This window comes from Pseudoalteromonas sp. SR44-5 (assembly GCF_014163675.1).
GTDB lineage: Bacteria > Pseudomonadota > Gammaproteobacteria > Enterobacterales > Alteromonadaceae > Pseudoalteromonas > Pseudoalteromonas rhizosphaerae.
The window spans coordinates 1-54,864 of sequence record NZ_JACJDT010000004.1; the positions used below are offsets into that span (position 1 = coordinate 1).

The 54,864-nt window shown below is 40.5% G+C and carries 46 protein-coding genes and 5 tRNA genes; 28 read left to right on the forward strand and 23 right to left on the reverse strand.

The window, feature by feature from the left end; translation table 11 throughout:
* Positions 1 to 784 precede the first annotated feature (784 nt).
* From H5154_RS02990 to H5154_RS03005, 4 genes are all read right to left on the reverse strand, one after another.
* Positions 785 to 861 (reverse strand) — tRNA-Val (locus H5154_RS02990).
* A 138-nt stretch (positions 862 to 999) separates the two neighbouring features.
* Positions 1,000 to 1,076 (reverse strand) — tRNA-Val (locus tag H5154_RS02995).
* 111 nt (positions 1,077 to 1,187) lie between these two features.
* A complete protein-coding gene (locus H5154_RS03000; RefSeq protein WP_182717353.1) occupies positions 1,188 to 2,258 on the reverse strand; it encodes a DUF3080 family protein in 1,071 nt (356 codons plus the stop codon).
* The gene (locus H5154_RS03005) at positions 2,236 to 3,591 is read right to left on the reverse strand and encodes an MATE family efflux transporter (protein ID WP_149982349.1); all 1,356 of its coding nucleotides are present in this window, start codon (positions 3,589 to 3,591) and stop codon (positions 2,236 to 2,238) included. The genes H5154_RS03000 and H5154_RS03005 overlap by 23 nt, the downstream gene beginning before the upstream one ends.
* A gap of 176 nt (positions 3,592 to 3,767) precedes the next feature.
* Between H5154_RS03005 and H5154_RS03010 the strand changes: the two genes are divergently transcribed.
* Positions 3,768 to 4,397, forward strand: a complete 630-nt coding sequence (locus tag H5154_RS03010; protein ID WP_145233066.1) for a riboflavin synthase subunit alpha — start codon at positions 3,768 to 3,770, stop codon at positions 4,395 to 4,397.
* An 18-nt stretch (positions 4,398 to 4,415) separates the two neighbouring features.
* Here the strand turns inward: H5154_RS03010 and H5154_RS03015 are convergent, their stop codons facing one another.
* Positions 4,416 to 4,619 (reverse strand): CPXCG motif-containing cysteine-rich protein, encoded by a 204-nt coding sequence (locus H5154_RS03015; protein ID WP_145233067.1) that lies wholly within the window; start codon positions 4,617 to 4,619, stop codon positions 4,416 to 4,418.
* Between the two features lie 183 nt (positions 4,620 to 4,802).
* Positions 4,803 to 5,663 carry a fructosamine kinase family protein gene (locus H5154_RS03020; RefSeq protein WP_182717354.1) on the reverse strand — a complete coding sequence of 287 codons (861 nt, stop codon included), beginning with the start codon at positions 5,661 to 5,663 and terminating at the stop codon, positions 4,803 to 4,805.
* A gap of 131 nt (positions 5,664 to 5,794) precedes the next feature.
* On the opposite strand from H5154_RS03020, the gene H5154_RS03025 reads away from it, so the two are divergent.
* On the forward strand, positions 5,795 to 6,490 hold the full coding sequence (locus H5154_RS03025; protein WP_182717355.1) for a DUF445 domain-containing protein: 696 nt from the start codon (positions 5,795 to 5,797) through the stop codon (positions 6,488 to 6,490).
* Between the two features lie 57 nt (positions 6,491 to 6,547).
* Here the strand turns inward: H5154_RS03025 and H5154_RS03030 are convergent, their stop codons facing one another.
* Positions 6,548 to 6,913: a DUF3718 domain-containing protein gene (locus tag H5154_RS03030; protein WP_182717356.1), complete on the reverse strand. Its 366-nt coding sequence runs from the start codon at positions 6,911 to 6,913 to the stop codon at positions 6,548 to 6,550.
* 351 nt (positions 6,914 to 7,264) lie between these two features.
* On the opposite strand from H5154_RS03030, the gene H5154_RS03035 reads away from it, so the two are divergent.
* From H5154_RS03035 to H5154_RS03045, 3 genes are all read left to right on the forward strand, one after another.
* A complete protein-coding gene (locus tag H5154_RS03035) occupies positions 7,265 to 8,050 on the forward strand; it encodes a hypothetical protein (protein WP_182717357.1) in 786 nt (261 codons plus the stop codon).
* A gap of 96 nt (positions 8,051 to 8,146) precedes the next feature.
* Positions 8,147 to 9,529 carry an amidohydrolase gene (locus H5154_RS03040; RefSeq protein ID WP_182717455.1) on the forward strand — a complete coding sequence of 461 codons (1,383 nt, stop codon included), beginning with the start codon at positions 8,147 to 8,149 and terminating at the stop codon, positions 9,527 to 9,529.
* Between the two features lie 12 nt (positions 9,530 to 9,541).
* Positions 9,542 to 10,783 (forward strand): amidohydrolase family protein, encoded by a 1,242-nt coding sequence (locus H5154_RS03045; RefSeq protein WP_182717358.1) that lies wholly within the window; start codon positions 9,542 to 9,544, stop codon positions 10,781 to 10,783.
* Positions 10,784 to 10,931: 148 nt separating this feature from the next.
* Here H5154_RS03045 and H5154_RS03050 read toward each other — a convergent pair whose 3' ends face one another.
* Entirely contained in the window at positions 10,932 to 13,154 is a 2,223-nt protein-coding gene (locus tag H5154_RS03050; protein ID WP_145233392.1) for an NADP-dependent isocitrate dehydrogenase, read from the reverse strand.
* 729 nt (positions 13,155 to 13,883) lie between these two features.
* Complete coding sequence (cspD, locus tag H5154_RS03055; protein WP_054204685.1) at positions 13,884 to 14,099, reverse strand: cold shock domain-containing protein CspD; 216 nt, start codon at positions 14,097 to 14,099, stop codon at positions 13,884 to 13,886.
* Between the two features lie 209 nt (positions 14,100 to 14,308).
* On the opposite strand from cspD, the gene clpS reads away from it, so the two are divergent.
* Both clpS and clpA read left to right on the forward strand, forming a co-directional pair.
* On the forward strand, positions 14,309 to 14,617 hold the full coding sequence (clpS, locus tag H5154_RS03060; protein WP_179959204.1) for an ATP-dependent Clp protease adapter ClpS: 309 nt from the start codon (positions 14,309 to 14,311) through the stop codon (positions 14,615 to 14,617).
* A 69-nt stretch (positions 14,618 to 14,686) separates the two neighbouring features.
* Positions 14,687 to 16,951, forward strand: a complete 2,265-nt coding sequence (gene clpA / locus H5154_RS03065; protein WP_145233074.1) for an ATP-dependent Clp protease ATP-binding subunit ClpA — start codon at positions 14,687 to 14,689, stop codon at positions 16,949 to 16,951.
* Between the two features lie 176 nt (positions 16,952 to 17,127).
* On the opposite strand, the gene infA is transcribed toward clpA, so the two are convergent.
* The 5 genes from infA to trxB form a co-directional block, all read right to left on the reverse strand.
* Positions 17,128 to 17,346: a translation initiation factor IF-1 gene (gene infA, locus H5154_RS03070; RefSeq protein WP_002962494.1), complete on the reverse strand. Its 219-nt coding sequence runs from the start codon at positions 17,344 to 17,346 to the stop codon at positions 17,128 to 17,130.
* Positions 17,347 to 17,436: 90 nt separating this feature from the next.
* A complete protein-coding gene (locus H5154_RS03075; protein ID WP_182717359.1) occupies positions 17,437 to 18,141 on the reverse strand; it encodes an arginyltransferase in 705 nt (234 codons plus the stop codon).
* Positions 18,134 to 18,850: a leucyl/phenylalanyl-tRNA--protein transferase gene (gene aat, locus H5154_RS03080; protein WP_145233076.1), complete on the reverse strand. Its 717-nt coding sequence runs from the start codon at positions 18,848 to 18,850 to the stop codon at positions 18,134 to 18,136. Before aat ends, H5154_RS03075 begins: the two co-directional genes overlap by 8 nt.
* 178 nt (positions 18,851 to 19,028) lie before the next feature.
* A complete protein-coding gene (locus tag H5154_RS03085; RefSeq protein WP_182717360.1) occupies positions 19,029 to 21,842 on the reverse strand; it encodes a bifunctional aconitate hydratase 2/2-methylisocitrate dehydratase in 2,814 nt (937 codons plus the stop codon).
* Between the two features lie 327 nt (positions 21,843 to 22,169).
* Positions 22,170 to 23,120, reverse strand: a complete 951-nt coding sequence (gene trxB / locus H5154_RS03090; RefSeq protein ID WP_182717361.1) for a thioredoxin-disulfide reductase — start codon at positions 23,118 to 23,120, stop codon at positions 22,170 to 22,172.
* A gap of 288 nt (positions 23,121 to 23,408) precedes the next feature.
* Between trxB and pssA the strand changes: the two genes are divergently transcribed.
* From pssA to H5154_RS03105, 3 genes are all read left to right on the forward strand, one after another.
* Complete coding sequence (gene pssA / locus H5154_RS03095; RefSeq protein ID WP_149982341.1) at positions 23,409 to 24,734, forward strand: CDP-diacylglycerol--serine O-phosphatidyltransferase; 1,326 nt, start codon at positions 23,409 to 23,411, stop codon at positions 24,732 to 24,734.
* Between the two features lie 147 nt (positions 24,735 to 24,881).
* Entirely contained in the window at positions 24,882 to 25,334 is a 453-nt protein-coding gene (locus tag H5154_RS03100) for a GNAT family N-acetyltransferase (protein WP_182717362.1), read from the forward strand.
* Entirely contained in the window at positions 25,335 to 25,865 is a 531-nt protein-coding gene (locus H5154_RS03105) for a GNAT family N-acetyltransferase (RefSeq protein WP_182717363.1), read from the forward strand.
* Positions 25,866 to 25,942: 77 nt separating this feature from the next.
* Here H5154_RS03105 and H5154_RS03110 read toward each other — a convergent pair whose 3' ends face one another.
* Positions 25,943 to 26,725, reverse strand: coding sequence for a nucleoside-binding protein (locus H5154_RS03110; protein ID WP_182717364.1), 783 nt, complete (start codon positions 26,723 to 26,725; stop codon positions 25,943 to 25,945).
* Between the two features lie 75 nt (positions 26,726 to 26,800).
* Positions 26,801 to 28,114, reverse strand: coding sequence for a Na+/H+ antiporter NhaC family protein (locus H5154_RS03115; protein WP_182717456.1), 1,314 nt, complete (start codon positions 28,112 to 28,114; stop codon positions 26,801 to 26,803).
* 265 nt (positions 28,115 to 28,379) lie between these two features.
* On the opposite strand from H5154_RS03115, the gene dapB reads away from it, so the two are divergent.
* From dapB to H5154_RS03140, 5 genes are all read left to right on the forward strand, one after another.
* Positions 28,380 to 29,177 carry a 4-hydroxy-tetrahydrodipicolinate reductase gene (dapB, locus tag H5154_RS03120; RefSeq protein ID WP_182717365.1) on the forward strand — a complete coding sequence of 266 codons (798 nt, stop codon included), beginning with the start codon at positions 28,380 to 28,382 and terminating at the stop codon, positions 29,175 to 29,177.
* A 207-nt stretch (positions 29,178 to 29,384) separates the two neighbouring features.
* Positions 29,385 to 30,521 (forward strand): glutamine-hydrolyzing carbamoyl-phosphate synthase small subunit, encoded by a 1,137-nt coding sequence (gene carA / locus H5154_RS03125; RefSeq protein ID WP_145233083.1) that lies wholly within the window; start codon positions 29,385 to 29,387, stop codon positions 30,519 to 30,521.
* A gap of 16 nt (positions 30,522 to 30,537) precedes the next feature.
* Positions 30,538 to 33,756, forward strand: a complete 3,219-nt coding sequence (gene carB, locus H5154_RS03130; protein WP_149982336.1) for a carbamoyl-phosphate synthase large subunit — start codon at positions 30,538 to 30,540, stop codon at positions 33,754 to 33,756.
* 49 nt (positions 33,757 to 33,805) lie between these two features.
* Positions 33,806 to 34,282 carry a transcription elongation factor GreA gene (gene greA / locus H5154_RS03135; protein WP_145233085.1) on the forward strand — a complete coding sequence of 159 codons (477 nt, stop codon included), beginning with the start codon at positions 33,806 to 33,808 and terminating at the stop codon, positions 34,280 to 34,282.
* A gap of 128 nt (positions 34,283 to 34,410) precedes the next feature.
* The gene (locus H5154_RS03140) at positions 34,411 to 35,457 is read left to right on the forward strand and encodes a S66 peptidase family protein (protein WP_182717366.1); all 1,047 of its coding nucleotides are present in this window, start codon (positions 34,411 to 34,413) and stop codon (positions 35,455 to 35,457) included.
* A gap of 74 nt (positions 35,458 to 35,531) precedes the next feature.
* Here H5154_RS03140 and H5154_RS03145 read toward each other — a convergent pair whose 3' ends face one another.
* The 7 genes from H5154_RS03145 to H5154_RS03175 form a co-directional block, all read right to left on the reverse strand.
* Entirely contained in the window at positions 35,532 to 37,043 is a 1,512-nt protein-coding gene (locus H5154_RS03145) for an OmpA family protein (protein ID WP_182717367.1), read from the reverse strand.
* 91 nt (positions 37,044 to 37,134) lie between these two features.
* Entirely contained in the window at positions 37,135 to 37,539 is a 405-nt protein-coding gene (locus H5154_RS03150) for a hypothetical protein (protein ID WP_149982333.1), read from the reverse strand.
* 1 nt (position 37,540) lies between these two features.
* A complete protein-coding gene (locus H5154_RS03155; RefSeq protein WP_182717368.1) occupies positions 37,541 to 38,455 on the reverse strand; it encodes a zinc dependent phospholipase C family protein in 915 nt (304 codons plus the stop codon).
* A 381-nt stretch (positions 38,456 to 38,836) separates the two neighbouring features.
* Positions 38,837 to 40,459, reverse strand: coding sequence for a PKD domain-containing protein (locus H5154_RS03160; protein WP_182717369.1), 1,623 nt, complete (start codon positions 40,457 to 40,459; stop codon positions 38,837 to 38,839).
* Between the two features lie 457 nt (positions 40,460 to 40,916).
* Positions 40,917 to 41,822 carry a YbjQ family protein gene (locus H5154_RS23565; RefSeq protein WP_259398443.1) on the reverse strand — a complete coding sequence of 302 codons (906 nt, stop codon included), beginning with the start codon at positions 41,820 to 41,822 and terminating at the stop codon, positions 40,917 to 40,919.
* 584 nt (positions 41,823 to 42,406) lie between these two features.
* Positions 42,407 to 42,483 (reverse strand) — tRNA-Pro (locus H5154_RS03170).
* Between the two features lie 106 nt (positions 42,484 to 42,589).
* A complete protein-coding gene (locus tag H5154_RS03175; RefSeq protein ID WP_182717370.1) occupies positions 42,590 to 43,210 on the reverse strand; it encodes an arylesterase in 621 nt (206 codons plus the stop codon).
* On the opposite strand from H5154_RS03175, the gene H5154_RS03180 reads away from it, so the two are divergent.
* The 13 genes from H5154_RS03180 (at position 43,211) to H5154_RS03240 (ending at position 54,799) form a co-directional block, all read left to right on the forward strand.
* Entirely contained in the window at positions 43,211 to 43,924 is a 714-nt protein-coding gene (locus tag H5154_RS03180) for an ABC transporter ATP-binding protein (RefSeq protein WP_145233088.1), read from the forward strand.
* Positions 43,914 to 46,415, forward strand: a complete 2,502-nt coding sequence (locus H5154_RS03185; RefSeq protein WP_182717371.1) for an ABC transporter permease — start codon at positions 43,914 to 43,916, stop codon at positions 46,413 to 46,415. The genes H5154_RS03180 and H5154_RS03185 overlap by 11 nt, the downstream gene beginning before the upstream one ends.
* Before the next feature lie 121 nt (positions 46,416 to 46,536).
* Complete coding sequence (gene ruvC, locus H5154_RS03190) at positions 46,537 to 47,061, forward strand: crossover junction endodeoxyribonuclease RuvC (RefSeq protein ID WP_145233090.1); 525 nt, start codon at positions 46,537 to 46,539, stop codon at positions 47,059 to 47,061.
* 1 nt (position 47,062) lies between these two features.
* Positions 47,063 to 47,680 (forward strand): Holliday junction branch migration protein RuvA, encoded by a 618-nt coding sequence (ruvA, locus tag H5154_RS03195; RefSeq protein ID WP_145233091.1) that lies wholly within the window; start codon positions 47,063 to 47,065, stop codon positions 47,678 to 47,680.
* Between the two features lie 7 nt (positions 47,681 to 47,687).
* On the forward strand, positions 47,688 to 48,695 hold the full coding sequence (ruvB, locus tag H5154_RS03200) for a Holliday junction branch migration DNA helicase RuvB (protein ID WP_145233092.1): 1,008 nt from the start codon (positions 47,688 to 47,690) through the stop codon (positions 48,693 to 48,695).
* A 947-nt stretch (positions 48,696 to 49,642) separates the two neighbouring features.
* Complete coding sequence (tolQ, locus tag H5154_RS03205) at positions 49,643 to 50,347, forward strand: protein TolQ (RefSeq protein ID WP_149982328.1); 705 nt, start codon at positions 49,643 to 49,645, stop codon at positions 50,345 to 50,347.
* Positions 50,334 to 50,768: a protein TolR gene (tolR, locus tag H5154_RS03210; RefSeq protein WP_149982327.1), complete on the forward strand. Its 435-nt coding sequence runs from the start codon at positions 50,334 to 50,336 to the stop codon at positions 50,766 to 50,768. The genes tolQ and tolR overlap by 14 nt, the downstream gene beginning before the upstream one ends.
* Position 50,769: 1 nt before the next feature.
* Positions 50,770 to 51,696: a cell envelope integrity protein TolA gene (tolA, locus tag H5154_RS03215; RefSeq protein ID WP_149982326.1), complete on the forward strand. Its 927-nt coding sequence runs from the start codon at positions 50,770 to 50,772 to the stop codon at positions 51,694 to 51,696.
* 9 nt (positions 51,697 to 51,705) lie between these two features.
* On the forward strand, positions 51,706 to 53,064 hold the full coding sequence (gene tolB / locus H5154_RS03220; protein WP_149982325.1) for a Tol-Pal system beta propeller repeat protein TolB: 1,359 nt from the start codon (positions 51,706 to 51,708) through the stop codon (positions 53,062 to 53,064).
* A gap of 35 nt (positions 53,065 to 53,099) precedes the next feature.
* The gene (gene pal, locus H5154_RS03225) at positions 53,100 to 53,642 is read left to right on the forward strand and encodes a peptidoglycan-associated lipoprotein Pal (RefSeq protein WP_182717372.1); all 543 of its coding nucleotides are present in this window, start codon (positions 53,100 to 53,102) and stop codon (positions 53,640 to 53,642) included.
* Positions 53,643 to 53,654: 12 nt separating this feature from the next.
* Positions 53,655 to 54,398, forward strand: a complete 744-nt coding sequence (gene ybgF, locus H5154_RS03230; protein ID WP_149982323.1) for a tol-pal system protein YbgF — start codon at positions 53,655 to 53,657, stop codon at positions 54,396 to 54,398.
* Between the two features lie 168 nt (positions 54,399 to 54,566).
* Positions 54,567 to 54,642, forward strand: a tRNA-Lys gene (locus H5154_RS03235).
* An 81-nt stretch (positions 54,643 to 54,723) separates the two neighbouring features.
* A tRNA-Lys gene (locus H5154_RS03240) sits at positions 54,724 to 54,799 on the forward strand.
* The last annotated feature ends 65 nt before the right edge of the window (positions 54,800 to 54,864 follow it).

The following is a 54,864-nucleotide window of genomic DNA, read 5'->3' on the forward strand; positions in this document are numbered from 1 at the left end:
ACTGCCGCGCGCTGTATTTAGCCGCTTAGCAATATTCGTTCTGTTTTCACCCTCAAAGAATAATGAAACAGCAAGCAGGCGTATTCGCTTTCTCGCATTAGGCTCTTTACGTGATAAAGCTAAAAAGTTGCTTGGATTTTTCTAAGTTCAATTTAGTAAAAGTAGATAAGTATCAGTGTGCTAATTAGATCACATAATTTGGCAGATTGGTATAATAGAGTCGAACTACTGATCCTTGGACCGGGTGATCAAGAGTAGGTAGTGCGCTAATCAACTGAGCTAAGGTTTACGAATTGAGGATATTAGTGATTAAGATTGGTACGACTGAGTGGATTCGAACCGCTGACCTTTGGACCGGGTGATCAAGAGTAGGTAGTGCTCTAACCAGCTGAGTTGTAGTTTACTTAAGATTTATAAAGCAGGTTAGGATGATTTTTTTACTTGAATTGGTACGACTGAGTGGATTCGAACCGCTGACCTTTGGACCGGGTGATCAAGAGTGGGTAGTGCTCTAACCAGCTGAGTTGTAGTTTACTTAAGATTTATAAAGTAGGTTAGGATGATTTTTTACGTGAATTGGTACGACTGAGTGGGTTCGAACCGCTGACCTTTGGACCGGGTGATCAAGAGTAGGTAGTGCGCTAATCAACTGAGCTAAGGTTTACGAATTGAGGATGTTAGTGATTAAGATTGGTACGACTGAGTGGATTCGAACCAGCGACCTGTGGACCGGGTGATTAAGAGTAGGTAGTGCTTTTTCTTGATATAATTTCTATTTATGAATTGGTACGACTGAGTGGATTCGAACCACCGACCCCTACCATGTCAAGGTAGTGCTCTAACCAACTGAGCTACAGTCGTACAATATATTTGAATGGGACTTTTACTTAAATTTGGTACGACCGAGTGGATTCGAACTACTGGCCTCAGGACCGGGTGATCAAGAGTGGGTAGTGCTTTTTCTTACAATAGTACTTTTATTTAAAATTTACTTAAATTTGGTACGACCGAGTGGATTCGAACCACCGACCCCTACCATGTCAAGGTAGTGCTCTAACCAACTGAGCTACGGTCGTATCATAAATTTAAGTTGTGCTAATTGCTTAACAACGGTCGCTAATATATAGCGTGCGCTGAAGTGAATCAAGCGAGAAACGCTTTTTTTAGTTCGTTTGCCGTTTTTTTATTCATATTGGGCTGATTTCACACGTTTTATAAAATTTTTGCCACCAAATAACGTGTGTTTTGGTGGATTCTTTAAATGCTGTGAGTATATTACTTGGCTGTGCTGGGCTTAGTAATGCCGTTAGTTGCGGTTGTATTGGGCTGGAGTCTTGCCATAATGCTTGATACAACGGCATTAGGCGCTCTAAAGCACCTGATAGTTGAGCCTGATAGGGTTGTAACTGCTGCAAGTAATACTTCTTGAATACGTTGCTGAGGATCTGTGCTTGGCGTTTATTTTTTAGCGGGTTGCATAGTGTGCTTAGCTCAATATTCGCTAAAAAGTTACTAGTACTATTATTTAGCTGTGTTTGTTGGCGTACTGCGCTTATTAAAGCTTGATTGAAGTTAAACTGGCGTAATTGCGCCAGTAGCGGGTAGAGCGCTTGAGAGTCTATTTGTGCATATTGCTGCTGTATTATTTGCTGTTTTAAATTCACTAGGCTTTGCAGCGCAAGTTCGGTTTCTACAAGGCCGGCTAAGTTTGTATCAAGTGTATAGCCGGTTAGCTGCCATGTGCGTTTTAGTTCTGGGTCTTTATAAAGTAGCTGCTTGAACTGATCTAATAACTGTTGTTTTTTATTATGTAATTCGTTACTTATGGCTTGATAACTTTTTGAATCAGGTTCTAGACTATCTAAGCACTGTGGTGCAAATTGAATAAATTGAAGCTGGTATATTAACTGGCTAGCAGGAGAGGCGAGTTTTCCTAGTTGACTATTATGTTCAGCAATAAGGGTATTGAGTTTACAGTGTGAAAGTTGTGCCAGTTGCAATATGCTCAACTGTTGTGCATTTGTTGGTTTGTTGTTGCTAACAGCTGATAGCGCAACATTGGTAAGTTTTGCTGTATCAGGAGTTGGCTTATCTAACGCATTCGCGAGGCGCTGCTGATATTCTAAATACACATCAGCGGGTTTATCTGTGCATGCACAAAGTAGCAGTAAACAGCACAGTAAACTACAAAGGTAACCAAACTGCGACGTTTGGTTACCTTGTTGGTGCGATTTTTTAAGCGCTTTTAAGTGGTTCATGTTTGAATCTATTCGCGACAGTGAGCATTAATAGCACTGCGGCTACACTTAAGCCGACGATGATACCTACCCAAAAACCATGCGGGCCCATTGCTGGCACTATTAAATCGGTGCGTGCTAAAACAAAACCCAGTGAAAAACCAATCAACCAGTAAGATATAAAGGTTATATACGAAATCGGTGCTGTGTGTTTTAAACCCCTTAATATACCGTTGGCAGCTACTTGTAAGGAATCAGGTAGTTGATAAATACATGCTAGAATCATGATTGACGTTGCTAAGGCAATAACACGTGCATCATCTGTATAAAGTTGACTGATCACGTCACGGCCAAAGAAGGTTATGGCAGCAAGTATAACGGCAATGATCATGGCTAGAATATAGCTTGTTGAAATAGCCTTTTTAAGCTGCTCAAAATGATGTTGGCCGTATAAATTGCCAATCCTAATACTGATCGCAATAGATAAACTCAGTGGCATCATAAACAGCAAGGTTGTGACACTTGCAGCAATCTGATGGCCGGCTACCGCAACCGCACCTAAGTGCGCAATAAATAAAGGAATACAGGCAAATAAAGTGACTTCAAAAAATGTAGCAAGTGAGATTGGTATGCCCACCTTAGTAATTGCCCACATGGTTGGTAATTGCGGTGCTTGAAAGTTTGCTAATAATGTTTTGGCATCTACTTTTTTACTTAATTGGCAATAAATAACTTGTGCGATGGCCATAGCAGTAAATACTAATGCTGTGGCAATCCCACAGCCTGCACCACCTAGTGCGGGCATACCAAACATACCGTGAATAAACACATAGTTGGCTGGGATATTGATGGCTAAACCAATTAAGCTGATATAAAAAGCCGGCTTTGTCATCCCCATGCCTTCGGTAATATTACGATAAACACTGAACACTAAAAATCCAATAATGCCCCATTTTACAAAATGAATATAGTCATAGGCCATATTGGCGATAGCAGGGCTGGTATCGAGTTTGAGAATAATAATATCGGCAAAATAGGCAATAGATAAACCGATAACACTCAATACACCAGCTAGGTACAAGCCTTGTTGAAAGTAATGGCTGATGCCGGTTTTATCGTTAGCGCCGGAAAATTGCGCAATTATGCCAGTCAGGGCTAATAATATGCCTTGCAGAGCCAACATGGCGGGGTTCCATACGCCGGTTGCAATTGACAATGCTGCTAAATCGGTAGGACTCACTTGTCCTGCCATGATGGTGTCGACCACTGACATTAAAACTAAGGTTACTTGTGCTAAAAAAACGGGGATTGCCAGAGAAACTAACCGTTTGGCTTCCCAACTACAAAAAGTCATATCACTTACTACGTAAACTGAAGAGGCAGATAGTGTAATCGATAAAGCACAGAATCAAAAATTATAGCGATGAGTCAATGTTATTGGTTACAGTAATAATAACGTGGATCGGGTAAACTAAAGCGTGAAATAATATGAATAGTATCTACTTTAGGTAATAAAAGGTGAATTGATTTATGTTTACAGGAATTGTGCAAACACAAGCGACGGTGATTTCAACTAACCAGCAGCAAGGTGTGATGCGTTTAGTGCTCGCTGTAGCAAAGCAATATGTTACAAAACTTGAGTTAGGCGCCAGCGTTGCCATTAATGGTTGCTGTTTAACGGTTGTTAAAGTAGATAATATCTCTGATCAACCGCTTGCTCAGGTTCACTATGATGTAATTGACGAAACATTACAGTTAACTAATTTAGGAAAGCTTATTGCTGGCAGTACCGTTAACTATGAGCGCTCTATGACTTTTGGTACTGAGTTAGGTGGGCATATTGTATCTGGTCACATTCACTGCACCGCCCAGATTGAAAATATTATTCACACACAAGATAATTGTAAAATACAGTTATGCTTACCAAGTCAATGGCAAAAGTATGTGATGTATAAAGGTTTTGTATCAGTCAATGGCGCTAGTCTCACGGTAGGTGAAACCGATGAGCAGGGCTTTTGGCTGCATTTGATCCCAGAGACGTTAGCTATTACCAATATTGGTAAGGCTGCAATTGGTGATGCGCTAAATATCGAGGTTGATCAACAAACTTATACCATCATCAATACGGTCGAAAATTACTTACGACAGCAGGCTTCGTAGTCAAATATAAATGCTAGGCTAAAATATTTGTTCGTCATCGCTATCAATATGTAACTCTACCTTACTATTTGCATAGTCAATATGCATATTAAAATGGATAGGGTTACAGCATGCTGCGCAATCTTCGAAGTAATCTTGATCGCCATCACTAGCATCAAGGGTAATATGAATATGATGGCCACAATGTGGGCAGCAGATCCGTTGTGAGAGTTGGTTTTTCATAAATGATTCAACCTTACAAAGCAGAGCAATAAAAGGTAATTATTTATCGCTGCTGATAAATGGTTATGCACCCCATAATTGAACGCTAGCGCCTGTCATTGCTGGGGTTGTTCAACATTAGGCGATATCTAAATATAGTCTGCTTTATTCATTTATGACATCTATTTGACAATAAAAACGACCTTATTTCAGTAGTAGTTCTATTTGTTGTTTAGCTTCAGTAAGATAGTGGCCGGCAAAGATATTTGCATGATTTAAAATAGGGTAAAGCTGGTAAATTAACTTACGTTGCTCATAGCCCTGTGTTAGTGGGTAATGCTTGTTATAGGCGATGTAAAAAGCGTCAGGTAAAGGAGCAAACAGCTCGCTCATGGCAATATCAACTTCCCGATCACCATAATAGCAACTCGGATCAAATACACTCGGTACTGATTGAATAAATCCCATGTTGCCACGCCAAAAATCGCCATGCAACAATGATGGCTTTACGGTATGACCATGTAGCATGTCTTTTATCAGTGCGACAAAGTAATCTTTGTCGACGAGATCAATGCCTTTTTCATGCAGTAATTGGAGCTGCCAGCCAATGCGCTCTTCGGCAAAAAATATATTCCATTTTTTATGCCAGCGATTGGGCTGAGTTGTTGGGCCAATAAAGTTATCCTGATCAAAACCAAACATGGCTTGGCGATGTTTCAGATGCAGGCTTGCAAGGTGGCCACCCATAATATGCCAGTTGGTATGAGGTTGTTGGTCAAGTTCAAGCCATTCTAAAACGATAAATGAAAACTCAATATTAGCACCTGTAGTGATACAATCTGGCACCATAAATAAGCTCTCTTTAGTGAGCAGTTGTAAATTGTGGGCTTCGTTTTCAAATCGCTCTAAGTCACTACGATGAGCTACTTTAACAAAATACTGGTGTGTACCATCACTGAGTTGAAATAGTTTATCGTTATTTGGGCTTTGCAGTTGGCGTTTTATAGTGTGTTTAAAGTCAAAATGCATTGCTTGGCTGATCTGTTCGTTAACCGTATTCCACATAGCATTGTTCACCTTTTATACAGATAGTTAAACTATGGCAAAAAGTAGTTAAATAAACAAACTCTTGAGAGTAAAATTAATGTTTTATAAGCGCGCGCTAAGCTTTATGCAACAAACAAGTGGAGAGAATGATGAATAAAAGCCTTATTACCAATGTAATTGCCGGGATTTTAGTGGTGGCGGGTTTTCTATTTGACCAAGCAATTGTACTGTCAATCGGCTTATTTGCACTCTCAGGCGCAGTGACTAATTTACTCGCAGTGCATATGTTATTTGAAAAAGTACCTTTGTTATATGGGTCGGGCGTGATCCAGCTGAAGTTTGCAGGGTTTAAAGTGGCGATTAAAAATCTTATTTTAACCGAGTTCTTTTCAGAGCAAAAAATATCTCAATTGTTAGGCAACAAAAATATCAATGTTGATCTACAGCCAGTGATCAATGAAGTCGATTTAAATCCTGCTTTTGATAGCTTACTTGACGTTATTGAGCACTCCCAATTTGGTAGCATGTTAGCGATGTTTGGTGGTAGTGCCGCGGTTGAGCCGATGCGCGAAGCATTTATTGACAAAATGCGTGGTTCATTACTTAATATGAGCGAAACCGATGAGTTTAAAAGCTTGGTGAATGAAAAATTAACGCAATCAGGACTCGCAAGTGATTCGTTGTTTAACACGGTTTCTGGCTTAGTTGATGAGCGTTTAGACGAGCTGACACCAAAAATGGTCAAAGATATTATACAAACTATGATCCGTGAGCATTTAGGCTGGTTAGTTGTATGGGGCGGGGTATTCGGTGGTTTGTTTGGCCTGATTGCTGCAATCATATAAATTAATTTTAAGCAGGCCAACGACTCGCCTGCTTAAATTTGATATAGCTTAGCAATACTACTTAGAACCGGCAACAACCATAATTGTTTGTTGGTCTAGTTTTGCTAAATCTTGAATTGAGGTACCCGTTGTCGTTTCAAGGTTTAGATACTTTGCCGTTTTATTAAAACCGTAAGTTCCCGCAAATTTTGCGATACTCAAGTTGTTACAACGTAGTTTATTGGTTACGGTTGTTTTGCTAATACGTAAGTCTTTCATTGTTGCATAAAGTTGCAAACGTTTATTGGAGCTCACAGCCATACAAATTTGAGTGCCAGGGCTATTATCAGCTGCAACAAATTGTGCTGCTTCAGTATTGCTTGTAGTAAGTGCTGCTGAGCTTAAAAGTAACGTTGTACAAAGTGTAGTTGTTAAAGTATTCATCATCATTCTCCAGTGGTTTGGTATGTCTGCTTGTTGACGAGTTAAATATTAGCTTTATTTTTAAATAAAGCTGTAAATGAAAATCGACAAGATGTAACACCGTGTGTGGATGTGTTTTATAATAACTAACTATCTGATAGTAAATGATTTAATGTGTGTTTTTTGACATGTTTCAAACAAATTATTTTTCACTTTTTTTATTGCTTTTGGTTGTTTTTCAATCTGCTTCCATAGGTTTTACATGCTATTTACTTTAGAGTCATTGCACTTTGTTGTGCAGCATTACTGACATATTTTTCAACCCTGTTATGATCGTCTTGATTATCAAATACCTGTCTATTAGGAGACTCTGTGAGTAAAACATTGGCGAGTTATTATCAGCAAGCATACGCCTGTGAACAGCATAATTTTAACCGTTGCTTTTATTGTGGCTGTGAAGCGACTGAGCGCGATCATTGCCCGCCATTGCATATGCTACAAAGCATTATTGATTTAGGTGAAGAAGCTGAGTTTATTAGTATTCCAGCGTGCTATGAATGCTATGCAATATTGCATAACGAGCGCTTAATGACGATTGATGAACGCTTTACTAAGTTAAAAAACAAACTCGGTGCCAAATATGCTAAACCACTGCGGGTTTATAATATGTGGCATGAGAATGAACTTAGCGATATGAGTGATGAGTTTGCACATAGCATTAAAGCGGGTATGGCGTTAGGAAAAGAAACCGCAGAGCGCTTGGCGTTTAGTGGTTTTAGTTATGCAACCGAAGAAGCCAAGGTCACAGTGCGAGAAAAAACGGCTGAGTTTGATGTCGAAGGCGCCATTTTTACTGATTTTAAAGAAGCTTTAAATTATTGTATTAGCGAATTAAAAGTACAAAAAAGTGATTTTTATAAAATTTTAGTAGAAGACTACCAAGGTGATTTTAATAAAGCCTTGAGTCAGTATCGTCATCGTCACGATAAAGTGACTGCCGCTAAAGATGGCGGTTGCCTAATTAAGGATTTTTCAAAATTGCATAAACAAAATTCAGACTTCGTAACTCGAACTGTTAAGCACTTTATTAGTAAAGATCCAAGTTTGACAACAGAAGCTGCACTTGAGCAACTGTATAACAATTATATTAAGAAATAACATTCATCTTATATAAATGCAGCTCTAGCTGATTTTTTAGCTTTATGTTGTGTGTTTATATAAAGTAACAAAAAAACAACAACAGAGACTAATATGATGCAAAAATTTGCTCCTTCATTGTTGGTTGTTGCACTTGGTGTGGCGATTGTCGGCTGCCAAGACAACGGCCCACAAGACGACAAAGTAACAATCAATAAAAATCCATATCCAAGTACCTATAAGGTACTTAAATCAACCACGACGCTTATCACCAATGCAACAGTACTAACAGGTACAGGTGAGCGTTTAGAAGAAGCCGATGTATTACTTGTTGACGGAAAAGTGCAACAAGTCGGTAAAGATCTAACTGCACAAGCTGATTTGACTATTGATGCACAAGGTAAATGGGTTACACCTGGGCTTATTGATGTACATTCACATTTAGGAGCATACCCAAGCCCTTCTGTTGAATCTCATCAGGACGGCAATGAAATGACCAGCCCAAATACTGCCGAAGTGTGGGTTGAGCATTCAATTTGGCCGCAAGACCCTGGCTTTAACCGCGCGCGTGAAGGCGGTATTACCGCATTACAAATTTTACCCGGCTCAGCTAATTTATTTGGTGGTCGTGGGGTTACTTTAAAAAATGTTCCATCGCACACGATGCAGGGTATGAAGTTCCCTGACGCACCGTATGGTTTAAAAATGGCCTGTGGTGAAAACCCTAAGCGTGTTTACGGGCGTAAAGGGGTATTACCATCAACACGAATGGGCAATATGGCCGGTTATCGTGAGGCTTGGATAGGCGCCGCTGAATATAAACGCGCGTGGGATAAATACGATGCTGATTATGCAGCAGGTAAAAATCCAGAGGTGCCGCATCGTGATATTAAATACGATACATTGCGTGGTGTATTAGAAGGCGAAGTTAGGATCCACAATCATTGTTACAAAGCAGAAGAAATGGCAATGATGATTGACCTTTCAAAAGAGTTTGGTTATCACGCGGGTACTTTCCATCACGGTATTGAAGCATACAAAATTGCTGATTTACTTGCAGATAACGGCTCATGTGCTGCGCTTTGGCCTGATTGGTGGGGCTTTAAAATGGAAGCTTACGACATGGTACAAGAGAACGTAGCGATTGTTGATGCGGTTAAAAATTCTTGTGCTGTTGTTCATTCAGACTCTGACACCACTATCCAGCGCTTGAATCAAGAAGCCGGTAAAGTAATGTACCGCGCTAACGATAATGGGTTTAATATTTCAGAACAGCACGCAATTAAATGGATCACTTCGAATGCTGCAAAATCGCTAGGTATAGCTGATAAAACCGGTTCACTCGAAGCTGGCAAACAGGCTGATGTGGTAATTTGGAATCAAAGTCCGTTTAGTGTTTATGCTAAAGCTGAGCAAGTATTTGTTGATGGTGCGAAAGTGTATGATCGCTACGATGATACATTCCAAGCACAAAGCGATTTTATGTTAGGTCAAAAATAAGGAGTAACTAGGATGACAAAATTAACACATTCATTTTCACTCTCGCTAGTTGCTGCTGGTTTGTTAGCAAGTACTGCGGTGAACGCCCAATCAGTCGCGATCATCAACGCCACTGTTCATACCTCAACTGAGCAAGGTATTTTACAAGGCGCTAGCATCATCATGGATGAAGGCAAAATTATTGCTATTAATCCTGCAACAGTCGAAGCTGATACGATTATTGATGCCAAAGGGCAAATTGTTACAGCTGGCTTTATTGGCAGCATGAATCAGTTAGGTCTAGTTGAAGTGGGCGCTGTTGCTGGCTCTCGCGATGCTGGCGATGATAAAGCGGGGATCGATTTTGATCCAAGCCTAGCATTTAATGCTCACTCAAGCTTGATCCCGTATGCACGTAAAGGTGGCATCACCCGTGATGTGATCACCCCTCATGGCGGCGAAAGTATTTTTGCAGGCCTTGCCAGCGTAGTTGATTTAAGCGGTGAGTTTGACAGTGTTAAGCAAACGCAAGTCGCGCTGGTAGTTAATTTAGGTGAGAAAAGCAAAGGCTCGCGCGCAATGTCGCTGAAAAACTTGATTGATAAGTTAGCAGCACATCAACAAAAAGCCAGCAAAAAAGATAAAAAAGACGATGCTGTACCAAGCACTGAAGATAAAGTGCTCGATAAAGTATTAGCGGGTGAAATGCCACTATTAGTAACGGCTTTTCGCGCCGCAGATATTATTGAGCTAATCAAAGTAAAACAACAGTTTTCACTTAATTTAGTGATTGCAGGCGCACAAGATGCCGTGGTTGTAAAAGAGCAATTAGCGCAAGCAAATGTTCCAGTCATTGTAAGTTCTATGGAGAGCTTGCCAGGCAGTTTTGATTCGCTACATGCGAGTTTAGATAATGCAGGCAAACTCGAAAAAGCAGGCGTAAAGGTGTTGTTGTCGATCGCAGGCGATGCCAGTCACAATGTTTATCAATTGCGTTTTGACGCGGGTAATGCGGTTTCTTATGGCATGACACAAGCGGGTGCATTAAAAGCGATAACAGCGAATATTGCTGATGTATTTGGAATTAATGCCGGTAGTGTGGCGGTAGGTAAAGCTGCTGACTTAGTGATGTGGAACGATGACCCATTTGATTTTACTAGTCACGTAACTAAAATGTTTATTAACGGCGAAGAAGTTTCAACTGAAGCACGCCAAGATAAACTCCGTAAGCGTTATACTACTGACTCAGATATGCCTCGCGCATATACTAAGTAACTACGTTCAGCTTAGTAACTTGAACAATTTAAAGGCTGCATTTGCGGCCTTTTTGCTTTTTGTATCAGTGAAAAATAAAACATTATTTAAAAACCACAAAAAAGGCGCTCACTTTAACAGTGAGCGCCTTTTAAATTTAAATCGATACTTATACTAGTTTAGCTAATATATCGTTAAATGTTGTGCTAGGGCGCATTGCTTTAAATGCTGCATCATCATTTGGTTGGAAATAACCACCGATGTTTACAGCTGGGCCTTGTGCATCGTTAAGTTCGTTAACGATTTGTTCTTTGTTGGTTTCTAAATCACTGGCGATTTGTGTGAACTGTGCTTTAAGTTCACTGTCATCGTTTTGCTTGGCAAGCTCTTGCGCCCAGAATAAAGATAGGAAGAAGTGAGAACCACGGTTATCAATTTCTTTCACTTTACGAGACGGTGATTTGTTTTCAGCAAGGAAAGTACCTGTTGCTTTATCAAGGGTATCAGCTAGCACTTGTGCTTTGTTGTTACCAGTATTGACAGCTAGGTGCTCAAGTGATGCCGCAAGTGCTAAAAACTCACCTAACGAATCCCAACGTAAGTGGTTTTCTTTTTCGAATTGTTGAACGTGCTTCGGTGCTGAACCACCCGCGCCAGTTTCAAATAAACCGCCGCCATTCATAAGTGGTACGATTGAAAGCATTTTTGCACTCGTACCAAGCTCAAGAATTGGGAATAAATCAGTTAGGTAATCACGTAATACGTTACCTGTTACTGAAATAGTATCTAGGCCATCTTTAATGCGTGCAAGAGAGAATAGGGTTGCTTCAAGTGGTGCAAGTATTTGAATATCAAGGCCAGATGTATCGTGGTCTGGCAAGTATGCGTTAACTTTTTTGATTAACTGTGCATCGTGCGCACGGTTTTCGTCAAGCCAGAAAATAGCAGGGTTACCGGTAGCGCGTGCACGGTTTACAGCTAATTTAACCCAATCTTGGATTGGTGCATCTTTAACTTGGCACATGCGCCATACATCGCCTTGCTCAACAGTGTGTTGTAGCAATACGTTGTCAGCACTATCAACAACACGGATCACACCGTTTGCTGGTGCTTCAAAGGTTTTGTCGTGTGAACCATATTCTTCAGCTTTTTGTGCCATTAGGCCAACGTTAGGAACGCTACCCATAGTGGTTGGATCAAATGCACCGTGTTCTTTACAGAAATCAATTGTTGCTTGATAAACACCAGAGTAACAACGATCAGGAATGACAAAGCTAGTATCTTGTAATTTACCTTCACTGTTCCACATTTGACCGCTTGAACGAATTGCAGCAGGCATAGACGCATCGATGATCACATCACTTGGTACGTGTAAGTTAGTGATACCACGATCAGAATCAACCATCGCAATTGCAGGGCGTGTAGCATATACAGCGTCAATATCAGCTTCGATTTCAGCGCGTTTAGCATCGTCTAATGTTTGGATTTTAGCGTAAACATCACCAAGACCATTATTAACATCAACACCTAGCTCAGCAAATAAAGCGCCGTGCTTAGCAAAAACGTCTTTATAGAATACTTTTACCGCATGACCAAAGATGATTGGATCAGATACTTTCATCATGGTTGCTTTCATATGTAATGAAAACAAAATGCCTTTTTCTTTTGCAGCATCGATTTCAGCCGCTAAGAAAGCTTGTAGTTTCGTAATACTGATTGAAGATGCGTCAATCACTTCACCAGCAAGTAATGGCGTGCTTGCTTTAAGAACAGATACGTCGCCATTTTCAGCAACGTGCTCAATACGTACATCAGTAGCAGTATCAAGCGTTACTGATTGCTCAGAGCCAAAGAAATCGCCTTCGCTCATGCTCGCAACATTTGAAGCAGAATCTTTGCTCCATGCACCCATTGAATGTGGGTTGTTACGTGCATATTCTTTTACAGAGCCAGGAGCACGACGATCAGAGTTACCTTCACGTAATACTGGGTTTACAGCACTACCTTTGATTTTGTCGTACGTTGCTTGAATTGCTTTTTCTTCATCTGTTTTAGGTTCAGCAGGGTAGTCTGGCAGTGCGTAACCTTTTGCTTGTAATTCTTTGATAACAGCACGTAATTGTGGAACTGATGCACTGATATTTGGTAATTTAATGATGTTTGCTTCAGGTTTTTTAGCCAGCTCGCCTAATTCAGCAAGCGCATCACCAATACGTTGTTCTTCAGTTAAATACTCAGAAAAGTTAGCAATAACACGACCCGCTAAAGAGATGTCACGTGTTTCAACTTCAACGCCTGCGGCATTAGTGTATGCTTGGATGATCGGCAGCAAAGAGTATGTTGCTAGTGCCGGAGCTTCGTCTGTTTTAGTGTAGATAATTTTTGATGTCATCATCATTCCTAGATAGTAGGCGTAAGAGCCATATTCAACAATGCAAAGAAATATCATCGCCATCATGCGTGCACGACGTGACAATGATCAGTCAGTTAGGTGTTAATACTGTTGATTAAATAATCACACCTGACGAACTGTATTTAATTTTATGTTATTTATAAACTAAGTAAATTAGCCATTAGCCTAATTATTAGTGTTTAAAGGGCCTTTTGAGGCTGCTTTTAAGCACCTAAGAGTGTAACAAGCTTGGCAACAAAGGGCTAATAACAAATATATACCCAAACCATCTCAAGATGCGAGTTTCAGTTGGAATTAAAAGCGATTTAGGCAAGGCATTGATTGCAAATAATAGTGGTTCTATTGTTAAAATCAATAACGCAGTATAAATCGCTTTTAAACCAACCCGTTGGGCGTTTCACAGGCACTTACTCTCATCGTTGTTACTTCTTAAAAGGGACTGCCATTGTTGCAAAGTAACGCCTTGATATTAAGCCCCTGTGAAACGCTGGATTCTGCATCTTGAGGTGGTTTGGGTATAACATGGGGGTATTAAAAAAGAATTTCAAGAGGAAGGACAGTTTTTGTTCATTCTGTACGTTTAATTTCTAATAGATTAAAAATGCCAGCTTTGAATCTGAATGTACAATTTAGTTGGGATTAAATAAATTTAGAGGAATTAAGCGAGGATCTTTACAGGTCGCTCGCTTTAGTCGAACGTCTAAACAACTACACTAACTCTTCGTTAGGCGCTATATTAGTCGCATGCATGCCTTTAGGGCCTTGCTGCAATTCGAATGTTACATCTTGACCAGCTTTAAGTGTTTTATAACCGTCCATTACAATCGTTGAGTAATGGGCGAATATATCATTCTCGCAGCCGTCTTCTACGATGAAACCAAAACCTTTGGCATTATTGAACCATTTGACTTTACCACAAGCCATACTTCTACATCCTTCTATAAGTTGACTAATTTAGTTATTCTAAACCGTATAGTTTGATAGACTGACTAAGGTTTAATCAATCTACAATTGAATGTAGTTTATTTCGCCGATCAGTCAAGTGTTTTAAACTATTTTTTTAACATTTAATTTATTTTTTATTCAAGTTTGCTTGAGTTCCAAAGACAAGACTATATTTAATTATGAGTGGCATGAAAGATTCAGGTGTTTTAGATACGGTTCGCGATAGTGAGAAGCAAAAACTGCAACCACCGCGAAAATACAAAGTCATTTTAAATAATGATGATTACACGCCAATGGACTTTGTGATAGAAGTACTAACGACGTTTTTTAATATGGATAGCGATAGAGCAACAGATGTGATGCTGCAAGTTCATCAAAATGGTCGCGCAATTTGCGGTGTTTATACCGCAGATGTAGCGTATACCAAAGTTGAACAAGTAAACCGTTATGCACGAGATAACGAGCATCCACTGCTATGTAGTTGTGAGCAGGAATAATACCAAGGTAGGGTGATCAAAATACCCATCACAACGGTATAAAAATATTATCTCAGTAAGGGGTTGCTAATGCTAAACAAAGATTTAGAACTAACTTTAAACGCGGCGTTTCGCGAAGCGCGTACACGTCGCCATGAATTTATGACTGTAGAGCACCTATTACTTGCTCTACTTGATAATCCATCGGCTGGAGAAGCGCTACACGCCTGCGGGATTGATATGGCAGCATTAAAAGCTGAGCTATCAGAGTTTATTAATGAGACCACTCCAGTCATTCCTGATTTAGAAGAAGAACGTGAAACTCAACCAACACTTGGTTTTCAGCGGGTATTGCAACGCGCAGTATTTCATGTGCAATCATCGGGTAAAAACGAAGTAACAGGCGTCAATGTGCTGGTTGCCATTTTTTCAGAACAAGAAAGCCAAGCGGTTTACTTGCTGAAAAAAGCTGATATCTCGCGACTAGATATTGTGAACTTTATATCTCATGGTATCTCTAAAGCAGACGATGACATGGGCGGTGAAGATGCTGATGACATCCATGAAGAAGTACAAGCCGTTCAAGGCGAAGAGCCAAGTAAATTAGAAAACTTCACGTCTAATTTGAATGTACTCGCCCGTGAAGGGAATATCGACCCATTGGTGGGCCGTGATAGTGAAGTAGAACGCACGGTGCAAGTACTGTGTCGTCGTAAAAAGAATAATCCGTTATTAGTTGGCGAAGCTGGGGTAGGTAAAACCGCTATTGCTGAAGGTCTAGCGTATCGCATAGTGCATGAACAAGTACCCGAAGTGATTGCCGATGCTGTGGTGTACTCGTTAGATATGGGGGCATTACTTGCAGGTACTAAATACCGCGGTGATTTTGAAAAGCGCTTTAAAGCATTACTAAAAGAGCTTCAGGCGAAACCAGGCGCTATTTTGTTTATTGATGAGATCCATACCATAATTGGTGCCGGCGCAGCCTCTGGTGGCGTTATGGACGCATCTAACCTGCTTAAACCACTGCTTTCGAGCGGTAAGTTACGTTGTATGGGCTCAACTACCTATAACGAGTATAAAAATATCTTTGAAAAAGACCGTGCGTTAGTGCGCCGTTTTCAGAAAATTGATGTACTTGAACCAAGTGTCGCTGATACCACTAAAATACTTAATGGTTTAAAAGAACGTTACGAAGAGCATCATGGCATTCGCTATACGCAAAAAGCGTTAAAAGCGGCGGCAGAGCTCAGTGCTAAGTACATTAATGAGCGTCACTTACCTGATAAAGCCATTGATGTTATTGATGAAGCGGGTGCTAGCCAACGATTACAACCGATCTCTAAACGCAAAAAAACCATTGGTGTGGCAGATATCGAATTGATCGTGGCAAAAATGGCGCGTATTCCGCAGCAAAGTGTGTCATCAAGCGATAAAGAGACTCTTAAAAATCTTGATCGTAACTTGAAGATGTTGGTATTTGGCCAAGATCAATCAATCGATGCACTAACCTCGGCCATTCGCTTATCACGTTCAGGCTTATCAAATGAAGATAAACCAGTCGGTTCGTTTTTGTTTGCAGGACCAACGGGTGTAGGTAAAACGGAGGTAACTAAACAGCTTGCAAAATGTATGGGTGTTGAGTTTATCCGTTTTGATATGTCTGAGTATGTTGAGCGCCACGCGGTAAGCCGTTTAATTGGTGCGCCTCCAGGCTACGTTGGTTTTGAACAAGGTGGTTTGTTAACTGAGGCTGTGATTAAAAATCCACATTCGGTTGTATTACTGGATGAGATTGAGAAAGCTCACTCAGATATTTACAATATCTTACTGCAAGTGATGGATCATGGCACGCTGACCGATAATAACGGCCGTAAAGCTGACTTTAGAAACGTTGTGGTGGTGATGACTACTAATGCGGGCGTACAAGAAACAGTACGTAAATCAATAGGCTTTACTGATCAAGATCATTCTCATGATGCGATGAGCGAAATCAATAAAGTATTTTCGCCAGAATTTAGAAACCGCCTAGATAACATCATTTGGTTTAACCACCTTGATCGTGATGTAACTTTACTGGTTGTTGATAAATTTATTGTTGAGTTACAAGCGCAGCTGGATAAAAAGTCAGTTAATCTTGAGCTTACTAATAAAGCGCGGGAATGGTTGGCAGATAAAGGCTACGATAAAGCTATGGGCGCACGTCCAATGGGCCGCGTGATCCAAGAGCAATTGAAAAAGCCGCTGGCAAACGAGATCTTATTTGGGCAACTTATCGACGGTGGCACAGTGAAAGTGTCTATCAAAGATAAAAAATTGCGTTTTGATTATGAAACGAATTTAACACCTGCATAATTGCAGCGTTAAATAGAAAACAAAAAGCCCAGCAATTGCTGGGCTTTTTGTTTATTAAATGTAATTGTTAGTTTAGCTATCAATTACATTTAATAAACGCTTCAAGCTAATGTAGAAAGTAACTAAGTTACTCAGACAACTTAGCTAAAAACTTGATATTTCGTTAACGCACTAACTTAGCGAGCACGGAATACGATGCGACCTTTTGATAAATCGTATGGGGTCATTTCTACGGTAACTTTATCGCCGGTTAAAATGCGGATATAGTTTTTACGCATTTTACCTGAAATGTGAGCCACAACTACGTGACCATTTTCAAGCTCAACTCGGAACATTGTATTTGGTAAAGTATCAAGGACCGTCCCTTGCATTTCGATTACGTCTTCTTTCGCCATGTTTAGCGTAACACCTCTTTAATAGTTAAACGATGCAGATTCTGCCGAAAATACACCAATAAGTAAAGCCGCAGTAGGCATTTTTGTAAATTAAATAGCCAGCCACTGGTCTGCAACCCTATTTTGGGCAGGTAAAAATTGGGTTTTGTAACGCATTTTTGCACATTCATCAATTTGATAACCTAAATAGACAAATTCTTTATCGTATTGTTTGGCGAATTTGAGCTGCTCTAAAATCATAATTGTGCCCACACTGAAGTGCTCATAATCAGGATCAAAAAAAGTGTAAATAGCAGAAACAGCGTTGTGCATACAATCAGTTACCGCCACTGCAACCAGTTTCTCTTGGTCCCATAATTCAATAAAAGTAATTGGTAACCAGTGACAAAATATAAAGCTGTTAAACTGACTTTGTTCTGGTGGGTACATAGAACCGTCTTGGTGACGCTCGGTAATGTATTTACTGTATAACGGAAAGTATTCAGGGCGTTGTTGGTCTGAGTATTTCACGCAAAAGGCATTTTTTGCTTTATTAAGTTTACGTTTTTGTGATTTTGTCGGTAAAAATGCCTTAGCTAATACACGCACAGACTTACATGCGCTGCAAACAGGGCAGTGTGGTCGGTAAATTTGGTCACCACTACGGCGAAAACCGAGGGCCAGTAATTGCTCAAATTTGCCCGGGGTATAACAACTTGGATCCAAAATGACTAATAATTGCTCTTGGCGATCGGCTAGGTAGCTACAATCAAATTGTTGGCTTAAACCTAAACGAGCAGGTAAGTGTTCAGTCATAAATAGCGATAAGCTCCTGAGGTTGCCACATTGTTGTTGGAATAATAAACTCTTCTGCTTGTTTTAGTTTAGTTAAAAATTCTGAGCGCGGTAGCACTTTTTCACCTAAAGTGACTAAATAAGGATTCTCAAGCTGACAGTCAATAAAATGCGCATGGTGACGTTTCAACCAATTGACCAATGCCCACATGGCTAATTTTGAACAATTAGCTTGATGATGGAACATTGATTCGCCGCAAAATACGCCATGCTGCATAATACCGTACAAGCCACCAACAAGTTTGTCGTCTGACCAGATTTCTAAACTATGCGCTAAGCCTGCTTTATGTGCATCTTTATAAGCGTTGAGCATTTTTTTTGTGATCCAGGTGCCATCTGTTTCTAAGCGTTGTTGGCGACAGGCTTCAATCACCTGAGTAAATTCGGTATTAATAGTCACTTTAACCGGATTTTTTTTCAGATGCTTGCGTAAGCTTCGGCTAATATGAAATTCATCGAGTTCAATGATGCCGCGCATACTTGGCGACCACCACATAATTGGCTCGTATTCACTAAACCATGGAAAAATACCGTAGCGATAGGCATTTTTTAATCGCGTTACAGATAAGCATCCACCAATGGCAAGTAAACCATCTGGATCATCTAATGCATGGGTGGGATCAGGAAAAGCAAAGTGGCTTTTAGCGAGTTGATAAAGTTGTTTAGTCATAACACCGATTGAATAACTGAATGATCAAGATAAAGTGTAACCTGTTGCTTTAAATTCACAAACCACAAATTATTGTGTTATCCATCCCCTCGTACAGCGCTTACTTATGATAGGCAAATTGTAGGCATAAAAAAAGCGCGTTAAAAAACGCGCTTAATTGAACCATTAACTAATCGAATTAGCTAACCACTTTTACGGGTACTGCTTGACCTGCGTTGAACTTAGTTGTCATCGCTTCTTCAACAGGTACAAACGATGTAAGGTCAATACCTTCAACTGCAGACTTATACTCTTCGATAGTCGGGAAACGACCAAGAACAGAAGAAAGTACTACAACTGGCGTTGACCCCAGTAGTGACTCACCTTTTTTCTCAGATGTATCAGCTACTACACGGCCTTGGAACAGACGTGTTGACGTTGCGATAACAGTGTCACCAGGTTCAGCTTTTTCTTGGTTACCCATACATAGGTTACAACCAGGGCGTTCTAGGTATAAGATATTTTCATACTTAGTACGTGCAGCCGTTTTTGGTTTTGCATCGTCAAATTCAAACCCTGCGTATTTAGCAAGGATATCCCAATCGCCTTCCGCTTTAAGCTCATCAACAATGTTATATGTTGGTGGCGCAACGACCAATGGCGCTTTGAATGAGATAGAACCGTTTTTCTTCTCAAGGTTACGTAGCATGTGAGCAATAATTTTCATATCGCCTTTATGAACCATACACGAACCAACAAAAGCTAAATCAACAGGCTTGTCGTTGTAAAAAGAAACAGGGCGGATCACATCGTGAGTATAACGCTTAGAAACATCATCGTTATTTACATCTGGATCGGCAATCATTGGCTCAACGATTTGGTCTAAATCAACCACAACTTCTGCGTGGTATTTAGCATTATCGTCTGGAGAAAGTGCTGGCTCTTCACCAGATTGAATACCTGCAATACGCTTGTCGGCTAAGTCGATTAGACCTTGTAGCGTTTGCGCCTCGTTATCCATCCCTTTGTTGATCATGATTTGGATACGTGACTTAGCAAGTTCAATTGACTTAATTAACGTTTCATCATTTGAAATACAGATTGATGCTTTCGCTTTCATCTCTGCAGTCCAGTCAGTGAAGGTAAACGCTTGGTCAGCCATAAGAGTACCAATATGCACTTCAATGATGCGACCTTGGAACACGTTTTCGCCACCAAATTGCTTAAGCATTTGCGCTTGCGTTGCATGTACAACGTCGCGGAAATCCATGTGCTTAGCCATTTTGCCTTTAAACGTAACTTTAACTGAATCAGGAATTGGCATCGCTGATTCACCCGTTGCAAGTGCAACAGCAACCGTACCCGAGTCGGCACCAAAGGCAACACCTTTAGACATACGTGTATGCGAGTCACCACCGATGATGATTGCGCGGTCATCAATAGTAATGTCGTTCAATACTTTGTGAATAACGTCAGTCATTGCATGATAAACGCCTTTCGGGTCACGTGCAGTGATCAAACCAAACTTATTCATGAACGCCATTAGTTTAGGAATGTTTGCTTGCGCTTTGCTATCCCATACAGATGCAGTGTGACAACCAGACTGATATGCACCATCAACAAGAGGTGAAATCGTAGAAGCAGCCATGGCTTCTAATTCTTGTGCTGTCATTGGGCCGGTTGTATCTTGCGAACCAACGATGTTCACTTTAACGCGAACATTTGAGCCTGCGTGAAGTGGCGTATCTGATAGTACACCTACTGCATTACGGTTAAAGATTTTTTCAACCGCTGTTAAGCCTTGGCCTTCATGTGAAATTTCTTTTGAAGGTGCATACACAAGTGGAGTTTCAATGCCGAGTGTTTCAGCAGCAAACGTTTGTAGTTTTTTACCGAATACAACAGCGTAAGAACCACCGGCTCTCATGAATTCAACTTTTTGCGGTGTGAATGCTGACGAAATATCAACAAGTTCTTTATCACCGTTATAAAGCTTTTTCTCTTTAGTATTGATTGTTAACACAGTACCGGTAGCAACAGAGTACGCTTCTTCAAGCACTGCATCACCATTGTCATCAGTCACTGTATTGCCGTTTGCGTCTACTTTTTTAACCCAGTTTTTAAGGTCAAGACCAATACCGCCAGTTACATCAACCGTTGTTAAAAAGATTGGCGCAATACCATTAGTACCTGCAACAACAGGTGCAATGTTGATGAAAGGAACGTATGGGCTTGCTTGTTTACCCGCCCAAAGTGCTACGTTATTCACACCAGACATACGAGATGAACCAACGCCCATCGTGCCTTTTTCAGCAATAAGCATTACTTTAGCGTTAGGGTGTTTCTTTTGAAGCGCAACAATTTCTTGCTGTGCTTCTTCAGTGATCATGCATTTACCGTGTAGTTCACGGTCAGCACGTGAATGTGCTTGGTTACCTGGAGACAGTAAATCAGTTGAGATGTCGCCTTCACCGGCGATATAGGTTACTACATCGATTTTTTCTTCGATGTCAGGTAATTTTGTGAAGAATTCAGCTTGTGCGAAGCTCTCTAGTAATTCTTTAGCAATTGCATTGCCTGCTTCGTATGCCGCTTTTATGCGCGCCATATCTGCATCGTATAAGAATACTTGAGTCTTAAGTACTTCAGCCGCTTGTGCTGCGATTGTTGCGTCATCAGCAAATACTAAATCAATTAGCATTTCAATTGACGGGCCGCCTTTCATGTGTGAAAGCAGTTCAAATGCGAATTCTGGAGTGATCTCTGCAACTTGCTCTTCACCCAAAATAATTTCTTTTAGAAACTGTGCTTTAACGCCCGCAGCACTGGTTGTTCCTGGTAATGTATTAAAAATAAAGAAATGCAGTGAATCTTTACGGTGCTCGTTATTAGTATCTTTAATTTGATTAATGATTTCTGATACTAGTTCAGCGCTATCGATTGGTTGTGGGTTTAATCCAAGCTCCGTTTTACGGGTTTGGATTTCTTCCATATATTTTGTATACAAACTCATAGAAAACTCTCGGTATTTTACTTGATATGAAGTTAAGCATTTTAACTGATTTTACAGTCTCTAGTAATGCCTAAATGAATAAAGCTTTTCTGCCTAACTATAATTATAGCTAGTTTTACTTACTATACTTTGACGATATTCATTGCTCGGACTTAGATCCTATCGCACCTAAGCCATTAATTGTATAAATATGATTAATTTCGAGTATAAGTGTGGTGAATGTTGGTGCGGCTGCAATGAGTACTTTTCGGTGTTGGATGAGTCTTTATAATTTTTGGCCACAAAAAAAGGGCTGAAAATTCAGCCCTTACTATATGTTATGCAAACTTATAGGTTATCTAAGAAACGCTCAGCATCAAGTGCTGCCATACAGCCAGTACCAGCAGAAGTGATTGCTTGACGGTAGATATGATCAGACACATCACCTGCAGCAAAAACACCTGGTACACTTGTTTGTGTTGCATTGCCGTTTAGGCCTGACTCAACCACTAAGTAGCCGTCTTTCATTTCAAGTTGGCCAACAAACATATCAGTATTTGGTTTATGACCAATTGCAATAAATACGCCCGCTAAATCAATTTCTTCAGTGGCTTCTGAGTTTGCATCCTTGATACGAACACCAGTAACACCCATTTGGTCACCCAGTACTTCATCAAGCGTACGGTTATAATGCATGACTACGTTACCGTTTGCTGCTTTTTCAGCGAGGCGATCGGCTAAGATTTTTTCACTGCGGAAGCTATCACGACGGTGAATTACATGTACTTCATCAGCAATGTTCGATAAATAAAGCGCTTCTTCAACCGCGGTATTACCACCGCCAACAACCGCAACTTTTTGACCTTTATAGAAAAAACCATCACAGGTTGCACAGGCTGACACACCACGGCCTTGGAAGTTAGTTTCAGACTCTAGGCCCAAGTACTTAGCAGATGCACCCGTTGCAATGATCAGCGCATCACACGTGTAAGTACCTTGGTCACCCGTTAATGTAAATGGACGTTTAGTTACATCAACAGTGTGTATGTGATCAAAGACAATTTCAGTTTCAAAACGCTCGGCATGCTCTTTCATACGATCCATTAATGCTGGACCTGTTAAACCGTGAGCATCGCCCGGCCAGTTTTCAACTTCAGTCGTTGTTGTAAGTTGACCGCCTTGTTGCATACCGGTGATCAATACCGGGTTTAAATTTGCGCGTGCTGCGTAAACTGCTGCAGTGTAACCCGCAGGTCCAGATCCTAAAATTAGCAACTTACAATGTTTTACTTCACTCATGTTTTTATATCCTAAACGTTTAATAGCGTATTAATGCGCTCGATTTTAAGAGAAACAAGAGGGAAGTAAATAAAAGCGGCGATTATTTTTTTTTCTAAATCACAAAGCTGTCAAATATTGTGTACTAGAATCATGATAAGTGTACTATTTGTATGATATCTGAGCTATTAATTCAGTATTAACTCCGCATGCGACGTTAATTCATGACCAAGCTGTGTTTTTTTGATATGTTTTAACTAATTTTGATTTGTGACCCTGATTAAGGGTGACCTAAGTGAATAGGCAATTATGTTATTTTGGCAGGAAAAACCCGCGTACGGGTTGACTTCAAAAGACGTTAACGTCTTAACCAATGCACAAGAATATCGCACGCATTTACTAGCACTGATTGCGCAGGCAAAAACACGTATTTATATTACGACACTTTATCTGCAAGATGATGAAGCAGGGCGTGAAGTGTTAGCAGCGTTACATCAGGCTTCATTAGCAAACCCCGCATTAGATGTAAAAGTGTTGGTTGACTTTCATCGTGCCCAACGCGGTTTAATTGGTGCGGCAAAGTCAGATGGTAACGCCAGTTTATATTGTGAATATCAAGAAAAATATCAATCAAATGTACAAATTTTTGGCGTACCAGTAAAAGCAAAAGAACTTTTTGGGGTGCTGCATTTAAAAGGTTTTGTAATTGATGATACGCTGCTTTACAGCGGTGCGAGTTTAAATAATGTGTATTTGCAGTATCAAGAGCGCTACCGGTTAGATCGCTATTTTTTAGTCGAGCAGGCCTCACTATGTGATTCTGTGATTGACTTTATTGAACATGAATTGTTGAGTTCTGAAGCCGTTCCACGTATTGATGTGCGGCCTTTAACAAAGTTTAATGATATTAAAATCGCACAAAAACAATTGATGCGTTCATTAAAGCAAGCTAACTACGCTCACAGTGTGGAGCAAAATGAGCAAGCACTTGGCGTGCGACTATTTTTAGGACTGGGACGACGTAATAACGAGCTTAATCGTGTGATCAAATCCTTATTTGATGCCACCGAGCAAGAGTTAGTGCTGTATACCCCATACTTTAATTTTCCTGCACCGTTAATGCGTTCCTTGCGCCGCTTACTAAAACAGGGCAAGCAAGTAACAATCGTAGTAGGCGATAAAACGGCGAATGATTTTTACCTGCCACCAAGTGAACCATTTAGTAAAATAGGTGCTTTGCCATACTTGTATGAAACGATTTTGCATAAATTTTTAAAATCGCAAAAGCGCCATATTATTAACGGTAATTTAAATGTGTATTTGTGGCAGCATGAAAGTAACTCATTTCATTTGAAAGGTATTTGTGCTGATCGTAAATATCATTTATTGAGTGGTCATAATTTAAATCCCCGTGCCTGGGGATTAGATATCGAAAATGGCATTTTATTAGAAGATCCTGAGCAAAGTCTCATGCCAGCAATCGACAATGAAAGAGCCGAGATATTACAACACTGTCGTCGTTTAAACGGTGCCGAAGATTTAGAAACCATGGACGATTACCCGCCAGCGGTTAAAAAACTGCTGGGGCAAGCTAAGCGTGTCAAAGTTGATTTTATTATTAAGCGTTTTATTTAACGCAAAGTTAGAGACTAAAATGTAAGTATTATAAAAGCAGCGTTTACGCTGCTTTTTGTTGATTTAGCCTCGGAGCTGTTGCCCAACTCCGCTACAATATTTTTGCAAAACTGATGATGGTTATTTTAATATTCAAAGGAACTAACAATGCTTATTAAATCCGCCGAGAAAAAAGATTACGCCTCTTTAATTGAGATCTGGGAAGCTTGCGTTTCTCATACCCATGACTTTTTAACCCAACAACACATAGATGAACTGAAACCATTGATTTTGGCACATTATTTTGATGCTGTTAGTCTTTTTTGTTGTAAAGACAACAGTGGAAAAATAATTGGGTTTATTGGCGTTGCTGGCGGCAATATTGAAATGCTGTTTGTTGAGCCGGCTTTCTTTGCGAAGGGGGTTGGCACGTTCTTAATTAATTACGCGATTGATAATTTAGCAGCAACTCATGTTGATGTTAACGAGCAAAACCCTAAAGCCCATGGTTTTTATTTAAGTAGAGGGTTTGAGCAAATAGGGCGCTCTGAATTAGATGGTCAAGGAAAGCCGTTTCCGCTGCTACATATGCGTTTAGCAAAAGTAGTTGAGGCTGACTAAATGGAACTGGTGATTTCAGATTCAATAACTTTAAAGCCATTAGATATTAGTCACGCAGTTGAACTTTACCAAGTTATCGCCGATAGTCGGGAAAATCTGAGTCAATTTTTACCTTGGGTGGATTACGCAATAGATGTTAATTCAACTAAACGTTATATATATGAACGACTACACAGCGGTAAAGCAGGTTCTCAGTGGTTTGCGGTATATATAGAGGATCGCTTAAGCGGTGTATTTGGTATTAAACACATTGATCCTGACAGTAAAGGTGCTGAATGCGGTTATTGGTTAGCTGATTTTGCACGCGGGCAAAGAGCCATGAATCAAGTGCTTACTAAAATAGTGCCTTATATAAAAAATAATAGTCATGCAAAAGTGATTGAGTTTTGTTGTTTAGAGGAAAACTTAGCGAGTATAAAGGTTGTGCAACGCGCAGGCGCACAATTTAAATATTATCAAAAAGAGACATCAATCTTCCTTGCTAATCAGCAACAGCAGCGTTTAGGTGTTTATGAAATAAAGCTAACGTGATCTGTGTTCATGGTAAGTAAAAAAAGCGCAATACAATTAATATCGCGCTTTATTATTATCGCTAACTCGCTAACTCGCTAAAACGTCCACTCAACATGAAATTGCGGTACCGACTCAGTGGTATCGGTCCCTAGCTTGTTGTGCCAATATTGCCACTCAAGACCAAGTAGTAAGGTGTTTTCTTTCATGCTGATGGCATTACCCAAGTCCCAAGTAATAATAGGCTGCGCTAAGATCCACGCCTTAACATCTTCACCAAATTCATTTTCGCGCTCAGCAATATATTCAACATGGCCAGTTATATTAAATTTTTGTGAACCAATCGAAAACGGGTAACCCCATGCAACATCTAGCATCCAGCTGTTAGTTTCAATAGGCGCGCCACCACGCGCAACACCCTCGTTATCATCTATATAGGCCGTAACTAGGGTTGATAAAAAACTAAATCCTTTCGCTTGCCAATTTACTTTAACACCGGGTAAATACTTCAATACCTTAGCATCACCTGCGGCGTTAAAGCCCGCTGTTAATCCAACGTCAGCAATAGCGCCAAACGAAAAGTCATTACCGGTTATTTTAGAAAGGCTAAAAGTTGAATACCATTCGCCATAAAAGTCACGGTCTTGATAGCCATCATCAACATTATCATTAATGTAATCTATGAAGAAAAAGTTATCACCATAGTCATAGCCAGAGGCGTGTTGCAGTGAAGCGATTGATGTACCTGCTTCTTGTTCAGTAAATGGGTTTTTAAAATCGCCGTAGTTTAAATGTAGTTGCGTTGTGCTCCAATTTGCAGCAAAGCTAGATGTACTAACTGCACAAAGGGCGAATAAAGATAATGTTGATTTTATATTCATAACTATATGTTTAATTGGGAGTAAAGCGCAAAGTATAGCAGATACGCCCAAACGTGAGCGCATCTGCTTAAGTATTTATGCCTTATTTCGGCGTAGGCAAATTACAGCTATAGCAGTAAATGCCAATATAAAGCAGTAGTAAGATGAGGTTGATACTTGCCACGGGCTAATTTTAAATGTTGCGCCAAGTAGTAACGCTTGTGCACCATAAGGGAGAGATCCTTGCGTAACACAGGCGAAAATATCCAGTAAGCTTGCTGAACGCTTACCGCTGATCTCACCATCATCGGCAAGTTTTTTGGCGATAGGACCGGCAACAATAATCGACACGGTATTATTCGCTATACATACGTTGCTGGTCATAACTAACGCGGCAATACCAAGTTGATCTGCCACTTTCCGGTGCCATTTTGCAATGACTTTAGTAATGGCTTGAATCTTTTGCGCGATATAATCAAGGCCACCGTTAATACGAATAAACTCTGATAAGCCACCAATAAACATCGACAGCAAGAATATTTCTTGCATATCAGTAAAGCCCTTATAAATGTCTTTTACAAAGCTGGCACCTTCATAACTGCCAGTAAAGCCCATCAGTGCCGCAAATATAATACCGCTGAACAGCACCACAAATACATTAAAGCCCATCACCGCTAGTACTAAAATAAATGCATAAGGTAGTACTAATAGAATATCGTAATCTTTAGTTTCTACTGCTTGAGCCGCAGGAGTTAAAAAGAATAATAAACCAATAGTGAGGATAGCTGCTGGCAATGCGATTTTTAAATTCTCACGGAATTTATCTTTCATCTCACAGCCTTGGGTACGCGTTGCAGCAATGGTGGTATCAGAAATAATTGATAAGTTATCGCCAAACATCGCACCTGACACAATCGTACCGGCCATTAATGCTGGATCAATACCGGTTTTAATAGAGACCGCATACGCAATCGGGCCAATCGCCCCGATAGTGCCCATTGAAGTACCCATGGCCGTAGATACTACCGCTGCAATTAAAAATAAGCCCGGTAAAAGTAATGCTGGTGGAATAAGTGATAAACCGGCGTTAACAACAGCGTCAACACCCCCTGTAGCGCCGGCAACGGCGGAGAAAGCACCTGCAAGTAAGTAAATTAAACACATGGTAATGATGTTATTGTGACCAGCACCTTTTATAAAGGTTTCTACACTGTGATTAATGGTGTTTTTATTAAGGATAAACGCCAGCATGATCGCCGGTAAAATCGCAACTGGGGCAGGGAGCTGATAAAAAGCGTAATCAACTCCTTGAGATTGCAGGTATAAACCCGCGCCTAAAAATAAGGCGACAAACGTAAGTAGCGGCAGCAAAGATAACTTTGCATTAGTTTTATTAAATGATGGCTGCATCATATTCCTCGTTAGATAACTCATAGACAACTAGTGCAGCAAAAACATCCTTCTTTTAGCAGCATTTAGTTGTGTGCTTATCAAAGTGATAAGTAACTCAACAGCGCCCGCAAGCCAAAGACCAAATCGGCGCAAAGAAAGAAGTTTAAATGTATAGATGGCTAAAGTCTATGGGTATCTGTTATTATTATTTTAAAAGGCGTACCTGACTATTACATGAGTTTTAGATAAAATCTAGCCAACATAAAAGCAAAGGTTAATTAAAATGAATCGAATTGGCGTATTTGGCGCGAACGGAAGAATGGGGTTAGCACTAGTTGAAGCCGCACATAAGAATAATCATGCCGAGCTCGGTGCAGCCTATGTACGTAGTAGTTCACCTTTATTAAATATTGCTGTTAATCAATTGAATAGTGCAGCCCCTCCGACTGTTAATTTCAGTGATGAGCGCAGCGTAGAGAACATTGACGTATTGATTGATTTTACATTGCCAGCAGGCATGCGTGAGCATCTAAAAACAGCTGTGGCACAAAAGATCCCGATGGTGATTGGCACCACCGGTTTAAATGACGACGATATGCTGGCGTTACAAACGGCTGCCAAGCAGATTCCAATTGTGTTTGCGCGAAATTACAGCGTAGGCGTAAATTTACTGTTGAATTTAGTGCAAACCGCCGCCACTAAATTTGGTGATGATTTAGATATCGAAATTTTTGAAGCGCATCATCGCCATAAAATAGATGCGCCATCAGGCACTGCACTTGCCATTGGTGAGGCAATTGCCGATGCAAAAGGGTGGGTGCATGATGAGGTTGCGGTATTTGATCGCAGCCGAGTAGAAACAGAAAAATCGCAAAATGAAATTGGTTATTCGGTGCTCCGAGGCGGAGATATAGTTGGTGAACATACCGCATATTTCGCAACTTCTGGCGAAAGGCTTGAATTAACTCATAAAGCAAGTTCTCGAATGACCTTTGCATTAGGCGCAGTAAGAGCTGCGGGCTGGTTGAAAAATAAGCCTGCAGGACTTTATGACATGCAAGATGTCCTCGACTTGAAGTAGTTTAGTTACTTTTTTGGGTGTTTGGTGGCTTTTTTGGCTTATAGGGCTTATTTTTACTGATTATTGAAATAGGGTTAGACCTAAAAGGCAAATTACTATAAAATAGCGCTAATTTGCCAAAAATTCATAATTGCGTGTTTCCAATCGCTATAAACGGGTAGTAAAGCAAATGACTTTACTCCCGTTTTTTACTGTTAGGAGGTTAACTTGACTAAATCCGCTCTGTTAGTTCTAGAAGACGGCACAGTGTTTCGCGGTACTGCAATCGGCGCTGACGGCATGTCTGTCGGTGAAGTAGTATTCAATACATCAATGACTGGTTATCAGGAAATTCTGACTGACCCTTCATACGCGGAACAAATCGTAACTTTGACGTACCCACACATAGGTAATACGGGTACTAACAGCGAAGACGAAGAAGCGAGTCACATTTGGGCTAAAGGCCTAGTGATCCGTGATTTGCCACTGCTAGCAAGTAATTTCCGTAACGAGCAATCGTTAGATGATTACTTAAAAGAACGTAATATCTTAGGTATTGCAGACATCGACACCCGTAAGCTTACCCGTATTTTGCGCGATAAAGGCGCTCAAAACGGTTGTATTATTGCAGGTGACGAATTAGATGAAAACCAAGCGCTCGCAGCTGCGCAAGCCTTCCCAGGCTTAAAAGGTATGGATTTAGCGAAAGTAGTATCAACCAAGGAAAATTTCGAGTGGCGTGAATCAAGCTGGACATTAGGCGCAGGGTTCAAAACTCTAAACGCAGCCGATGAAAAGTTTCACGTTGTTGCTTATGATTTCGGTGTGAAGCGTAATATTCTCCGTATGCTTGTAGACCGTGGTTGTAAATTAACCGTTGTACCTGCACAAACCTCGGCAGCTGACGTGTTAGCACTTAACCCAGATGGTATCTTCTTATCGAATGGCCCAGGCGATCCTGAACCGTGTACTTACGCCATTGAAGCAATTAAAGCCTTTTTAGAAACTGAAATTCCTATTTTTGGTATCTGTTTAGGTCACCAATTGTTAGCCCTTGCCTCGGGTGCAAAAACAGTGAAAATGAAGTTTGGTCATCACGGTGGTAACCACCCAGTGAAAGATTTAGACCGTAACGTAGTAATGATCACTGCGCAAAACCATGGTTTTGCTGCCGATGAAACAACGTTACCAGATAACCTTCGTGCTACGCATAAATCGTTATTTGACGGAACGTTGCAAGGTATTCACCGCACCGACAAACCTGCTTTTAGCTTCCAAGGTCACCCTGAAGCAAGCCCAGGTCCACACGATGCAGCCCCATTATTTGACCACTTCATCGATTTGATGCAAGCGCGTAACAACTAATTAAACCGGAGTAACAATGCCAAAACGTACCGACATAAAAAGCATTCTTATCCTAGGCGCAGGCCCGATTGTAATCGGCCAAGCCTGTGAATTTGACTACTCTGGTGCTCAAGCGTGTAAAGCACTTAGAGAAGAAGGCTATCGAGTTATTTTAGTTAACTCAAACCCTGCAACAATTATGACCGATCCTGATATGGCTGATGCGACCTACATCGAGCCAATTCATTGGGAAGTGGTAGAAAAAATCATTGAAAAAGAAAAGCCAGATGCAGTACTACCTACAATGGGTGGTCAAACCGCATTGAACTGTGCGCTAGAACTAGACAAGCACGGTGTATTGGCAAAGCATGGTGTTGAGCTAATTGGCGCAACAGCTGATGCAATCGATAAAGCAGAAAACCGCGAACGTTTCGATATCGCAATGAGAAATATCGGTTTAGAATGCCCGCGTGCTGAAATTGCTCATTCAATGGATGAAGCAAAAGACATCATCAAACGCATTGGTTTACCGTGTATTATTCGACCTTCTTTCACTATGGGCGGCACCGGCGGCGGTGTGGCGTATAACTTAGAAGAGTTTGAAGAAATTTGTGAACGCGGTTTAGACCTTTCTCCAACCAGCGAGCTATTGATTGATGAATCATTGATCGGTTGGAAAGAGTACGAAATGGAAGTTGTGCGTGACAAAAACGACAACTGCATTATCGTTTGTGCAATTGAAAACTTTGACCCAATGGGTGTTCATACTGGCGATTCAATCACCGTTGCTCCTGCGCAAACATTAACTGACAAAGAATACCAATTAATGCGTAATGCCTCTATGGCAGTACTGCGTGAAATTGGTGTTGAAACAGGTGGCTCAAACGTACAGTTTGGTGTTAATCCTGATGACGGCCGTATGGTTATTATCGAGATGAACCCACGTGTATCACGTTCATCAGCACTTGCTTCAAAAGCAACCGGTTTCCCGATTGCTAAAATCGCGGCTAAGCTAGCGGTAGGCTACACACTTGATGAACTACAAAACGACATCACCGGTGGTAAAACACCTGCGTCGTTCGAGCCATCAATCGACTATGTAGTAACAAAAATTCCTCGCTTTAACTTTGAAAAATTTGCTGGTGCAAACGACCGTTTAACCACGCAAATGAAATCTGTAGGCGAAGTAATGGCGATTGGTCGTAACCAACAAGAGTCGTTACAAAAAGCATTACGTGGTCTGGAAGTTGGCGCAACGGGTTTCAACCCAATCGTGGCACTTGACGATCCGAAAGCGAAAGAGAAAATCATCCGTGAATTACGTGAGCCAGGCGCTGAGCGTATTTGGTATATTGCTGATGCAATGCGTCACGGCATGAGCGTTGAAGAAGTGTTTCAGTTAACCAAAGTTGACCGTTGGTACTTAGTACAGATTGAAGATATCTTAAAAGACGAAGCTAAAATTGCCGAAGTGGGCATGGCTGGCTTAAGCGCTGATTTCCTTCGTAAGTTAAAACGTAAAGGTTTTGCTGATCCTCGTATCGCTGAAATTGCCGGTGTGTCTGAAGCTGAAATTCGTAAAAAGCGTCATTTATTAAACATCGTGCCAGTATACAAGCGCGTTGATACGTGCGCTGCAGAATTTAGCTCTGATACTGCATACATGTACTCAACGTACGATGAAGAGTGTGAAGCTAACCCATCTGATCGTGATAAAATCATGGTTATTGGTGGCGGTCCTAACCGTATCGGTCAAGGTATTGAATTTGATTACTGTTGTGTTCACGCAGCCCTTGCACTACGTGAAGACGGTTACGAAACTATCATGGTTAACTGTAACCCTGAAACGGTTTCTACCGACTACGATACGTCAGACCGTTTATACTTTGAACCAATTACCCTTGAAGACGTACTTGAAATCGTACGTGTAGAAAAGCCTGTTGGTGTAATCGTGCAATACGGTGGTCAAACACCACTTAAACTTGCCCGTGAACTTGAAGCTAACGGCGTGCCAGTAATTGGTACTTCACCAGATGCGATTGACCGTGCAGAAGACCGTGAGCGTTTCCAACAACTTGTTGAGCGTTTAAACCTGCTTCAGCCTGAAAATGCCACTGTGACTTCAACTGAAGAAGCGATTTTAAAATCAGCTGAAATTGGTTTCCCACTGGTTGTACGTCCTTCGTATGTACTAGGTGGTCGCGCAATGGAAATTGTGTATGACGAGCAAGACTTACGTCGTTACATGACCGAAGCCGTATCTGCATCAAATGAAGCACCAGTACTACTTGACCGTTTCTTAGATAATGCGATTGAAGTTGACGTTGACGCAATTTGCGACGGCGAGCAAGTGATCATCGGCGGCATCATGGAACACATTGAACAAGCGGGTGTTCACTCAGGTGACTCAGCCTGTTCATTACCAGCCCATTCGTTATCACAAGAAGTGCAAGACGTAATGCGCAAGCAAGTAACTGACATGGCACTGGAGCTTGGCGTGGTTGGTTTGATGAATACACAGTTTGCTGTTAAAGATGGCAAAGTGTACTTAATCGAAGTAAACCCACGTGCAGCGCGTACGGTACCGTTCGTATCAAAAGCGACCGGTGTGGCACTTGCAAAAGTAGCGGCACGTTGTATGGCGGGTCAATCTTTAGCAAGCCAAGGCATTACTAAAGAAGTGATACCACCTTACTACAGCGTAAAAGAAGTGGTATTGCCATTTGCTAAGTTCCAAGGTGTGGATCCTATCCGTGGCCCTGAAATGCGCTCTACTGGTGAAGTAATGGGTGTCGGTGATACATTCGCCGAAGCCTTTGCAAAAGCACAATTAGGTGCAAGCAACACTTTACCACGCGGTGGCCGCGCGTTACTATCTGTGCGTAATAGCGATAAGCCACGTATTGTTGAACTAGCTAAAACCATGACAGACCTAGGTTTTGAACTAGATGCAACAGGTGGCACAGCCGCTGCACTTGAAGATGCTGGTATTGCAGTACGTCGTGTAAACAAAGTATTTGAAGGTCGCCCGCACATTCTTGATAGAATCAAAAATGGCGAGTATAGCTATATCGTTAATACTACCGAAGGTCGCCAAGCGATCGAAGATTCGAAGGTGTTACGTCGTGGTGCATTGCAACACAAAACTAACTATACAACGACCTTGAATGCGGCATTTGCTAACTGTACTGCTAACCAAGCAGACGACCGCAGCAAAGTGACGTCAGTTCAAGAACTACACCTGCGATTGAACTAAGGAAATGTGCCAAGGCCGTTTATCGGCCTTGGGATTAAGTGAGAAAAGTATGCAAACAATTCCGATGACAGTTCGTGGCGCAGATTTAATGCGCAAAGAACTTAACGAATTAAAAACAGTTACCCGTCCAAAAATTGTATCTGATATTGCAGTTGCACGTGAACATGGTGACTTAAAAGAAAACGCTGAATATCACGCAGCGCGTGAGCAACAGGGTTTTTGCGAAGGCCGTATTCAAGAAATTGAAGCTAAGCTTTCAAATGTACAAATCATTGATGTGACTAAACTACCAAATACGGGTAAAGTTATTTTTGGTACCACAGTAACAATCGTTAATGTTGAGACTGATGCTGAAGTTAAATACCAAATTGTTGGTGATGATGAAGCAAGTATTAAAGATAACCGTATTTCGGTTAATTCACCGATTGCCCGTGGTTTAATTGGTAAACAAGCAGATGATGCTGTGATCATTAAAACCCCGAAAGGCGACGTGGAATACGAAATCATTGAGGTTGAGTACATTTAATTACTTTACTCATTTTCACGTTTTTAAAAACCGATGCTTGCATCGGTTTTTTTATGCCATAAACAATCTCGACATTTCTTAATAAATTGGGTACGTTAAGCTAACGTATTGATAATTTGCAGATGTTGATGACAGCAATTACTTTTCCTGACGCATTAAAAAACGGCGATAAAATTGCCATTTGCGCATTTTCATCCGGTGTTGAGAGTATCTTTCACCCACGCCTGGAACGCGTACTTTCTGGCTTAACACGCCGTGGCTACCTAGTAGTCGAGGGTAAATGCTTAAGACAACAAAGTAGCCCAGCAAAACAACGCGCTGATGAGCTAATGGCGTTCTTACTAGATGACAGCATTGCCGCAATTATGCCGCCGTGGGGTGGTGAGCTTGCCATGGAAGTACTTCAGTATATTGATTTTAATGCGGTTAAGTCTGCCAAGCCAAAGTGGTTAGTAGGTTTTTCAGATGTGAGCACGTTTGCCTGTATGCTTACAGTGCGATGTGGTTGGGTAACACTTCATGCTGCAAATCTAATGCAATTACATCCTAACGAGAAAGACAATTACTGCTTGCAAGTTTTTGATGTTCTGGCGCTTGAGAAAAATGGCTATTTCGAACAGGTGCCTGCCAAGTATTATCAGACTAAAGTGATTGATTACGCAAAAGAGCCAGATGCATTATTTGATTATACTCAGCCGAGTCAATGGCGCTGCCTAAACTATCAAGACTCAAGGCAAGTAGAGCTGACGGGGCGGTTATTTGGTGGCTGTTTAGACTCACTTAACGTGTTACTGGCTTCTCCATATCTTGATCTGCATAACTTTAAGCAAACATATGCGCCAGAAGGTTTACTACTTTATTTAGAAAATGCAGAGCTTTCACCTACAGCAGTGGCCCGTACTTTAATGGCGTTGCGGTTAAATGGTGTGTTTGCTGATATTAACGGTATTATTCTGGGGCGTAGTGCTTTGCTTAGCTCTCCAGAGCAAGACATTGATTATTACCAAGCCCTGGAGCTTGCGTTAGGTAATTGTTTATTCCCAGTTATCATCGACGCTGATATCGGACATGTTGCACCCAATTTATGTTTAGTGAATGGCGCGTTTTGCAGTTTTAAAGCCACTATAGATAAAGGCTTAGTTTACAATGCGAGCCTAGTGACCACTTTGCAATAGAACTTCGTACCTAATTGGTGATAAAAATGCATATTAAGGCAATGGCGTTAATATGCATTTTTCGCGATACGTAATTATTTTGAATCAGATAACCTTTCGACTAACTCAACACGTCGATTCAGCTCTCGACCTAATTCGTTTTTGTTAGTGGCTGCGGGAGCATAGGGGCCAACACCTTGAGGTATTAACCTTGTTTTAGCGATACCATAGTCAGCAATTAAAGCTTTAACGACCGCATCAGCCCGACGTTTAGAAAGGTCTAAATTATATTCTGCAGAGCCTTTATCATCTGTGTGACCAACCACATACAAACTCAATGCCTTATTTTTTTCTAAAACTTGCGCAATGACATCCAATGATTGTTTAGATTCAGGCTTTATGACCGCTTTATCGTAGTCAAATAACACCCCATAGATTGAGGCTTTACCTTTTTGCTTAAGTTGCTCTAACACTTTATCGCTATTTGTCTCTATTAACCCAGTTAATAATGGCTCGCTCCGCATCACTACAAGCTGAATACGAGAATCGCCTTCATAGTTACCGATGAAAAAAGCTACATAGGTAGTTTGGCCCTCAACAGTACTTTTCATAACTTGGTATCGAGGTTGGCGCCAGTAATTATAAGCTTGTTTTACAGCGAGTTTATCCCCTAACTTTTGTAAATCCTCACGGATTAACCTATCTCTGGTATTACCACTGCATGAATCTTTTTGACAAGAGAATACCGTTTCAAACCCTGCTTTTACTAAAGCACTTAGATAATTATGATAAATTTTTAGCGTTGACACCCTGTTTACGACATAAGTAATTTGGGTTAAGTCTCCGGTAACGTCTAGCATTGGCAGTGTCTTTGTTTTTGTATCAACAATACCAACAGGAATGCTGAATTCTTCATAATCAACCTGTTTGTAATCTTCAATATAACTGCCTGGGTAGCGACTTATTAATGGATGGTCTGCCGAGCCCCCTTTATCTTTACGTGGTGCCTTGGTTATCTGTTTATTATTGTGTTTGGTAAATGCGTCAAAATTGGCAGTGACAAGTCCTGATTCAATGTCTTTTATATCCACTGTAGTTAATAATACTCGCGTCGTATTTTTATACTGACCAACAAATAACGAAATAGCAGCATCGAGGGACTCATCCCCTTTTGTGGCGAAAATATAGTGAGGTTGTTGGAATTGATTACTAGGGTTAAAGTAGCTAGACTTTTCAGCTAATAATTTTCTTTGTTCACGTTTATCTCCTGAATAACAATCACTTAAAGAACATGTATAAACCACTTTAAAACCAGCATCACTTAACGCACTTTCATAATTTTTTGTTACCTTTAACGAAGCAACATTTTTTATCGTATAAGCGTAATGGCCTGTATCACCAATGAATTTTTTATACTCAAATTGTTGAGACTTTTCAGCTGTAGCAACAAACTTTGTAACAAGGCGAGTTTCTTCACCCGCTAAAATAACGGAGTTCTCCAGCTTGGCACTTGGATAGGGGGAAAGCAAAGGCTCTGCGTGTAGGTTAAATACACATATTAGGGGGGCGATACAAAATATAAGTACCTTGGTTATTTTGTTATTCATTGAAATTCCTTTTATTAATGAAGGTAAACATTGTATTTAAAAAATAAGTTGGCCTAATTAAACTTTATAAAAAAGAATAAATCGCAATTTTTTAACGCTTACAAATTTTGCTGGCGTTGATAGTAACTTTACAGGCTTGAGTGTCAGTTGATTGCCAATGCTGGATATCGGATGGCGCAGTACAGCCAGCATCTTCAATAAGTAAAATGTCATCCTCACACAGTAATAAAATGGCATTTTTATCTTGAATGAAAACTTTTAACTGATAGTCCTCAAAAGGGGTGAGTTTGTTTTTATTGCTGTTGATAGCAGCCATTAGTAATGCTTGCGGATCAGTATAGGTTTTGGTGCTGAACTTTAATGTGCCATCAACCGCGGCTGAAATATCTTTTAGTTGTGATGCAAGATCAGCCATCTTTTCTGGATCATGTGCATTAGCTAGGCTAGAGCAGCCCACAGATAAAACAATTACTAAGATTAGAGTTAAGTATTTCATTTTAAATATTCCACGCGGTTAAGTTGCCATTTTCGTCTTTACCGTTGTCTAAATTCCAATTACAAATTTGCCAGCACTCTCCATCATTAAAAATAGCATTAGCAATAATCGATATAAAATACTGTATATTTTCAACCGCTAAATTAAAAATGTCGTCGTAGTGCATTGGGCCATTTGGAGTATTAAGCTGCTCAATGTAAGTGTAATCAATCTCATCTTGGCGAGGGTAGAGTAACCCATTGTTTGCCGCAACATGCCTTGCCCATGGGAAGAGTCGATATCCTTCTTCAGCATGATCAACAACCAGTTGAAAGCCTGAATGCCACGCATCAAAGTCAGGAGCTGCTGATTGTGTGTAATCTGGGTGGATATGCGATAAAACATGCTGCCACAGTTGTTTAATATCTTCATCAAGGCAGTTATTTTGGCTGCTACATGAGCCGATATTAAGCCGAAAGCGATCAGCAAGGCCAATTTCACCCAAGTTTAACCTTGGCCAAATGTAAGCGTCTTGATTCATTTCACAAGTGCGGTGGTCAGTTTGGTTTTGCTCATACGGGCCCACTTTAAGCTCGACCACCGGATGAATGGTGATATCAGCTGCAACATGCGACATATAACCACACAGCCAAGCAAAGCATTTCTCTTGCGCTGATCCCTCTAGATTTTTGCAATACTTTACTGCTTCTTTAATTACATCACCGGTATTGTGATAATGCATTAAATCAGCCCATTTATTTTGCTCTGAATTACCCACAGCTAAATAAGGGTAGTCAGGCGATACACAGCCTAACTCAAGGTATTTTTGATTTTGACTTAAGATCAGCTTTGCTTTGGTAGGAATATTCATTCCAATCAGGGCGTTATTCTCAGTAGCTAAGTTAGCCGCAGTAATATGTGCAAAGGCACCTGGCATCAGTAAATCCTTCTACTTAGTAGTTTTGTTAATATATTTGCAATTGATCCAAGTTGCAATGGTTAAGTAATTAGTCAAATAGGCTTATTAGTTAGCTTTAAAATGGACTGCGTAATTTTAGTTATCAATAAACGTAACTTGAGCTTAAATCCATCGAGCTCACAGGCTACTGCCAAGCTCTAAAATGGCTATCTATTTTAGTAGGAGTTTAGTTGCCAAGAAGCGGAGACAAAACTAGCTGAGTTGGGCATAACTCAAGCATATCTTTTAGAGGAATCGGCTTATGGTGAGTGTTGACTCGTTTATTCACAGGGTAAAGGAGTTGATGATAGAGCTAAGAAAGACAGTGAGCGGCACGAGCTAAGCGTGCCGCATCAGTTGTTACTCAACGATAAATGTAATGCGTTTATGACTCGAATAAGGAGCTATATCATCTTTTGCATAAACAAGCACTTGATAGTTACCTGAGGAAACTAAAGGCAATATTGCTGTATCACTTGTTTCGTTACCAATAGATGCAACCCTGCCATTTGGCAATAATACGAGCCATGTGTAGGTAATGGGATCTGTTTCTTTGTCATAGGCGTGTGCTTTGAGTGTTAAATTACTGCCTTTGATTTTATTCCCGAACATCTCAACATCGATAATGGTCGGCGCGGAGTTATCGGGATCTTCTACTTTGATTGCGACAAACCTGTTCGTGGTGTTTTCTCCGTCAGAGGCGGCGACTTGTAAAATGTAAAAGCCAGCAACATCAAAACGAACTCTAGCGCGGCTACCTGTTTCAGCAATAATATCTGCTTGGCTATTCGCTGGCCTATTTAGCCACTTCCAGCTCAACTCTACTTGCGCGCCCTCAGGATCTTGTACTTCAGCGTAGAATAATTGCTCTGATTGGACAAAGGTATTAAGCAATGGGCTTGGCAAGACGTTAAGTGCTGGTGGTGCATTTCGGTTGGTACTAAATGAAATTGCTGTTTTACCAGCATCGCTCTGTTCCTTTGAGACCGTTATTGTTTTTACGACTGATTCCGTACGGTCACTATTTCTATCTTTGAGTGTAAAACGAACCTTGTATTCACCGGCAACATCTGGAATAAAGAAGGAGATATACGACATAGTATAGGCTAATGTTACCTTGCTGGTAGCAGGAATACTGTCGAAGCTAAACATAGGAGTCGCAAAATTGTATTGCATGCTGTCTTTTGCATCAAGGTTAATAAACTCGTTCACTTCAGCGGTTTCAGGTGCGTCAAATGATGCTATGAGCTCTGGTCTATCATCATATACTTCTATCTGTTTAGTTACCGTTTCTGAATAGGCTTTACCATCATGTACCGTTAAGCTGATCGTGAATATGCCATAGTCTCTTCCTTCAAAACTAGCACTTTGTCCTTCAGGGTTGGTGAGAAAGAAGTCTAATGCATTGTTAGCACTGGTAACTTGCCACTTATAATAAATATTATCGCCATCAGCATCTGAGCTATTTTTTCCACTTAGTGTTACTTGCTTATTTTTACCCGCTTTTTCCTCAAAAGGAGTAATAACAGCTGTTGGGGCATGATTTTTTGGCTCAATCGGTTTATCTGAAATGCTCACTGACGCTGTAGCAATAGACTCTGTTGAACCTGACTTAATGATTAGCTGAATTTGATATGTACCAGCTATATCGGCAACAAACTCGCTCATTAGGCTGCTATTATTTGCTATTTTTGCAGAGCTATTATCAGGCTTTTCAATAATTGACCAATCCACGCTTGAAATGGCAGGAACAATGCTACTTGTTCCTACTAATCTGACCGTTGAACCGGTGTATACCGATTGGATCGGATTGATTTTAGCAGTAATGGCACCTGAGCCGGTTGAACTATCGGTAGATGTATCGCTATCGCTATCACTGAGATTATTATTTTCTACTTGTGGCTTAGTTGAACTACCTGAACCGCCGCACGCGGTTAGTGTTACCCCAAGAAATAAAGCCAATAATATTAATTTTTTATTCATTTTAATGTCCCTATACTTTATCCTGGCAAACAAAATACATGCTTTAGAATATTTAATCTAGTTAAAATTTGTTCAGCACAAAGGTCAGCTTGTGCAAATATAGAAGTTAAGTTAAAAGCCCTCAGTAAAAAGTTAAAACTGCAATTGTGCAGTCATTTTCGTGCGCGCAATTTAGGTTTAAGCGGATTAATAACTTATTAAATAGAAAAAATGAAAGTAACCTTGTAGTAAAAGATTAACTCTTAATCTAAAAAGTAAGTGTGGTGGAACAGCATTGTTTGTTCAATTAGAGTGGCTGTCTAGTTTTATAATTTCGCATTCAAGATATATAGGCTTTGCGAAAGCACCTATAGAAAATAAAAGTGTTTTAATAACAATATATTAAAGAGGTATTTTAACTTCTTTGAATAGAATTTTGATATGGCTTTTCGGGCAGTATAGAGCACATATAATATATTTAATTCTCGATAATTACAGCTGTGCCCGAAGCAACGATAAATAACATACCTGATTTACCACCGCCTGATATCTCACTGTAGTCTAGATCAATACCTATTACGGCATTAGCACCAACAGAGATAGCCTCTTTCCTGAGTTCAGTTAGTGCTGTTTGACGGGCATCTCTAAGCGTGTTTTGTATGCTGTTACTGCGACCTCCAAAAGTATCACTAAAACTTGCAAAAATATCTTTAAAAATGTTCATGCCATAAGCGCATTCGGCAGTAATAACATCAATACGTTTTGTAATATTTAAGTTTAGAGCTGTTTCGGTTGTCAGTAGTACGTCTTTTGCTTCAACTTTGTTTAGTTTACTTGCAATAGCGTGTTCTATTTTCTGTTTATCATAGTCTTGTTTGGCTTTACTGCCATTAACACCATATTTTCTGGTTAGGTGGATATCTTTAGCTTTCTCTATTGTGTTAGCTACAGACTCAGAAATTTGTGTTAAGTATTTACCATAATAGAGCACATCGTAATGGTTTTGGTTTTGCTGGGTTCTGATTCCCGCTAATCCAAATTCTTTGTTCATGAATTTAAGGTAAGGCAAAGATATTTCGATTTCATTGCTGTTTAGGTCAGCTAGGTTTGTATCGTCGAAGCCTTCTATGAAAGCATCGCATTCTTTCATACCATGATTTTTATAAATACCAGATTGGCTGTAGAGCGTTGTTAAGTTGCATAAAAATTGGCCTTTATACCAAATGGCTGCAATAGCATTATGCCCGTCTTTCTTTAATGCGTATGCTAAGTCTGATGTATTATATGTGTTACCAGTTATATTATTTATTAGCTCTTTATCTTTTAAGCTCCAGTCAGGCTTAGTATTTGATGGTGTTGATTTATCACTTTTAGAAAAAAACATATCTCTCCTTAGAAACTTTAATAGTAAAAAGTAGCTTGATTGTAGAATTGAACTTCAAGCATATGCTGATAGCTATACAAACATGCTTTAACTCTGCCAACCAAACATTAGCATATAAAAGGGTATAATATGACTTAATAAAGGGGAGTTATGCAAAATTCACATCGAATAGAAAACGATAAACTAATTTTTAAAGCGCTGGTGGAATTGCTCAATCAATCTAGCCGATACAAAAATCCTAGTTGTTATGCTTTAGTAAATCACCTTAATAATAAAGGTATTAAGACAAGCTGGGGGAACAATTGGACTCGGAAAAGCTTATTTAGGTATCTACAAAGAAACGGCTTTCTGGTGTGTGGGGCTTACGCAATAGCTTAGATCAATACACGAAACTAGCTAAGTTTATTTAGGGTATTTTCAGATATCGTAAAACGGGAGTTTCGTAACCAGTACGCACGAACAGCTAAATGAAGTAAGCTTTATTTCCCAGCTATAAAATGAGTAGAGTGGCTACAGATTGGCTACACGAAAGGCTTTTAAAGAAAACAACTTATATATAAATGAGGTTAAGTTGTTGAATTAAATGGTCGGTATGGAGAGATTCGAACTCTCGACCCCTGCCACCCCATGACAGTGCGCTACCAAGCTGCGCTACATACCGACGTTGCAAGCAATAGTACGTATATTTTTTCAAAAATCAATAAGCTTTTGTTTGTTTGAACATTTATTGCACGTACTGAGTGAAATAAATCATTTTATGAGGATGTTTAGTTATTTATCCAGTCATTGATCGATTTATACATCACATCTCGTAGTATAGGTTGAGCAGTTTTGTTAGGGTGTATGTTGTCGTTTTGCATCAGGCTATTATCAGCAGCGACATTCAAGATAAAAAATGGCATTAAATGGCTGTTTGTGGCACCGGCAATCTCAGCAAAGCTAGCGATAAATAATCCGGTATAACGTGGCCCATAGTTAGGCGGGATGTGTATTACCATAATCGCTACTTTGGCATCAGCTTGTTTGCTTTTGCTCACTAAACTGGCTAGGTTTTCTTTTAGGCGTTTAATTGGAAAGCCACGCAGACCGTCGTTACCACCAAGCTCTATAAGTACATGGCTCGGTTGAAACTCATTAAGCAGGGCGTCTAAACGACGCAGTGCGCCACCGGTGGTTTCGCCACTGATACTGGCATTGATAAGTTGGATCGGCGCTTGCTCGTTGTCGTACTTATCTTGTAACAGTTTAACCCAGCCTTGCTCTTGTTTTAAGCCGTAGGCGGCGCTTAAACTATCACCTAAAATTAAAATTGTGTTGTCAGCTGCCGCACTAAGTGGTTTGATTACTAATAGTAAAACGAAAATAAAACGTAGGATTGAATACATCATATGTCAGCGCTATCTCAATTAAATATCATTCAGGTTAAAGGTCTTTCTAAAACGGTTAATACCCTTGAAGGGGATTTGCCCATCCTCAGTGACATCACCTTTAATGTCAAGTCTGGAGACTCAGTTGCTGTAGTTGGTACCTCAGGTTCAGGTAAATCAACTTTATTAAGTTTGCTCGCAGGGCTTGACCAATCGACTCAGGGATCAATTTATTTAGATGGTGAGCCGCTGCATGAACTTGATGAAGAAGCGCGTGCGGCATTAAGAGCTGCAAAAGTCGGTTTTGTATTTCAATCATTTATGTTGGTACAGAGTTTAACAGCACTTGAGAATGTGATGTTACCGGCAGAGCTTGCTGGTGAAAAAAATGCCAAGCAACAAGCACTCGATCTTCTGGAAAAAGTAGGTTTAAGTCATCGTATTGAGCATTATCCGTCGCAATTGTCTGGTGGTGAGCAGCAGCGTGTAGCGATTGCTCGCGCATTTATTGGCACACCAAAGATTTTATTCGCCGATGAGCCATCAGCAAATCTTGATAGCAAAAATGGTAAGTTAATTGAGTCACTGTTATTCGAGCTTAATCAGCTTCATGGCACGACGTTGATTTTAGTCACACATGATGAGGCGTTAGCAGCAAAGTGTCAGCATGTGTTACAAATTGAAGCGGGTCAATTAGTTAAAAATACCAATGAGGCTGTGGCGAATGTGGGTTAAATTAGCATTAAAATTATTTAGCCGTGAATTTCGCCGTGGTGAACTCACGGTGATTTGTGCGGCCATAGCGTTGGCGGTATTGACGGTTTTAACGCTTTCTATGGTGACTGATCGCATAGGGCAAAGCATAGCGCAAAAAAGCAGTGCCTTTATTGCCGCTGATCGCGTGCTGGCAAGCAACCATGAATTACCGGGTGAATATTTAACAACAGCAAGCGAATACAACTTACAAACCGCACAACTCACTTACTTTGATACTATGTTGTTTGCTAATGACGAAATGCAATTAAGCTCAGTAAAGGCGGTGTCGGAGCATTATCCACTTAAGGGCGAACTAAAAGTTAAAAGCAGTTTAACCGGAGAGGTTGAAGTGGCCACGCAAGGGCCAACTGTTGGTAATGTGTGGTTTAGTGAATCGGTATTTTATGCACTAAATGTAAAAGTAGGTGATACGGTTGAGCTAGGCGCTGCGCAATTTAATATTGAAAAAGTATTGGTGGAAGAGCCAGATGCGCCATTTAATATTTTTTCAAGTAGTCGTCGTGTGTTGTTAAATAACCAAGATGTAGACAAAACTGAAGTGATCCAGCCGGGCAGCCGTGTTTTTTACCGCCAGTTGTATGCAGGGGATGAGAGTAACCTTACTGACTTTTATAGCTGGCTAAAACCACAAATGAAAGAAAACCAGCAATGGTATGGTGTTAAAGACAGACAGTCGCCGATTGCAAATAGCTTAAACCGCGCTGAAAGCTTTTTATTATTAGCGGGGTTATTGGGCATTATTTTAGCGGCGGTGGCGATTGCCGTGTCTGCAAAGCGTTATTGCGAACGCCAATATGACCCAGTTGCGATGATGAAAACCTTAGGTGGTAGCCGATCGACAATTCGCAAAATTTACTTACTGCATTTATCACTGGTGTGTGCTTTGTCGGTCATACTTGGCTTAGCCATTGGCTATGGTTTACAAGAGATAGCCACTAGTTATTTAGCTAAATCAATGAACAATACTCTTCCTGCAGCGGGTATAAAACCGTGGTTTGTGGCGATTAGTACTGGCGTTATCTGTGCCGTGATGTTTTCAATCAAGCCGTTATTAGATTTATTTGATATTCCACCGCTTAGGGTATTACGCCGTAACTTAGGCGATAAGCTACTAGTAAGTAAAGTGCATTTAGCGATGTCGGGCTTAACAGTCTTTTTATTAATGTGGTTGTTTAGTAATAACCTTAAAATTACCGCTATTTTGTTTGTCTCTACTTTAATTTTGATTGCAATACTGTTTGTATTATCTCGATTAATTTTTGGCAGCGGACGTAAACTAGGATTGCGCCCGGGGAATAGTTGGTCATTAGCGATTGCTTCGTTGCAAAAACGTGCCAATGCTAATGCGGTACAGTTGATCAGTTTTTCGTTGGCAATAAAGCTATTGTTATTTTTAGTGGTGCTGAAAAACGATATGATCGCAGATTGGCAATCGCAACTTCCAAGCGACGCGCCGAATGCTTTTTTAGTAAATATAACCGAAACTGAATTGCCAGACGTAACAAGCTTTTTAGAGCAAAAAAATATTCAAGTATCTGAGTTCTATCCGACTATTCGTGGTCGCGTAAACGCTGTTAATGGTGAATTAGTTGCTCGCGAAGTCTCATTGCAAGACAACGAGAAGAAAGACGAAGAAGCACGCGCAGGTATTGGCCGTGAACTAAATCTTACATGGTTAGAGCAAGTCCCTGTGCAAAATGAGATCATAGACGGGCAGTGGTTTGCCGACAATGCCACCGCTGAAGCATCGATCGAAGAATCTATGCTAGAGCGTTTAGATGTGAAACTGGGTGATACGCTAACATTTTTGATTGGCGCCCAGTCATTTGATGCCAAAATCACCAGTGTTCGTAAAGTTAATTGGGCTACTTTAAAGCCTAATTTCTTTATTATATTAAGTCCTGATGTACTGGGTGATTTTCCTGCGACGTATATTTCATCGGTGCGTATCGAAGCCGATCAAAAACGCGACTTTAGTGAGCTACTACGTGCCTACCCGACAATCAACGCCATCGACGTTGACAGCTTTGTCAAACAAATACGTTCTACTATTTCGCAAGTATCGCTGGCAATTGGATTTGTACTGGCGATAGTGGTGATGTGTGGTGGCTTAGTTTTAATTTCGCAAGTGCAAGCAAGCCTTGGTGAACGGATGCAGGAAATTGTCATATTGCGTACCTTAGGCGCCAAAGGGCGGCTAATAAAAAATGCCACTTTATATGAGTTTTTATTGCTGGGCAGCGCTGCTGGTTTTGTCGCTGCGTTGGTCAGTGATGTGGCTTTATTAATAGTGCAACGTGAGATGTTTGACTTAGCAGGTAAGCTGCACCCGCATATTTGGCTTATTGGACCATTAGTGGGTGGTGTGTTTGTGGCATCACTAGGCTACTTTATGATAGCTAGAACCATGCGTAAAAATACCCAAGGGTTACTACGCTCTTTAGCCTAAAAGGTTAGCAATTAAACAAGCCCGTTTTTACGGGCTTTTTTATGCCAATAATGCACTGGTAATTTATACAGTGCTCTGGCATTATTAGCGTACTTAACTATTTACACTGATTGGGCAAGTATTGGCTATTATTTTAGGGATTGATCCTGGCTCACGATTAACCGGTTATGGGGTGATTGCCCATCAAGGTGCTAAATTTACTTATTTAGGCAGCGGTTGTATAAAACTGGCCGATCACGAGTTTCCTATTCGATTAAAAATGATTTATCAAGGGATCAGTCAACTAATCGAACAATTCTCTCCCGATCATTTTGCCATTGAAAAAGTATTTATGGCGCATAATCCTGATTCAGCTCTTAAATTAGGCCAAGCCAGAGGGGCTGCAATTGTTGGTGCGGCAATGGCTGAGTTACCGGTGTTTGAATACTCGGCGCGGCAAATTAAACAAGCGGTGGTAGGGCACGGTGGTGCCGATAAATCGCAAGTGCAGCATATGGTTAAAAATATTTTAAAATTGCCAGGCACACCGCAAGCGGATGCAGCCGATGCATTAGCCATTGCGATATGCCATGCTCATTCCGATCAAAATTTAATAAAACTAGCGGGCAGTGCCAGTAAAACCGTTAGAGGACGATTAAGGAAATAACATGATAGGTCGCTTAAATGGCATCTTAGTAGAAAAACAACCGCCAGAAATTTTGCTTGAAGTAAGCGGTGTTGGTTACGAAGTTAACATGCCGATGACGTGTTTTTATGATTTACCAAACATTGGCGAAAATGCCATTGTGTATACTCATTTTGTAGTAAGAGAAGACGCCCAGTTATTATTTGGCTTTAATAATAAAATTGAGCGAGCATTATTTAGAGAGCTATTAAAAGCCAATGGCGTTGGGCCAAAGCTCGGATTAGCAATACTTTCAGGGATGTCGGCTAAGCAATTTGTTAGCTGTGTGAATAACGAAGATGCCACCAGTTTAGTGAAACTGCCAGGTGTAGGTAAAAAAACCGCAGAGCGCCTGGTACTTGAAATGAAAGACCGATTAAAAGATTGGGGTAATGACTTATTCACGCCATTTAGTGATAATGCAGTTATAGAGCCCGCATCTGACGCACTTATTGCTAATAATGCGGCAGATGATGCAATCTCTGCGTTAGTGTCATTAGGTTATAAATTGGCGCAAGCACAAAAAACAGTAAAATCAGTGGCCAAGCCTGGTATGTCTACAGAGGTTCTGATCAAAGAATCTCTAAAATCAATGTTGTGAGTAAACCATGATTGAAGCGGATCGTTTAATAGATGCGACTGAACAAAGTAATGAAGATGTAGTCGATCGCGCGATTAGACCAAAACTATTAGCCGATTATACTGGTCAGCCCCATGTTAAACAGCAAATGGAAATATTTATAGAAGCTGCACGTAGTCGGGGTGAAGCGCTTGATCATTTATTAATATTTGGTCCGCCGGGTTTGGGTAAAACCACACTAGCAAACATTGTTGCCAATGAGCTGAATGTCAGTATTAAAACAACCTCGGGCCCAGTGCTTGAAAAAGCCGGTGATTTAGCCGCACTACTGACCAATTTAGAAGAAGGCGATGTACTTTTTATTGATGAAATACATAGGCTAAGCCCGCAAGTTGAAGAAATACTCTATCCTGCAATGGAAGATTATCAACTCGATTTAATGATTGGTGAAGGGCCCGCAGCTCGTTCCATTAAGCTCGATTTACCCGCTTTTACCTTAATTGGTGCTACCACTCGCGCAGGCTCGTTAACCTCACCACTTAGAGACCGTTTTGGTATTGTGCAGCGTTTAGAGTTTTATTCGGTGGCAGATTTATCGACTATAGTGGGGCGCTCTGCTCATTATTTAAATTTAGCCATGTGTGATGAAGGCGCCATTGAAATTGCTAAACGCTCTCGTGGTACGCCACGTATCGCCAATCGATTATTACGCCGGGTACGAGATTACACGCAAGTTAAATCAGACGGTACTGTAAATGCCGAAGTGGCAGAGCTGGCACTTAATATGATTGATGTCGATAAAAGCGGCTTTGATTATATGGACCGTAAATATTTACTCGCGATCATTGAAAAGTTTATGGGGGGGCCGGTAGGGTTAGACAACTTAGCCGCCGCCATCGGTGAAGAAAAAGAAACCATTGAAGATGTGATCGAGCCTTACCTCATCCAGCAAGGATTTATCCAACGTACGCCAAGAGGGCGTATTGTGTCTGATAACGCCTATCATCACTTTGGCTTATTACCCAAACAAGAATAAAGTACATTTATTGTAGCTGTATGCGTGCGTATGGCTGCAAACCCACCTCATACATCTTCTATACTGTTCTTTTAGCCACTATTCAAATGTCTATTTTGCTGTGTTTAAGTTAATCGCGTGATTAGCATATTACTTAAAGTTTAGATTATTTAGTTATTTGGGCTAATGCAATTCACATACTGTTAAGTTTGTAAACGATATTGTATGCGCCATAGCGAGGTAGTGCTGTGCGTGATTTGCAGGCAAAAAAAAGCCCGCATAAAATGCGGGCAAACAACAAGTTGAAGGAAGTAATCTAAGTAACACTGCTTAAATTCATCAAGTTTTATCAAGAAGACTTTAAGCGTAGCAATACGAAAAATCAGAATCATATTGCAAAGAACTGGGCTGAATGAAGTATTCATTGCTGCGCTAGCTCGGTATGGGAGAATAATACGCAATAGTTGGTTTTTGTTCAAACTAGAAAAATTTAATTTTCAGATAAAAAAAACTAATAGCAAGATTTTTATGAGCGCTTTATTTTTGTTCATAAAATTCACGGTCGTATATTAATCTATTGAATTTGTGATGTTTTATTTGTTTGAATGATTTTTTTATAGATTAGTTAAACTGTTGCAATGACTATGCTTATAGTCAATTATGCTTGTTTATTCATTAAGAGTGAATAAAGAGGGTGTTTTACACAGTTTTTGTTTATAAATAAGCACCCCAGCATGTATTTACCTCGGCAGTACAATCTTAAATTGTTGCGTCAAGATTGCCGAACAAGGCTATAAAACTGGAGTCAGCCTGCTCTTCAACGTTTTTTGTTGCTAATTCACAGCAATAGCGTTGTCAGTACTGAGCTGAATAGATACACTAGTTGCAACTTTTGGCCATTTTTTCGGTCATATACCTAGCGTATAATGAAATGTTATTTATACAAGAAATCTTATTAGGAGTTTAATGTGGGTTCAGGGCTTAATTTTTTAGATTTAATTCTAGAAGCAAGTTTTCTTGTGCAATTAGTTATGCTGGCATTATTAGCTATGTCAGTGATGTCATGGGCAATTATTTTTCAGCGTAAAAAAGCAATTTCGGATGCATTATCCAATACTAAGCGATTTGAGCAAAAATTTTGGTCAGGCATTGATTTAAGTAAACTCTACAATGAGATCTCATCGCGTAGCGGTAGCTCAACTGGTGTTGAAGCATTATTTATAGCAGGCTTTAAAGAGTTTGCTCGCCATAAGAAAAACTCTTTTCAAAGTGCTAGCATTGTAATGGAAGGGACGCATCGTTCAATGCGAGTTGCGTTATCTCGCGAAATCGAAAAATTAGAATCAAGTTTATCGTTTTTAGCAACAGTGGGGTCTATCAGTCCTTACATTGGTTTGTTTGGTACTGTATGGGGCATTATGAATGCTTTTATCGCGTTAGGCGAAGTTAAGCAAGCAACCTTACAAATGGTTGCCCCAGGTATAGCTGAAGCGCTTATTGCAACAGCTATGGGTTTATTCGCTGCTATTCCAGCGGTTATTGCATACAACCGTTTTGCTAATAGAGTTGAAAAGCTAGAATCTAACTACATTAACTTTATGGAAGAGTTTGCAAATATTTTACACCGTCAAGCAGCTACCCAAATAGAGGCAAAAGCGAATGTATCAGCGTAAGAAGCGTCGTCCTGTTGCAGAGATAAACGTAGTTCCTTACATTGATGTAATGCTGGTGCTACTGATTATTTTTATGGCCACTGCGCCTTTGATCACTCATGGCGTTAAAGTTGATTTGCCAAAAATGGAAGAATCAGATTTAGTTGATACTAAAGATACGCCCCCGATCATTGCTTCAATTGATGCACAAGGTAAGTACTATGTCAGTATCGGTACAGATCCAGAAGAACCGATGGAAGCATTAGATGTTGCCGCTGTTATCAAGTTGCAACTGATGAAAAACCCAGAAACCCCAGTGATGATCAAAGGCTCAGGTAAAGTATCGTATCAAGAAGTACTATTATTGATGGATTTCTTAAAAAATGCCGGTGTACCTTCAGTTGGATTAATGACTGAATCGTTTGAAGGGAATAAAAGCTAATATGGGTCCTTCAGTATTAAAATCAGTGCTATTGCACCTCGCTATAGTTGGCGTTTTGATTGGAACCGCGAGTTTTCATACTTCACCGCCTACAGTAATGGAAGTTACCTTGAACAAGGCTATGCCTGATGCTGAAAATGCTGTTTCAGCGGTGACTGTTGACCAGAAAATGGTTGAACAAAAAATTGCTGAGTTGAAACGCAAAGAAGATGATAAAAAACGTGCTGAAGATAAGCGCATTCGTGATTTAGAGCGCCGAGCATCTGATGCACGTAAACAGCGTGAATCTGAAGACCGCCGGATCAAAAAGTTAGAGCAAGAGCGTCGCGCGAAAGAGAAAGAAACCGCACAAGCCCAAGCTCAAGCTAAAAAAGCGCGTGAAATAGAGCAAAAAGAACGTGAAAAAGCGCAGCAGGCTGAAAAGCAAAAAGAACAAGCTGAACTTGCTGCTAAAGCTGCTGCTGAAAAACGTAAAGCAGAAGAAGAGGCTTTAAAGAAAGCTGAAGACGACCGTAAACGCGAAGAGTTAGCTGCTAAAAAACGTGCAGAAGCTGCTGAAGAGGCACGTCAAAAAGCGTTACAAGAGCAAATGCTGCAAGAGCAACTAGCTACAGAGCAAGCTGCACGTAATAAAATACGTCAGCAACAGGTAGGCACTGAGGTTGATAAATATAAAGCATTAATTATGGCGCGTATTCAGCAAAATTTATTAATTGATGAAAAGATGAAAAATCAACAATGCCGTGTGAATATTCGCTTAGGTTTTAATGGTCTGGTCACACAAGTTACATCTTTAGGTGGTGATAAGTTAGTATGTGAAGCGGCGCTTAGAGCTGTTCGTATGGCTGATACACTGCCAGTTTCTAAAGATAAAGATGTGTTTGAGCAATTAAAAAATATTAACTTAACAATTAAGCCACAATTTTAAAGGAATGGTATGTTCAACAAGTTGAAAACAGTTTGTTTAATTTTCGTTTTAGGCTTTACCAGTGTTGCAAATGCGGCACTTGAAATAGTCATAACCGAAGGCATTGATGGCGCGCGACCTATTGCGATCGTGCCATTTAAGTATAAAGGTGTGGGGCCAATTCCACAAAAGCTCAGTGATGTGATTGCTGCGGATTTAATGCGTAGCGGTAAATTTAAACCCATTGACGTTAATGCCATGCCACAGTTACCTAGTAAAGACGCAGACGTAGACTATGGCGCTTGGGTAAATAAAGGTGTTGAAGCGATTTTAGTTGGTGAAGTCGAACAACAAACTGATGGCCGTTACTTAGTACGCTATGAGCTTATTGATGTTATCCGAGGCCAAATCACTGGTGGTGAAACGCAAATGATGAGTAACGGAAAACTTATTAAAAACCAAGATCATATTCAAGAAGCACGCGAAAGTGTGATCAGTGATACCGGTTTTAGACGTTATGCACACCGCATCAGTGATGTTATTTATGAAAAACTCACCGGTGAGCGCGGCGCATTTTTAACTAAAATTGCTTATGTCATTGTACGTGATGATGAACCAAAGCCTTACCAGTTAGTAGTTGCAGATTATGATGGTTTCAATGAGCAGGTTTTATTACGCTCGCAAGAGCCGCTTATGTCACCAGCATGGTCACCAGATGGCACTAAACTAGCGTATGTAACCTTTGAAAATCGTCAAAGCCAAATTTATATCCAAGATTTATACACTGGTAAGCGTGAACTCATAACAAGTCACCAAGGTATTAATGGTGCGCCACAATTCTCACCCGATGGTAAAAAACTACTATTGGTGCTATCAAAAGACAGAAACGGCGCTACTGAAGTGTATATGCTAGACTTAGCAACGCGTAAAGAAACCCGATTGACTAACCACCGTAGTATAGATACTGAACCGTCTTGGCATCCGAATGGTCAAGATATCGTGTTTACTTCTGAAAGGGGTGGTAATGCTCAGATTTATAAGTTAAATTTACAAACAGGTAGGTCACAACGAATGACCTTTGATGGTGATATGAATCTAGCTGGTTCTATTACCCCTGACGGCAAAGAATTAGTGATGGTTAACCGTACCAACGGGCAGTACCATCTTGCTAAGAAAGAGCTGGCTACAGGCGCATTTCAAGTGTTAACACGAACGCGCCTAGATGAGTCACCGAGCGTAGCACCAAATGGTTCGATGATCATCTATAGCACGCTACATAATAATAAGCAGGTACTAGCGCTAGTATCAATGGACGGTCGCTTTAAAGCACGGTTACCTGTGCTAAATGGACAAGTAAAGGCACCCGCGTGGTCGCCTTATTTACAGTAATTTTTGCTGGTTTACTCAATATAGGAATCTACTCAATGCAACTTAATAAAATACTTAAAGGCCTGCTAATTGCTGTGCCAGTTATGACACTAGCAGCTTGTAGCTCATCTTCGGATATCGATGAAGGTGCAGCTAATCAATCAAATCAAGCGACTGTTGAGCAAACAACTGATAATGACACTGTCGAAGTTGCTACATTAACGCCAGAGCAGCAAGCACAAGAAGAACTTCGTCAGAAGTATGACGAATTGCGTCAAGAACAAGTGATTTACTTTGGTTTTGATACTGCGACTATTCAAGGTCAGTATGGCGAATTACTTCGTGCACATGCTGAGTTTTTAGTTAAAAACCCATCTGTTAAAGTATTAATTGAAGGTCATGCTGATGAGCGTGGCACTCCTGAGTACAATATTGCACTGGGTGAGCACCGTGGCCAAGCAGTTGAAAAATACCTACAAAGTTTAGGTGTTTCTACAAGCCAAATGTCAGTAGTGAGCTACGGTGAAGAAAAGCCGATGGTTAAATCACGTACTGAATCTGCTTTCGCTAAAAACCGCCGTGCGGTACTAGTTTACTAAATTAGAGACATTATGAAGCCGAAAATTATTTTGGCAGCCATGATATTGAGCGGGAGCACCCATGTTTGGGCTGCTCCCGCTCCTGTTTCAGAAGCTGCGAGTTCACAATCGAGTATAGAAAAACGCCTTGCTGCCCTTGAAAGTATGATGCAGTCGAGAAATTTATTACAAGTTGAGTTACAGCAACAGTTAAATAGGCTGCAAGATGAAGTGAGCCAGGTTCGCGGGATCACTGAAGAGCAGACCTATAAGCTTGAAAAAGTACTGCAACGTCAACGTGAGCTGTATCAAGAAATTGAAAATCGCGTTAGCCAAGCTTATTCGCAACCTAGTGCTGAGCAACACGCAGAGCCTGTTGCATCGCAAGCTATTAGTTCTGATCTGTCTGAGAATGAGGCTTACGAGCGTGCAGTGGCATTAATCATGAAGGACAAGCGCTATGATCAGGCAATTCCAGAGTTTCAAACGTTTTTAACAACGTATCCAAATTCTGTGTATGCGTCTAACGCTCATTATTGGTTAGGACAATTATTAACAATTAAAAATGATCCAGTAAAAGCATCGGAACATTTTAAAGTTGTTGTAAATGAATTTCCAAATTCAAATAAGCGTCCAGATGCAATGTTAAAGCTTGGTACTTTATTACAAGAGCAAGGTTTAGCCGAACAAGCGTCAAAAACCTTTAATGATTTACTTAACCAATACCCAAGTACAACTGCTGCAAAATTGGCCACTGATCGCCTTTCAAAAATGTAGAATCAGTTTGATTAGACTGCTTTTTGTCATAAGCGGTCTAAAATTGGTCAACTAGACATAAAAACTTAAAAAAAGAGACATTTTCTGTTGCACTCATTTTTTAAATAAGTATTATAAGCGCCCGCAGCAAACGAATGGTTCAACCACTCGAATTGCGACAAAAAGAGCGGGTCATTAGCTCAGTTGGTAGAGCAGTGGACTTTTAATCCATTGGTCGATGGTTCAAGTCCATCATGACCCACCATTCATTATTTAATAATAGAATGGTCTTTATCGGCGGATTTACGTATTAATGTTTTGTTGCATTTTGTTGCAGCAGCAGAGCGGGTCATTAGCTCAGTTGGTAGAGCAGTGGACTTTTAATCCATTGGTCGATGGTTCAAGTCCATCATGACCCACCATTCTTTATTCGTTGAATAGTAGAGTGGTTTATAATCGGCGGATCTACGCAGCGTGCTTAGGCACA

Excerpts from the sequence above, each read along its gene's own strand:
- H5154_RS03000 (WP_182717353.1), bottom strand. The coding sequence starts at position 2,258 with ATGAACCACTTAAAAGCGCTTAAAAAATCGCACCAACAAGGTAACCAA.
- H5154_RS03005 (WP_149982349.1), bottom strand. The coding sequence starts at position 3,591 with ATGACTTTTTGTAGTTGGGAAGCCAAACGGTTAGTTTCTCTGGCAATC.
- H5154_RS03010 (WP_145233066.1), top strand. The coding sequence starts at position 3,768 with ATGTTTACAGGAATTGTGCAAACACAAGCGACGGTGATTTCAACTAAC.
- H5154_RS03015 (WP_145233067.1), bottom strand. The coding sequence starts at position 4,619 with ATGAAAAACCAACTCTCACAACGGATCTGCTGCCCACATTGTGGCCAT.
- H5154_RS03020 (WP_182717354.1), bottom strand. The coding sequence starts at position 5,663 with ATGTGGAATACGGTTAACGAACAGATCAGCCAAGCAATGCATTTTGAC.
- H5154_RS03025 (WP_182717355.1), top strand. The coding sequence starts at position 5,795 with ATGAATAAAAGCCTTATTACCAATGTAATTGCCGGGATTTTAGTGGTG.
- H5154_RS03030 (WP_182717356.1), bottom strand. The coding sequence starts at position 6,913 with ATGAATACTTTAACAACTACACTTTGTACAACGTTACTTTTAAGCTCA.
- H5154_RS03040 (WP_182717455.1), top strand. The coding sequence starts at position 8,147 with ATGCAAAAATTTGCTCCTTCATTGTTGGTTGTTGCACTTGGTGTGGCG.
- H5154_RS03045 (WP_182717358.1), top strand. The coding sequence starts at position 9,542 with ATGACAAAATTAACACATTCATTTTCACTCTCGCTAGTTGCTGCTGGT.
- H5154_RS03050 (WP_145233392.1), bottom strand. The coding sequence starts at position 13,154 with ATGACATCAAAAATTATCTACACTAAAACAGACGAAGCTCCGGCACTA.
- cspD (WP_054204685.1), bottom strand. The coding sequence starts at position 14,099 with ATGGCTTGTGGTAAAGTCAAATGGTTCAATAATGCCAAAGGTTTTGGT.
- clpS (WP_179959204.1), top strand. The coding sequence starts at position 14,309 with ATGAAAGATTCAGGTGTTTTAGATACGGTTCGCGATAGTGAGAAGCAA.
- clpA (WP_145233074.1), top strand. The coding sequence starts at position 14,687 with ATGCTAAACAAAGATTTAGAACTAACTTTAAACGCGGCGTTTCGCGAA.
- infA (WP_002962494.1), bottom strand. The coding sequence starts at position 17,346 with ATGGCGAAAGAAGACGTAATCGAAATGCAAGGGACGGTCCTTGATACT.
- H5154_RS03075 (WP_182717359.1), bottom strand. The coding sequence starts at position 18,141 with ATGACTGAACACTTACCTGCTCGTTTAGGTTTAAGCCAACAATTTGAT.
- aat (WP_145233076.1), bottom strand. The coding sequence starts at position 18,850 with ATGACTAAACAACTTTATCAACTCGCTAAAAGCCACTTTGCTTTTCCT.
- H5154_RS03085 (WP_182717360.1), bottom strand. The coding sequence starts at position 21,842 with ATGAGTTTGTATACAAAATATATGGAAGAAATCCAAACCCGTAAAACG.
- trxB (WP_182717361.1), bottom strand. The coding sequence starts at position 23,120 with ATGAGTGAAGTAAAACATTGTAAGTTGCTAATTTTAGGATCTGGACCT.
- pssA (WP_149982341.1), top strand. The coding sequence starts at position 23,409 with ATGTTATTTTGGCAGGAAAAACCCGCGTACGGGTTGACTTCAAAAGAC.
- H5154_RS03100 (WP_182717362.1), top strand. The coding sequence starts at position 24,882 with ATGCTTATTAAATCCGCCGAGAAAAAAGATTACGCCTCTTTAATTGAG.
- H5154_RS03105 (WP_182717363.1), top strand. The coding sequence starts at position 25,335 with ATGGAACTGGTGATTTCAGATTCAATAACTTTAAAGCCATTAGATATT.
- H5154_RS03110 (WP_182717364.1), bottom strand. The coding sequence starts at position 26,725 with ATGAATATAAAATCAACATTATCTTTATTCGCCCTTTGTGCAGTTAGT.
- H5154_RS03115 (WP_182717456.1), bottom strand. The coding sequence starts at position 28,114 with ATGCAGCCATCATTTAATAAAACTAATGCAAAGTTATCTTTGCTGCCG.
- dapB (WP_182717365.1), top strand. The coding sequence starts at position 28,380 with ATGAATCGAATTGGCGTATTTGGCGCGAACGGAAGAATGGGGTTAGCA.
- carB (WP_149982336.1), top strand. The coding sequence starts at position 30,538 with ATGCCAAAACGTACCGACATAAAAAGCATTCTTATCCTAGGCGCAGGC.
- greA (WP_145233085.1), top strand. The coding sequence starts at position 33,806 with ATGCAAACAATTCCGATGACAGTTCGTGGCGCAGATTTAATGCGCAAA.
- H5154_RS03140 (WP_182717366.1), top strand. The coding sequence starts at position 34,411 with ATGACAGCAATTACTTTTCCTGACGCATTAAAAAACGGCGATAAAATT.
- H5154_RS03145 (WP_182717367.1), bottom strand. The coding sequence starts at position 37,043 with ATGAATAACAAAATAACCAAGGTACTTATATTTTGTATCGCCCCCCTA.
- H5154_RS03150 (WP_149982333.1), bottom strand. The coding sequence starts at position 37,539 with ATGAAATACTTAACTCTAATCTTAGTAATTGTTTTATCTGTGGGCTGC.
- H5154_RS03155 (WP_182717368.1), bottom strand. The coding sequence starts at position 38,455 with ATGCCAGGTGCCTTTGCACATATTACTGCGGCTAACTTAGCTACTGAG.
- H5154_RS03160 (WP_182717369.1), bottom strand. The coding sequence starts at position 40,459 with ATGAATAAAAAATTAATATTATTGGCTTTATTTCTTGGGGTAACACTA.
- H5154_RS23565 (WP_259398443.1), bottom strand. The coding sequence starts at position 41,822 with ATGTTTTTTTCTAAAAGTGATAAATCAACACCATCAAATACTAAGCCT.
- H5154_RS03175 (WP_182717370.1), bottom strand. The coding sequence starts at position 43,210 with ATGATGTATTCAATCCTACGTTTTATTTTCGTTTTACTATTAGTAATC.
- H5154_RS03180 (WP_145233088.1), top strand. The coding sequence starts at position 43,211 with ATGTCAGCGCTATCTCAATTAAATATCATTCAGGTTAAAGGTCTTTCT.
- H5154_RS03185 (WP_182717371.1), top strand. The coding sequence starts at position 43,914 with ATGTGGGTTAAATTAGCATTAAAATTATTTAGCCGTGAATTTCGCCGT.
- ruvA (WP_145233091.1), top strand. The coding sequence starts at position 47,063 with ATGATAGGTCGCTTAAATGGCATCTTAGTAGAAAAACAACCGCCAGAA.
- ruvB (WP_145233092.1), top strand. The coding sequence starts at position 47,688 with ATGATTGAAGCGGATCGTTTAATAGATGCGACTGAACAAAGTAATGAA.
- tolR (WP_149982327.1), top strand. The coding sequence starts at position 50,334 with ATGTATCAGCGTAAGAAGCGTCGTCCTGTTGCAGAGATAAACGTAGTT.
- tolA (WP_149982326.1), top strand. The coding sequence starts at position 50,770 with ATGGGTCCTTCAGTATTAAAATCAGTGCTATTGCACCTCGCTATAGTT.
- tolB (WP_149982325.1), top strand. The coding sequence starts at position 51,706 with ATGTTCAACAAGTTGAAAACAGTTTGTTTAATTTTCGTTTTAGGCTTT.
- pal (WP_182717372.1), top strand. The coding sequence starts at position 53,100 with ATGCAACTTAATAAAATACTTAAAGGCCTGCTAATTGCTGTGCCAGTT.
- ybgF (WP_149982323.1), top strand. The coding sequence starts at position 53,655 with ATGAAGCCGAAAATTATTTTGGCAGCCATGATATTGAGCGGGAGCACC.